This window comes from Candidatus Halocynthiibacter alkanivorans, from assembly GCF_003333265.1.
GTDB classification, from domain to species: Bacteria; Pseudomonadota; Alphaproteobacteria; order Rhodobacterales; family Rhodobacteraceae; genus Halocyntiibacter_A; species Halocyntiibacter_A alkanivorans.
On record NZ_QOLB01000164.1, the window covers coordinates 1 to 48,947 of the forward strand.

The following is a 48,947-nucleotide window of genomic DNA, read 5'->3' on the forward strand; positions in this document are numbered from 1 at the left end:
AGAAGCGCTGCAAACAGATAGCCAGCAAAGGGCAAGGTCGTCGCCATTTCGTCAGGGAAAAAGGCAAGTGGGTTTCTCAAGTCCTGAACAAATAGTGCAAAAACGACAGCGGTGCCTCATCTGCGACGGCGAACAGGAACAGCCCCAGTCTGATATCCGCCAGCGACGTTAACTGAAGGCGCGACAGCGGTTGAATTTGTTTTCCAGACCGTGCCAGTACGCCATGCAATCGCGCGATACGCCCGGACATGGATTGGGCTATGTCAATTTTGACTGCGGGCCATCGAAGCGGAAAAATAAAGGAGAGGTCCCGTTTCGTAATTGAGCGCGTCATCATGCTTAACCCGGTCACCGGAACAACAAGAGACCGGGACGTTTGCAAAACGGCAATTTCGACCGCCAGCAAAAGGGTAAACACCGCCACGACCGCCAGATCAAAGAACAGCTTGCGAAATTGTGATGCGATCACCCTAGGGTCAGAGCTTACCGAGATTTGAATTTCGGTTGCATCGGGCAGTATTGAGCGATGGGTAAAGGTGGCGGTTTCGCCCGTCCCCGACCGCGTGACCCAGTCGCCAAGCTTCAATTCCAAGCCGTCAATCTCCGGATACTCTTTGCGTAGCCTGGACATCAAAGTTCCAAGCCCTGAAATGCCGGCTGTCGGCACCCCATTGGCCAGGGCAGTTTCGACGTTTTCCACCAAAATATGAGAAACCAGCTCGGCACGTTTCTCCAGTTCCGGTTCCAGGCTTTCACTGACCGCAATCTGTACCGTGATCGCAAGGGCCAACAGCACGCCCAGTACCAGCCCAGAATAAACAACCATCGTCAGCCCGTTGATCTGTCGCAATATCTCTGTTTCGGGAATGGCATTTCTGCGCAGGGGGAGTGTGTCTGCTTTAAGGGGGCTCGACGGGAAACCATCTGAACCAATGTCGTTTTCCAGCAGGTCAAGAGCGGCATTGGCCTGTACAATATCGGCCTCCAGGGCCGAAAGCGCGTGCAACTTGCGATGTGTAGTTATGCCAAAAATAAGGAGGCTCAACAAACTACCGCCAGTGAATACGGTGAGTGCGGCCAGAAACAAACGGCTTCGGAACTGAGCATTCAACTGAGCCAGCTCGGTCAGGGGATAACTGGCATAGACAGCCCCGGCCAGGTCTCCCGACTGTGAGTAAATGTTGCGGCCTGCGATCAGAAAATCATTGGTTTCGAGTGTCCAGCCCGGGGTATCGCTGCGGCGCAGAGCAATAAGCACCTCTTTGGGCACCGTTTGCACGTTCCCGGCGCCCGAACGTTCAACCACGATGCCAGACGGGTTGAACAAAATGACATCTTCAACCTTGCTGTCGATGTCATGAGCACGGCGAAGCACGTCGCCCCGGTTTCGCAACATACTCGGCGGCAGGCCCAGCTCTGTTATGGTCCTGAAAGGACGGGCCGCGCCTTCAACTGTCACCGCCAATCGACTGCGCAACAGTTCGGAATAGGTTTTTTCCTGCTGCAGCGACGCTACGACAGAAAAAGTGATAACGACCAGCCCGACAAGCAAACACCCCAAAGCCGCCAACTGTTTTGCAATGCCCATAAACTTCGCCGCGCAGGTGAAAACACATTGCTTTCATCCATGCATCGGATCGATGCAAAATCAATGATTTAAACTGGACACTACATGCCGCCTGCATCGGTATGGTGCAGAACAATCACTGCTTGCGTAATTTGCCGACCGGGTTAAGTCGTTCAGGACGCCGAAGCCAATCGGTTAAAGGTCTGTTTGTCCACACAGCAGGCATTGGTGCGACGCGCGGCGAATGGCTGCAATCCGCCCTTCGCGCCGATATGTGCCTGGCGCAGCAATCGGACCACTTCCCTCTGCCATCACTGTCACGAACGGCCCTTAGTTGACCTTCATTCATACTGCGGCGAACAGCCGGTTAGAGCGCGAAAATGTCCGATGCTGCACCGTGCACGAATTGGAACAAGACGTTGGAACCCGCCACTGGACGCTCTCAGGACTGCAAGCGCGAGCGAATATTAAACCCTCACGGTGAAACAATCTGTAGCTATCTGAAGGTCAAACCCGGCCATTCCAGTGACGAAAATTATGGCCGGCTTCGATGAATCCAATTTGCCCGGCTGAAAACTCGGGCGACCCATTTTTTTCAGACAAACAAGTCGACTTTTTTGAACTTTGTCACATCGATAATGCCCAGGTCAGAGATACGAATTTCCGGGATAACGACCAGGGCAAGCAGCGAGTGCTGCATGTAGGCGTTGTTCAATTTGCAGCCGCAGCTTTCCATAGCCGCGACCATTGCGGCGGTTTTCTCCGCAACAACCTCTGCGCGTTCATCCGACATCAGCCCGGCAATGGGCAATTCAACCGTCGCCAATTCTTGTCCTTGCGAGAATACCGTGATGCCGCCTCCCACTTTGCCCAGATGATTGGCAGCTGCGGCCATGTCCTTTTTTGAAGTCCCAACTACGATCATGTGGTGACTGTCATGGGCAACCGTTGACGCAATGGCACAGGGTCTGTCATATCCGAATCCTGAAACGAACCCGTTTACAACGCCTCCGGTTCCGCGATGGCGTTCGACAAGGGCAATCTGACAAATGTCGTTTTCTTCATCCATCTGAACAACACTGCTGGTAACTTTCAGATCGGCTTCTAACGCCCGGGTCGGAGCCTGGTTCTCAATCACGCCGATAACACGGGCACGAACGTCGGTGGCGCCCTCAGGAGCAAAAATATCGAAATCATCCGCGGCCAGTTTCTTGCCCAGATTAATAGTGTTCTTTGCAAAATCAGGATAATTCGCTGCCGGTATGTCCGCGGTTAGTTTGCCATTTTCGGCCAAAACCTCACCCTGCGCGATGACGAGTTCGACATGCAAACTTGGCAAATCCGAGGTCAGGATGATATCGGCACGGCGGCCAGGCGAAATGGAACCGATATCCCGCTCCATTCCAAAATGCTGGGCTGTGTTCAGCGTAGCCATCTGAATGGCGGTGATTGGTTTCACGCCCTGGGCAATTGCATGGCGCACAACCCGGTTCATATGCCCGTCATGTACGAGCGTGCCGGAATGGCTGTCATCAGTGCAGAGGATAAAATTGCGCGGATCCATACCATCTTCGGTGACGGCCTTGATTTGTTCGGCAACATCGTACCACGCCGAGCCGAGCCGCAGCATCGCCCGCATTCCCTGGCGGATACGCGCTTTCGGGTCCTCCTTTCGGGTGCCTTCGTGGTCATCCGCCGGACCGCCGGCGACATAACCATGGAACATCAGCCCAAGATCGGGCGAGGCATAGTGACCACCAACAGTTTTGTTCGCCATCTGCGTCGCGCCGATCTCACCCAACATTTTGGCGTCATTCGCCGCGACTCCGGGAAAGTTCATCATTTCGCCGAGACCACATGTCTGCGACCAGCCAAGCGCCTCGGTCACGTCGTCAACAGTGAATTCTGCACCGGCATTTTCCAGCCCCGGGGCCGAAGGGACACAGGACGGCACCTGAACCTGGACATTGATCGGCAGGCTGGCAGCATCGTCATGCATCAAACGCACGCCCGGAAGACCCAGTACATTCGCGATCTCATGCGGGTCGATAAACATCGACGTGGTTCCATGCGGGATGACTGCGCGGGCAAATTCCGTCACCGTGACCATGCCGCTTTCGACGTGCATATGCGCGTCGCACAGCCCCGGCACCATATAGCGGCCGTTGGCTTCGATCACTTTGGTCTTGTCGCCGATCGTGTGGCTGGCATCCGGGCCCACATAGGCGATGCGGCCCGCCGCGATGGCAATGTCTGTATTCGGGATGATTTCCCCGGAATAGACATTCACCCATTGGCCGCCGCGAATAACGCTGTCGGCAGGTTTCCGCCCCATCGCAACATCAATCAGGCGCGGCGCAGATTCGGTCCAGGTGGGAATTGACATGAGAAATCCTGTATTTAGTGTTTGAGAAAAGGGACGCCGAGTTTGGCAGGCTGTCCTGAGCGGCTTCCGATCATTACCAGAAGCAGGATCGAAGCGGCGTATGGCAGCATCAGGAAGAACTGATAGGGGATGTCCACACCCAACCCCTGAGCATGCACCGCCACACTGTCCAACACGGCAAAGACCATCACTGCGATCATAGTGCGGACCGGGCGCCAGTTTCCAGCAATGACGGCTACAATGGCCAGCCAGCCGCGGCCACCAGAAATATCAGGCCGGAACTGATCGGCGAAGGCCAGCATCAAAAAGGCGCCCCCAAGCGCGGTCAGGGCCGATCCGAACAACAGCGCACCGTATTGACGTGTTGAAACTGACAGGCCTTTGGCTTCGAGGAACTGTGGGTTTTCGCCGGCAGCCCGAGTTTCCAGGCCAAGCGTTGTGCGTCTCAGGAAATAGCCGATGAATGGCACACTGAGGATGGCGGCATAGGTAAGCAGGTGTTGATCAAATAGAATGGGTCCGATCACCGGAATGTCTGACAATACGGGAATTGGGGTTTTTCCAATTGTCGAATAGCTGGGTGGTTTGCTTCCACCAACATAGCTGCGGAACCAGAACAGGGTCAGACCGCTGGCCAACAGGTTGAAACCGAGGCCGGTAACAAAATGATCAACCCTGAGCGCTACGGTCATGAATCCGATCAGCAGTCCGGCCGCGAGGCCGGCTGCCATTGCCGCCAGGGCGGCGATCACGGGCGAACCGGTTGCCACCATTGTGAAATAGGCGATCAGACACCCTGTTAACATGGTGCCCTCGACCCCCATGTTCCAAATTCCCGCGCGTTCTGTGACCAGTTCGCCCAGCGCCGCAAGTAAGATGACCGTGGCGACCCCCATTGCGGCGATCAAAATGGACATGAGTATGTCCGGGGAAAGCAATTCAGACATTTGTTGGCCTCCTGAACTGGACGGAAAAGCGGACGAGAACGGAAGCGCTCAGAAAGAATAGCAATAGGATGCCCTGCATCGCAGGCACCAGTGATGGCGGAATGTCGGAAAGGACGCTCATGTAGAGCGAACCGTTTGCCAGCGCACCAAAGAACAGGGCGGCAACAACCGCGCCGATCGGATTCAGGCCGCCGATCATGCCGACGATGATGCCGGTAAAGCCAAGCCCAACCAATACGTCACCGCGCAGGCGATAATTGACGCCGAATATTTCTGACACCCCGGCCAGTGCCGAAAGGGCGCCGCTGAGGCACATGACGATCAAGACAGTGCGGGTGACATTGACGCCTTTGAATCTGAGTGCCGTAGGGTTGAAGCCAAGTGCGCGGATCTCAAATCCCAGGGGGGTTTTCTTTAGAATAACCCAGCAGATCACGGCAGCGGCCAGGGCCAGAAGAAATCCGATGTGCAGCTTTACGTCGCTTACAATCAGAGGCAGGTGGAAATTGTCGGCAAACACCGGTGTCTGTTGATAAGACGTCGTGCCTTCTTCAGTCCAGGGACCGCCGGCCAGAAGATAAGACAGCAAGTAGACGATGACATAGTTCAACATGACCGTTGAAATGATCTCGTTGACCTGAAATCTGGTTTTCAGCCAGCCACAAAAACCGCCCAGGGCAGCGCCACCGGCCATGGCGGCAATCAGGATCATCGGAATGGCAACCAGTGCAGACACTCCGCCCAGATACAGGCTGATCCAGTAGCCGCTCATTGCACCCGCAAACATCTGACCTTCCTGCCCAATGCTCCAGATTTCTGCACGAAACGCGATTACAGTGGCCAGACCAGTAAAAATCAGCGGGGTGGCGGCAACCAGGCTTTGCAGGATCGCCTCTCTGCTGCCAAAGGCCCCCTCGTACAGTGCTCCGAAACCCTCGGAAACACTGGCACCACTTGCAGCGATGAGCAGCGCTGACGTGGCAAAGCCCAACGTGAGCGCCAATACATAGGCTGCAAACTGTGCTTGCCATCCCACGGACGTGCGTACGGAAAACTCTATCACGCCGCATCCTCCTTCACTTTTCCTGCCATCAGCAGACCAATTTCTTCCAGATTTGTTTTTTCGGTTTCGACGATCCCCATCAGGCGGCCCTGAAAGAGCACGCCGATCCGGTCGCAGAGGTTCAGCAGGTCTTCCAGTTCGGACGAGGCGATCAGCACAGCCACCCCATCGGCGCGTTTCTCCAGAAGCCGGCTGTGAATGTATTCGATCACGCCCACATCAAGGCCGCGGGTCGGCTGATTGGCGAGCAAGACCTTAGAGGCCAAGCGCATTTCCCGCGCCAGGATCACCCGCTGCGCATTGCCGCCTGACAAGTCGCCGGCTTTGGTTTCCCCGGACGGCGCGGATATCTGAAATTCCCGGATCATCTGGACGGCGTTGCGCTGCATTTTTGGAAAATCGAGAAACAGCTTGCTTGCAAACTGGCCGCGTTGATCGCCAAGGATCAAATTCTCCTCAATGGACATTTCCGACACCAGGCCTTCGACAAATCGGTCATCAGGAATGTGACCCAGCCCAATATCCTTGATCACCCGGGCGTTCAGCCCGCCAATGTCCTTGCCATCCAGTGAGATCCTGCCCTTCGCCAGGGTTCTTACCCCCGCGATGACTTCCATCAGCGGGTTCTGCCCGTTGCCCGCCACGCCTGCGATGCCAAAGATTTCGCCCTGGCGCACGGTGAGAGACACATTGTCCAGATCCGGGACCTGGCCTACGCCTATTACTGTCACATTTTCCAGAACCAGCCGGTCCGGTCCGACAGGTGTCCTCTCACGGATTATTGGTTCCAAATCACGGCCAACCATCATCCGTGTGAGCTCTTCCGGAGTCGTTTCGGCGGTTTTCCGAATGCCGACCAACTCGCCCTGACGCAGCACCGCCACACGATCAGACTGCATCACTTCATCCAGGAAATGCGTAATCAGGATCAGCGCAACACCATCGGACTTGAGCTTGTCGATAATGCGGAAGAGCTTCTTTGAGTTCTCGACATCCAGCGTGGCAGTCGGCTCGTCCAGGATCAGCACATCTGCGTCGAAATACAATGCTTTGAGCAGTTCCGCCCACTGCCGTTCCCCCACGGACAAATCGCGTACCCACGCATTGGGATCGATGCCAATACCATAGTTATCGCAGATGCGACGCAGTTTCTTTTCCGCTTCAACGTACTGAACATTGAAGCCCTTTTCCGAGCCGATGACGATGTTTTCCAGCACCGTGAAATCCGGAACCAGCACAAAATGTTGATGGACAAGGCCGATACCTTTGCGGATCGCGTCGGCTGCGGAAGCCATACGCAACGGTTCGCCTTTGAACAGTATTTCGCCCGCATCAGGCGGAAACAGCCCTGTCAGGCAAGCAGAGAGCGTCGATTTCCCCGCGCCATTTTCACCGAACAAGCATAGAAGTTCACCGGCATTGACGGAGAAACTGATATTATGATTGGCGCGAACTGGTCCAAAACTTTTGCAAAGGCTACGGGCCTCAATAGTCGGCAGTCTCATTGGCTTTTCCCTATTATCCCAAAAGGACTCTCCGCCTGAGCGGAGAGCCAGTCGTTCGATCAGTCGGAACTCGGGAGTGACAAATCGACAGGGAGTTTCAGTTCGCCGGAGGAAATCCGGGCCGACAGGGAGGCGATCTCTTCCTTCAGTTCCGCAGGCAGCTTGTCCTCGTAAGCATGAAAACCCGACAGAGCAGAACCACCATCCGCCATGGGCACCCAACGTTCCCTGGTATTGCCTTCATAGGGCACGCCATTGGCCGCGTAGTCGTACCATTCGTCGATGATCCAGTTGAGATCCTGGGTCCAGGAGATCAGTGCGCTTGCAACCACAGAGTCCGGGGCACTCTCACCGTAGTCGACATAGTTTCCGAAACACATGATGCCTGCCTTCTCACAAGTTTCAAAGCTTTCGACCAGCTGGAAGGTCAGATCAGCGCCTGCTGCAATCTGTGCATTGGTAAACTGCTCCGCCTTGGCCGGGTCGTACCAGCTTTCGATGAAGGCGACTTTGCGTTGTACATCGGGATTCACCGACCGGGCACCGGCAAAAAAGCCGTTGATCTGGTCGTTTACATCCTCAGACGGGAACTGTCCGACGACCCCAATCACATCGGTTTCAGTCAAGCGGCCTGCCAGAACGCCCAGCAGATAAGATGGTTCATGCGCCCGCTTGAAAACCCAATAGGCATTTCCGCCCAACGCTTCATTCCCGGATCCGACAACAACGAACAGGATGTCCGGGTATTTTTCCTGCAGCGCTTTGACCTGATCTGAATAGCTACTGTGGGCCCAGATGATCTGATATTTACCGGTTTTTGCCAGCAACTCCATGGCATTTTTGGCGTCTTCTCCCCATTTCCCGTTGATACTTTTGTAGCTGATATCGAGGCCATGTGGCGCAGATGTCGCCACTTCATCAAGATCGCGGAGCAAGGTTGCATCCCAGGCAGCTTCTGGTCCGGTGGCCAGCAGAAGACCAATCCTCAATTTGTCCGGTGCTTCCGCAAGGACCATGCTGCTGGCGGATACCAGGAAAACGGCCCCCGCTGTCAGTGTCTTGAACAAATTCATGTCTTTTCCTTCCCTGTTTGCGAGTTGTTGCTGAAAGATGCCCGTCAGACGTTTTCGAGAATTGGGTCGAAAGTTTTCAACCCAATACAATCAACAGCCCCAATATCGGTGATGGCGTATTCTGGAATGGCAGTAATGGACAAAACAAACATGTTCATGAACGGCCATTCCAGCTGACATCCGGCGTCACGCGCCGCCGCATCCAACGCGTCTTCTTTTTTGGCCATTTCCACCGGATCAATGTCAGAAACGATGCCGCCAATCGGCAGCTCCAGACCAACTTCCGGTTTTCCATCCCTGACAAAAACCTGTCCGCCGCCTTTCTCGATCACCCAGTTGACGGCAGCTGCCATGTCTTCGGGATTGGTGCCGATACAGACGATGTTGTTGTCGTCAGGCGCGGTCGAAGTCGCCATGGCGCCATACTTCAAGCCAAATCCCGACACGAATGCGACCGGTTTGTTGGTGGTTTTGCCATAGCGTTCGACAACGGTGACATAGAGCACATCCTGTTCTGTGTCTGGCAGGACGACCCCATTGGCCGCGCGCAACACGGCATCCCGGCGGTTGCGGACAAACGGAACATCAAGCGACATATTCATCGACAGAACCTTGACCGCATCCGCATCCGCGCGCACTTGCAAGTCTTCTGGAAGTACCGGAGCCACTTTCATGGTTTCGGTCAGGAATTTCGGCCGAACCGGGCGCTCCACCGGGGTCAGCATTTTGAGATCTTGCGCGACAAACCGACCCTTCGCGATGACTTGCTTGACGTTGAAGGTCTCCGGGCTGTCCACCAGCAGAATATCAGCCTGGCGCCCGGGCGCGATCAGCCCCACTTTTTGATCAATCTGGCAGGCAACCGCGCTGTTGATCGTTGCCATTTGAATGGCTTCCATCGGCGGCACGCCTTCGCGGATCGCCATACGGACCATATTGTCTATGTGGCCTCGTTTCAGAACATCGGTTGCCACCACATCATCGGTGCAGAAACTTATCCGATGGCTGGCCTTTGGCGTCAGTTTTGTGGCGAGCTGAATGTTTTCTTCCAGAAAATGGCTTATAGAGCTCTCCCGGATCAGGATAAACATACCGTTACGCAGTTTTTCAAGCGCCTCGGTTACTTCATAGCTTTCGTGATCCAGCCGGATGCCGGCGCTGGCATAGCCTGCCAGTTTGGACCCTTTGCACATCGGTGAGCAACCAAACACCGGAAGCTTGTTTTTGCGGGCAATTTCCAACGCCTCGATGACGTCATCATCCTCTTCCTGGATGAACTCGCGCACGGTCTCCCAGATGCCAATGCATTCAGGCCACTCATGTGTTTCGCGGTGGTCATCCGGGCTGAAATAGTGGTTCACGGTCGAGCGCGGCATTGTGTAGGGGGTTTTGCACGGGGCACCCCAGTGAATTGTCATCGGCCCGGCGTTGGCCTCATCCAGAAAATGCCGCACGCCTTCCAGCCCCGATACCACCAGGATCTGATCCAGACCGGAGACGATGGAAGTGGTGCCATAAGGCACAACAAGATCGGCAAAGCTGGATACCGAAAGTTTGGAGCATTCCACATGCAGATGCCCGTCGATCATGCCCGGTGCCAGATAGCGGCCTTCTGCGTTGTGATATTGCGTATCAGGTCCCTTGCAGTGATCGACGTCCCCGATCGCCACGATGTAGCCACCTTTGATGGCCACTTCAGCCGGGTAGATTTCTGCGGAGGCAACATTGATCAAATTGCCGTTTGTAATCACCAGGTCAGCTTTGATGTCCCCATGGCCGGCTCGGATCAGTTCTCTCAGGTTCACGTGAATGCCTCCTATTTTTATTGGATTGTTCACTGCCGTCCCTGCGCACTCAATGGAATACACGTGCCCAGATGTGCCTTAACTTATCCAAAATGAATAATGTGCTATATGGCAGTCCCCGGCGTTCTGGACTTCCTGGCCCAATCACACTGTTCTGATGCCAGTTTTCAGAAAAATTCGATAGGAACTGCGGCATGCACAAGACTGATGAATTCAGAAATATATCCATTTCGAATATCGTTGGACCACAGGCCTCCTTTGCTTTCGGAGAAAGCTCTTATGGAGACGGAGAGCTATTCGGGCCGATGGCTGGCTGTCAGCTGGAGGCAATCTATCTTCGAACAGGACAAGTCGAAGTCCATCACGACGGAAAGGTTTTTCACCTGTCTGCCCCTTGTGTCGCCTTTGTCGCCTCTCACCGGACCCTCGAATACCGCTACGGTCCCGCCGGCATGAACAATGTACTTTGGTGCCAGTACACATCCGGAACACTGACAACCTCCGGGGTCGAAGCCCTGGCGCCATTCTGCGGTTCTCTGAGCCCCTCGGCAGCCGCGACGTCGCTTATGAAGATCGGTGCCGAGCTATCCTCGGACATTTATTCGGAAATGAAGGATTTTTCCTCGGCACTGGGAGTTGCAGCGTTGGAGGAACTGCTGGCCCGGAGGAAAATGCAGGAGACCGTGGCGGACATACCACTGCAAGTCTTACATGTTCGAAGGCATATTGAAGAACATCTGTGCTCCGAGATCACGATGAATACGCTGGCAAAGGTGTCGAGCCTGTCACCGCAATACCTGAACCGCCTCTACAAGGCCACATATGATGAAAATCCGCTGGAATATTTATGGCGCCTTCGCGTCCGTCGTGGCGCTTATCTGCTAAGTCATACCGGAACGCGGATAAGCCAAATTGCATATCAAACAGGATTTAAGACTCCAAACCACTTTTCCAGACGGATCAAAGAAAAATATGGGCTTTCACCCAGACAACTTCGGTCACAAAAATGGAAAGGTGAATTGGGTGCCAAGGATTTCGACGAGGTACAAACCAACTGATCCCCACCTGATGTGGTGACATGGATAGTCATCACAAGACATTCTGCGCAGGAAGCCGGCATTCGTGAGACTGCGGCGAAAGCCCGGCTTGTCCGCACAGCTGCCGTTCGAAGATTGCGCAGCGAAAGCCAGCTCTCCGCCTTTCTCGCCGAAATGTGCGTAGCGCAGCAATTGGATCAATTCCCTCTGCCATAACTGTCAAGAACGGCCCTAAGCCGCCTTTCGTAATCACTGCGGCGAACGGCCGGTTCGCGCCCATCGCGGCCGTCCATCCTGCGCTGTTCTCATTCACTTCTGTCGGAAAAAGTAGCGTTTGGTCTTGCGGCTCCGGATGGGGCGCCGTAGCCGCAGGAGGCTGCTCTGAATATACGCTGATAGAAAAACGTTTGGCCGGATTGGGCTAAGGCATGTGACCCCGCCACATTCTTGCCGCAACTAGAGCGCACAATTTTGTGATAGTCTTGGCTGACTTATAAGAAAACATCTCAGACCGGATGAGAGGGACAGAACATGCCGAAGAAAATTACCGCGAATCTATCACGCCGCGCCGCGCTGGCTCGTTTAGGTGCCGTTGCAACTGCAACATATATCGCGCCGGGTCTTGCCGGCTTCTCCGCAGCCCACGCGAGTGGTTCAAGCGGCTCCAGTGGTTCAAGTGGCTCTAGTGCGTCAAGCGGTTCGAGTGTTTCAAGTGTTTCAAGCACATCAAGCGTGTCGAGTGCTGCAAGCGGCCAGAGCCTGGCCAGCCTTCCGAGTGACGCCGGCATTACCGATGAACAAAAGGAAAGCTACAAGGCTTGTGGCAAAGATGGCAGTTCCAGTGAGGAATGCCTGGATGCAGCAGGTATTGCCCTCTGACCACTTTGACTTCCGTGCAAGCCTTCGATTGGATGTTTCAGGAATGAAGGTAAGGTTGAAGTTAAATGAAGGCGTTTGATCTGAAGCTCCGGGGCCTCATAGCCCCGGTTCTTGTTGTTGGCGTTGACAATCCAAGCCAACTCTTTTCGGTGTACTTCAATAACTGGTCATATGAGATCGCCCCGCGCGGTGAATTGCTCCCTTTCGCCACCCTGGTCTTCGACGGAGAGCAGTACTTGTTGAAAACCAACAAGGCAGATGCCCCGGTTCCCCACATCTCTCCCGTCAACGCAGTTTGCGACCTTGTTGCAGCGGCTGCCCGCCAGCGGGCGGATGAACGGCCCGGGGAAATGTGCCTGCACGCAGCATCGGTGCGCATGGGGGCGGCCCTGGTCGTGTTTCCTGCTATCAGGCGCGCTGGCAAATCTTGCCTGACCATGGCCCTCGCAGCGAAAGGGTTCGAGGTTTTCGGTGACGACGTATTATCGGTCGCCTCTTGCCCGGGCGCCCCCGTAACCGGCAAAGCCACAGGCGCTTCGATTCGTATGCGGTTACCGCTGCCGCAAGGGCTTCCCGGATGGATGGCAGAACACATTGAATCCTGCCGCGGGCCAAGCAATCGTCAGTATCTTTACGTGTCTCCGCCTGAGATCGCCGCCAACGGGCAACAAGCTCCAATCGGTGCACTCGTTCATTTGGAACGTAGCGGTAATGCAGCCGCGGAGATTTCACCCATGTCGCCGGGGATCATGTTGAAATCTCTTTTGAAACAGAACTTCGCAAGATCTGCCAACGCTGATCATATTTTGGGCGACTTGTTCGGACTGGCAGAAAATACGCCTGCGTTCCTGATGCGGTATTCAAATATTGAAGAAGCGGTGGACGTCCTTGTCGAGCAATTCCACGCTCAAGGTATTCCTGGGGCGTGTGTACAGAACCGACGTGCTCGAGAGATCAGCGAAATCACAGAAATCCCTTCTGGGGTTGAAGTCGCGTTGTGTCAGGATCCTACGACCGTTGTGCGTGAACTTGGAGGCGAAATATTTGCCACCAACCGAAACCTGACACGGGTGTTACATTTGAACGAGGGGGCCGGTCGGATCTGGAACCTGCTCGAAGAACCAACCAGTGAAGCGGAAGCGGTCGAAATCCTTCACACGGCATTCCCTGACGCTCCGTACGCAGAACTCGAGGCGGACACTCGAAATATGTTCCAGAACTTAAAACGTGCAGGTTTGCTCGTTGTGGCCGGCTCCAGGGACACCTAGCCACCGCTTATGTCTCAACGACAGCGAAGTCCCGCGACTTGGCCATTGGTGCTTATCGCAGCGAATGACTGGAATCCGCCCTTATTGTCGAAATGTGCATGGTGCAGCAATCGGACCACTTCCCTCTCCCTTCAGGGTCACGAACGGCGCTAACACATTCTTGCACCAAACGGGCGATGCATGGCGGTAATTCGCGATCTCGGAATACGATTATTCCGTGCGTGAGGCGCGCAAAGTCCTTGGCAATGCACAAGAGGATGCGCAGCTGATCATGGTCCGCGATGCGCGCTGGAAATACGTCCACGCCGAAGGGTTCCGGCCCATGCTCTTTGATCTGCAAGAAGACCAGGACGAATTGCGGGATTTGGGCGATGTGGCGGCCGAGGCGCTCGATGCGGTGCGCGTATGGATGTCAGACGTGATTTTCCGCTGGTCGCGACGGCATCACAACCGGATAACCATGCGCCCCGAGAAGATCGAGTCCATGACAGGGATCGACCCGTCCGGCATTCTGATCGGCATCTGGTAGGAAGCCGCCAATGAAGAGCTTCACGGTGTGCCTTTTGACCCCCTGAATCCCCGTTAGACCGCAGGGGCCTCGCTCAGCATCTGCCCAAATTACTTATTCAGCCGGTTGACAAAATCGACACAATCAGGACGGTCGTGGCCCTGTTCGGTTGACCACAGGCCAATGTTGCGTTGCGGGAGTTTCACGTCCAGGTCGACCGCAGCCACGTGGTATCGAGACGCAAATTCGCCCGCCAGACGGAACGGCATCATACTGCAGGCCTTGGTGCGTTCGAGGATGCGAAACACGATCGTGACGTCGCCGTCGCAGTCCATCACTGGGGTCACACCCGGCAGGCCCAACCAATCGAGTGTTTCGCGGGTGAGATCGAAAAGTCCTGACGCGGCGCCGGCAGAAACCCATTTGTATTTGGCTAAAGCGCTCGGCGAGACGTTCTTTTTCCTGGCCATCGGGTCGTTTTCGCCCACAAATAGGGACAACCGGTCTTCGAAAATCTGCTCACGGTGCAAGCCGTCGTCTTCCGGTTCAACTCGAGAGGAATGATGGCAACGTCCAGCTCCTCTCGTTTAAAGAGATTGGCAAGCCGTGCAGCGGGCTCAACCCGGATCTTGACGCTGTAAGCGGGGGGTGACTTCGCAATTTCCACAAAGAAATCATTGAACAAGGTCGCGGCGATCATGGGGCCTACTCCAACACGCAATTCGCCCTTCATGCCATTCTTCCATTCCTGGATCGCGCTATCGGCCCGCTCGGCCCCCTTTAGGATGACACGACCCTGCTCGGCGAGACGCGCACCGATGACCGTTGGCCGTTGGCCGTACGCCATAGCGGCCCCGTCGCAGAACGGGAGCACCCGCGCGATCTTCGATAACCTTGATCAGCCGCGACAAGGTAGGCTGCGTCACATTCAGCGGTTCTGCGGCCTTGGCGACGGAACCAAGCTCGGCTACTACCGTGAGCTGCATGAGATGCTTGGGATTCATGTTATAGATATTTCCTATGCAAATCGACAAAACCAAAATTTACATCATACCTTCCCCGCGTCAATAACTAATGGTGCAGAGACATCTCCCCGTCTTCCATCCGGCGGCGACTACCCTCTGCACCGAAATAATGGATGATCGGAGGGCATCGCGATGAACGCACTGACAGGACAAGCACTCGCCCAGGAACGCGCCAAGGCGCAGGAAGATATACGTGCCCAGCGCGACAACATACCCGCGCTCAGGGACGGCGCCATCGATATGATCCTGCGCAGGGCATGCTCGCATTATGCCTGGCAGAACCGTGGTGTCTCGGACGAGTTGCTGCAGACCATTTACGACATTACGGCCAATGGCCCGACGAGCGTGAATTGCTGTCCTGCTCGGTTTGTTTTCGTCAAATCCGTGGACAGCAAGGCGCGGCTGGCAAAGGCGCTCAAGGACAAGAACATCGACAAGATGATGCAGGCGCCAGTCACGGCCATCATTGCCCATGATCTGGAATTCTGACAGGAGCTTCCGACGCTGTTCACGCACGAGGATCGCAGGCCTCATTTCGAAGGCAAGCCGGAGCACTCAGAAACGACGGCCGTCCGCAACGGCACACTGTAGGCCGCTTATTTCATGGTTGAAGCGCGGGCCGTCGGGCTGGACGTCGGCGCGGTGTCGGGCTTTTCGAACGAGATCGTCGACGAAGAGTTTCTTGCGGGCACGTCTCTGCGCTCGAACTTCTTCGTTAACTTTGGCTACGCGGACGAAACCGCGCTGTTCCACAAGCTGCCGCGCCTGAGTTTCGAGTGCGCCTGCTCGCTCATCTAGGGAAACTGCGCAGGCCGCCCAAAACCAAATTGGCCGAATGAAGACACCACGAAGGGAGGGAAAAATGAAAATCAAACGTTTCGCTGAGGCGGTAGCCTATGAAGCGCCGCATCACTTCGACTGCCGGGGACCGCGCCTTGCAGGTTTCGAAGCGGGCGGATCTGAGAAAGTCTGGGTGGGTGTTCCCATTTCCTGCCCGGTGGCGGGGCCGGACCCGACGCGTCGCCGCTTGAAAAGGTCTACGTGATCCTTTCGGGCGAAACGACCACCCGTGTCGGCGATTTGGAGGAAAAGGCGGGTCCGATGGCTACCTTCACGATCCCCCCAATCGAGATGCGCGAAATCGTCAACGAGGGCAGCGACATAGTGACGATGATCGTCGCCATGTCCTATCCCGAAAATCCCTGAACGAAAGATCAAACCCATGGACTTCCTCAAAGATCCCTATTCCTTGTTCGACATCCACGGCAAGGTCGCGCTGGCGTCCAAGACACTGGCCGGCGCTGGCAGCAAGCTGGTGCTGTCCGCTGGCAACAAGGACGCCCTGACAGCCGTTGGCGCTGAATGCCAGGCGCTTGGCGCCGAGGTTACGTTGGTCGACGACCGGCCTGACAATGAAAAATCCTGCGACCTAGGCCATGGCCCAGGTCGCAGTCGATACCTACTGCACGCTCGACATTCTGGTCGTGAGCCCGCGCACCCAGAGAGGCCTGATAATACCCGTCAAGAGGTTCAACCGAATAACAGCGACGGGTAGAAATAGAGGTTCATAAGCTTGTCGTAGAAGCCGTAAATCAGAATCGCTGTCGCCGCCCCATAAGCAAGACTGATCTTGAGGCTGTAGCCCCCCCAACGCGCGAGGTAATAGAAGACAAAGAGCGGGAGGGCGACGTGCTGCCCCACAAGGATCGTCATGGCAACGACACCGATCAGCAGCGCGAAAAACTGCAACGAGATACCGAAGCCCGCCACACGGCCGCTCTCGATGAGGACACGTTCAAGCGAGTTGACCTGTATCAGCGTTCCGAATTTGCGCATATCAAAAAAAGAACCGGGCTGACGAGCAATAGCCCGGCAATCGCGATCACCAGCGGGAACTGGGCAGTTTCCATATCCCATTTTTGGGTCTCGAAGATCACGAAAACGAAAAGAGCCACAAGGGCGAGAGCCAGCGCCGCAGAGAACGCCGGGTTCTGCGCAGATCCTTCACCGCCCTTGGATTGTTCGGCCGTGCTCTTCCGGTTTTGCAGAACGCTTCTGAGTGAGAGCAGCATCGTGACGGCAATGAGGGCCAGGATGCCCCAAACGATGGGGCGGCCGGTGATCCATGGACGCCAGATCGCCTGCATCGGCCATCTGCTCGGTGCTCACATACAGAACCGCCGGATTGTAGAGCGCGCCCACAAAGAGCATCTTGCCGTAATCGGCGCCGAAGCCCGGAGCATTGCTCAATTGCGAGGCTGGCTCGTATGGCGTGAATGTAATCGTCAGCCCGTCAGGTTTGGCGGTTTCATAAAGCGTGTTGTGAACCGCCGACCCCCCGACGTTTTGCGGAATAATGCGCGGCTCGCCAAGAATATACTTGGCCCAATGCTGAGCAAAGAGCCGGGCTGCCGTATCTGCGCCGCTGCCGGGCCCGCGCCCAATCAGCATGCGAATGGTCTGGTCTTCGTAAAAGTCCTCGGCTGCCGCCGCGGTTGGGGTCACGCCGTTCGCGCCGAGCCCCACCAGCAAAGCCAATGCGCAGCTCGCCATGGCCTTTGAAATAAAGTTGAAAGACATTTGGGTCTCCTCCCCATGATATGATCGTCCGGGTGTCCGAGAGGCACCACCGACGCTTTGGCTACATATTCGGTATGTAGGCGCCTCGAAAGTGCTCAGCGCGGGCAGACCATCCTCCTTACAGCCAACCAGGCGACACACCGAGTGTGCAGGAACGTTAGGCAAGGGTCAGGTATTCTACAAAATACATTTTTGCTTAGTTGCATGAAGATTTTCTATCTCTTGATCCGACGTCGCGGGACCAGCCTTCGGCTGAAGCGTATTCCAAAGGCCTGCAGCGGATCCTCGTCCCTCGGCCGCCTCAAACGGTCGACCACCATGCGATTACCCGATAATCATCGCTGCCGAAGGTCTTCGACGGGTCATTTCAGCGGAACAAGTCTGGACGAAAGAGCAACGGACAGACCCAACTTGCCCTCATTGATCAGCCGACGGCACAGCACAAAGTTTCGCGCACCTGAGAGGTGCATCGGGTCATTCTCGGCAATGCCGCGCGCCGCTTCGAGCGATTTCGCGCGCAAACCAACATACTCATACCGTCGCTTTTCTCGCTTGACGGGTCGGACATTGGTCCGGCCAACATGAGCGCCCCGGAGCGCCCACATATGTGAGATGTTCGGGCACATGCTTGACCATATCTTCGGGCGGTGCGACCGGAGAGCTGATCACCACAAAAGCTTCGTATGCCAGTGTTCCGCAGTCTTTGGCTTTCCCGACGTGGTCTGACTATGAAGGCATGTTTGCATGGCTCCATTCCTTGGCGGATCGTGTTCATTTCGGTGCCCGCAAGCACGCTTCTTACGAGGATGGCGAACAGTCCGCGCACCGTCAACAAACCGTCATGTCCCATTAACTCAGCGGCTTCTGTCCAAACCCAGCTATGCAAATTGAACATGCAAAACGCCAAAATTGAATTTTACACTATATCCCGAGCAGCCCTATCTCTGATGCAAGACAGGCCTGCGCCCCGAAGCGCGTGGCTCATGAACGGTTGCCTCAGGGTTCGCGGCGCCATGACAAGAGATGTGGAAGGATATCATGACAGAGATCGGCCATTTCATTAACGGCTCTGGTAATGCTGGCAATTCGGGGCGCAATCAAGCTGTACATAACTCGGCGATCGGTGCATCGGAACGTAAGGTGGCCCTCGCGTCGGTCGATGAGGTCAATGCGGCCGTTGCTGCCGCGCAAGCGGCCTTTCCGGCCTGGTCAAAGACGCCGCCGCTTCGGCGCGCCCGAATTCTCGAAAAGTTCAAGAATATCCTGATCGACCGCGCTGGCGAACTAGCCGCAACTCTCGCGTCGGAGCATGGGAAGACGCACGAGAATGCTCTTGGCAAGGTGACCCGCGGTCTCGAAGTCGTCGAATTCGCGGTTGGCGCACCGCATTTGATGAAGGGCGACGTCTTTGAAAATGTCGGCACGCGCGTCGACAGCACCTCGCTTCGCCAGGCGCTGGGCGTCGTGGTGGGCATCACGTCATTTAACTTTCCCTTCATGGAGTTGGCTTGGATGTTTCCGATTGCTATCGCCTGCGGCAACACTTTCGTTCTAAAGCCGTCCGAGCGAGTTCCGTCCGCCTCGCTTCTGATCGCAGACTGGCTTTCTGAAGCGGGCCTGCCCGATGGCGTCTTCAACGCCGTGAATGGAGACAAGGAAGCGGTGGATGCGCTTCTGACCCACTCTGACGTGAAAGCGATCAGCTTTGTCGGCTCCACGCCGATTGCGAAATACATATATGAAACCGGGACCGCGAACGGGAAGCGGGTAAAGGCGCTTGGAGGTGCCAAGAACCACGCCATCATCCTGCCAGATGCCGCTATCAACGTGGCAGTCGAAGGCCTGATGGGCGCGGCCTTCGGGTTCGCCGGCGAACGGTGCATGGCCATTTCGGTTGCCATGCCCGTGACCGATGCGGTGGCCGGCGCACTGATCGAAAAACTGGTACCCAAGATCAAGGAGCTGAACATCGGCCCGACCACTGACCAGCCCGCCGAAATGGGTCCGCTCATCACCGCGCAGCATCTTGAAAAGGTAAAGGGGTATATCGACAAGGGCGAGGCCGGGGGTGGCAAAATTGTAGTGGACGGACGAACCTTCGAGCAGACCTCGCAAGGCTATGAAAACGGCTATTTCATCGGAGGCACCCTGATCGACGGCGTGACCGAGGACATGACGGTTTGGAAAGAAGAGATCTTCGGCCGGGTCTTGTCCATCGTGCGGCGCGACAGCTTCAAAGAGGCCGTCGATCTGGTGCATTCGAGCCCGTACGGAAATGGTGTCGCGATCTATACCGGCGACGGCGATGCTAGCCGCGCCTTCGCCCATGACATCCAGGTGGGCATGGTTGGCATCAACGTGCCGATCCCGGTGCCTATGGCATTTCACAGCTCCGGCGGCTGGAAAGACTCGCTCTTTGGCGACCATCACATGCACGGCCCGGAAGGGGTGCGCTTCTATACCAAACTCAAACCGATCACCACCCGCTGGCCCCGCAAGAGCGCTGCGACGCAGTCCAGCGTTGCCATGCCGACCCTCGGATGCCCCTGATCGATACGGCGGGTTACCCATGGCGCCCGTCGCAGCCAACAATGAAGGATGAGACCATCATGTCCAGACCAAAATACGTCGCCCCGAACGGCGGCAACCTCTACGAATTCGTGAACAACATGCGCGTCAAAGTCACATCGCAAGAAACGAAAGGTGCTTACGATGTTTGTGAAGAACGGTGTCCGCCCGGGTTTGCCTCAAAGCCCCATTTGTACGTGGAAGCCCACGAGACGTTTTTTATCATCAAGGGTACGGCAACCTTTATTTGGGTGATGAGACGTATGACGGGGTGAAGGGGGATCTGATCCACATCCCTCCCAATGTGCCGCATCAAGTCATCGCTGGCTCGGAGGGCGTGCATATGCTGATGATTTTCAGCCCCGGCACAACTGAGGCCATGTTTGCCGAACGGAACGACTGGCGGACCGGAGCTTCCGTGGCCCGTAAACACAAGACCATTTGGCTGGAGAATTTTCCCAAAGCTCCCGCAGATTGAGTCTTAGCCATTAAATGGGATTCTTCGTTTGGTAGTGGCTTCCGGCACGGCCCCTGTGATCGACTAGGCTCTGGACCCATTAATTTGGTTGGGACCGACCGCCCGCGGCGTGGAAGCTACGTTGTGATGAGGGAGATCTTAAAAGTGTCGGTCGTCATATTAAATGGCGCATCTGGACCCATAAGCGCTGACGTCAGACACACTGCTGTATCGACATGAGGCGTCCATATAGATCACGTTGGATGGTTTTCCGATACTGAGGTTACCACAGCCACGAGCGTCCCTGAGCACCGAAGCTGGTGCAGAAGTTGCCATAGCGAACGCGTCCGAAGGGGTGATACCGACCTTTTCGATGAGAATCGAAATCGCAGTCGGGAAGTCCAGGTCCGCGCCCGCAAGTGTACCGTCCTCAAGGGTCAGACGACCGTCGCGCCGCAGAACTCGCCGTCCGTTCAGGCGGAATTCCGTGATGTCGGAACCAACCGTGGACATCGCGTCGGTGACAAGAAAAATACTGCCCGAAGCTCGCTTGGATGACAGCGCGATGCGCATGCAAGTTGCATGAACGTGAATATCATCGGCAATCAGGCCAGCGGAAACGCCTGAAGCGTTCAAGGTCGCGCCGACCAATCCGGGTTCGCGATTGCCCATCTGGCTCATTGCATTGAACAAATGGGTGACACAGCGGGCACCCGCGACAAAGGCCGCTTCCGCCTGTATCAGGCTACAATCCGTGTGACCCAGCGAGACGATGACACCCGCTTTCGCAAGTCGCGAAATCTGTTCATTTGACACGTTCTCTGGCGCAACCGTAATCATAACGTTCGGCAGGCGTCGCGCTGCGTTGCAAAGGAAGGCTTCATCTTCGTCCTGCATGCGGCGGATTAGCGACGGGTCGTGCGCCCCTTTGCGTGCTATTGACAGATGGGGCCCTTCAAGGTGAATCCCGAGAATTCCAGGCGAGCCGCTTTCGATTGCTTTCTCCACGGCATCAACGGCCGCGCGGGTTTTTTCTGGCGTATCTGTGATAAGCGTCGGCAAGAATGCGCGTGTGCCTTTCGTCGCGTGGGCCTGTGCAATCACGGCGAGCCCTGCCGGCGTTGTTTCGTCGTTGAACATCACACCGCCACCGCCATTAACCTGTAGGTCAACAAAGCCAGGCATAAGCGTTCCCCTGTCAAAGGCGGTAATTTCGAAGCCATCAGGAACGCTTTCTGGTTCGATCATGCCGCGAACTACGTTGCCTTCCAGAAGAAGTACCTTGCCCACATGAAGCGTCTTGCCGTCAAAGATGTTGGCGCCCAGAAATGCGCGATTTTTCATATCGTTTCCGTCACTTTCTTCAAATGGCGTGGTTCATCCGGATTGGTGCCGCGGGACACTGCAACTTGCTCGACCATCGCATAAAACGAAACGATCAATGCAATCGGATCTAGCAGAGGATGCGACGTGCGGACCGTTGGCAGGCGCATTGCGCGCGTCGCCTTGTCAGAAGTGACATAGACCTCTGCACCCTTTGCCGAAATCTCATCAGCCACGCCAACGAGCGCTTGTTCTGCCTGATCGGCGGCACATAGTGCGAGAATTGGGAAACCCCGGTCCACGATCGAAACGGGCCCATGAAGGACTTCTGCCGAAGAATAAGACTCGGCATGAAGTTGGCAGGTCTCCTTGAATTTGAGTGCCGCCTCGTTTGAAATGGCAAGAGTAGGTCCACGCCCCAGGCAGAACAGAGACTGCCGGGATGCGATCTTTTGGCCAAGTGCGCTCCAGTCCGCCAAAGCTGCCATTTCAAGCGCAGCGGGAAGCTGGCGGATAGCAGTCAGAAGTTCTTCATCCTTCTGCCATTCGGCCAGAAGCCAGATCGCCGAAACGATCGAATTCACAAAGGTCTTTGTCGCTGCAACGCTCAGTTCGGCACCTGCATGCAAGTTCAGCGTGTGCGAACTTACCCTGGCGAGGTCGCTTTCCGGTTGGTTGGTCAAAGCAAAGGTCGCCGCGCCCTGCTGTTGAGCCATCTCGGCCATCCTGACAATGTCGGGGCTTTTTCCCGATTGCGAAACCGCAATGCATGCGCTGCCATTCACCTTCAGGCGTTGGTCATAGATCGAAGCAATGGAGGGGCCGACAGAAGCTACGGGAACACCGGCGATCAGTTCGCTCGCGTATTTGAAATAAGTGGCGGCGTGGTCGGATGAGCCGCGTGCGACCGAGATCATAAAAGCTGGATCGCGTTCAGCGAGCGCCGCCGCCGCCGATTTCATTCCAGCCTGACCATCGGTCAGAAGCGTTTCGACAGCCGCAGGTATTTCGAGAATTTCTCGACGCATGTGGGTTTGGGAAGACATGACTATTCCTTTGAAAGTCTCAACTCGGCGACGAAGTTATACGCGTCTCCGCGATAGAGGGACTGGGTGAATTCGGCCACGCGGCCGTTTTCGAGATAAGATGTACGTTCGATTCTCAATCCTGCATCCCCCATGGAGACGGCAAGAATCTCCGCTTCTCGTTCGGGTAGGTTGATGGCCGAAATCTTTTGAATCGCGCGAATAGGGCGATGCCCGCCACGCTCCAGAATTTCGTAAAGTGACGTTTCAACCACGAGCGGATTTGGAAGGATGTCGGTCGGCAGCGAGGCGCGTTCGATTGCCATCGGCTCGTTATCCGCCAGACGAAGCCGGACGAGTCGTGCAACCGAGTCTTCAGCGGCCAGTCCAAGGGACGTTATTTCGTCGGGGGACGGCATAAAGAGCCCGCGCTCCAGCCAGCGAGACGTCGAATTTTTACCGCGCCGCTTCATGTCCTCGGAAAAGGAGGTCAGTCGCGACAGCTTTTGCTCGATCCGCTCCGGCCTTGAAGCGATAAAGGATCCGGACCCCGGTTTCTGGATGACCGAGCCCTCGTCGGCGAGAGACTGGATCGCCTTACGCACGGTGACCCGTGAGAATGCGGTAATAGATGCGATTTCGCGCTCGGGGGGCAACGGGCTGCCTGGCGCAAGAATCCCTTTTGACACCCCGTCGCTAAGCCGCTGCCGAAGCTGCACATATCGCGGGCCTGCTCCCGGTTGGAACCATGCTGCGGGTTCGAGAAATTCGGCCGTGTTCATTCTGGGGTCTCCAGTGCTTCTTGATTCTGGCGCGCAAGTTGCAACGCACCGTCCAGAGCCGTGCCTTTGGGCAAACGGATGAGGCTGTGGTACTTCGGGGCAAGGTATGGCTCGTAGTGCGGCCCAACACCACCGACAAGGCAAACGATGTCGTCACCGGACAAGTCGGCCGCCCCCAGAGCTGTGTTCAAGTATGCACTGCCACGGTCCATCAATTGGTGCGCGACAAGGTCGCCAGCCTTGGCGGCTTCGACGATGAGCGGTGCAAATGTTGCATAATCGGCTGGCCGCGCCTGCCTTGCAAAGGCGACAATATCGGCTGGGGTGCCGTCGAAGCGCGCCAGAACCGTGCGGGTCAGATCACTTTCGGACTCAAGTCCGTCGACGGCGAGCAAGGCATGCACCAGAAGCTCTCGTCCCAACCATGCACCAGACGCCTGATCGCCGACTTGCTGCCCCCAGCCACCGAAGAAACGGAACTTGCCCCCGCGGCGCATTGCCACGAAAGTGCCGGTACCAACCGCCAAAAGCGCTCCATCGTTGTTGCCAAGAGCGCCAATGACCGATGTCACCCGATCATCTGTGACGGTGCAATGCTCGAAAGGCAACTGAGCCACCATCGCGCATGCGTCCGTATCGTTCATGATGCCCGCAAGCCCGACATGCGCCACCAATCGATGCATATCCGCACCCATTTTTTCTGCCGCAAGGCGGACCGCGCCAACAACATTCTCGACCGCCTGCGCAGCATTGGAGGCATAATTCGCCGGGCCGCCAGACGCCCGCGCGAGCACCACACCATTCGGATTCGCAATGGCGACACGACAGCCCGTTCCGCCACCGTCCACTGCGCACACCTGATATGCTCTAATCTCACCCATGTGATACCGATATCATACCTATTTGAGATAAGATAGTCCAAACTAGCGCCAAAGTGCGCATGTTTTTGCAAATATGGGTGCAAAAACTCCGCGTTTAATAAACTGGTCGACAATAGGTATTATTTCGGTATTGTTGATTGAGTTGTAGGGGGGAATCAGTGTGCTAAGAAAAGATCAGCAAGAAAGCATCGGCCAGCCAATCGACGCGCTGACGCGCGGTGATGCGCTGTCGGCGATGTTGGCTTCCCAGCTGGCTGCCGTAGCCATTGTGTCTCAGGCACAAGCGGAAATTGACTGCGCAGCGGACCATCTTGCCGCCGCCTTATCCGCAGGCAAGACACTGGTTTACGCTGCAGCGGGAAGTTCGGGCTTGATGGCGCTTGCCGATGCCTGCGAATTTCCGGGGACTTTTGGGGTCGCCACACACCAGATTCGCATCTGCATGGCTGGCGGCGTTCCCACCGATGGCGTCATGCCTGGTGACACCGAAGACAATGTCCACGATGCAATCGCAGCGGCAGGCGAGATGAGCCCCGGCGATACCGCTATCGTCGTCAGTGCAAGCGGAACAACACCCTATGCCTGCGCCTTTGCTGAGACGGCCAGCGCACAGGGTAACACGGTCATCGCAATCGCGAATGTCGCAGGTTCCCGTCTTCTTGAGGTGGCTGATGTCGCAATTGCGCTTGCGACGGATGCAGAGGTCATTGGCGGCTCGACACGTCTTGGAGCGGGGACCGCGCAGAAAGTGGCGCTCAATATGATTTCGACGCAAGCGGGTATTTTGCTCGGGCACGTGCATGACGGCCTCATGGTCAATGTCGTCCCGGATAATATCAAACTTCGCAAACGCGCGTCGCGGATTGTTACACAGATTACCGGCGTCACCGAAGACATCGCAGAGCTTGCTCTGATTCAATCCGGATACAGCACGAAGCTTGCAGTTCTGATCGCCTCGGGGCTCGACATCGAACCCGCCCGCGACCGACTTGAAAGCGCACGGGGGTGCCTTCGGGAGTGCCTGACCGGCCAGAAGGCGGAAACCACAAGATCCAACTGACTTACAAACCAAGGGAGAGAACCATGAAAATCACGACCCTGAAAGGCGCGTTGCTCGCAACGACTTTGTTTAGCGCGACAGCAGCAACAGCGCAGGACGCAACGCTGATCATCGAAAGCTGGCGCAACGACGACCTTGTCATCTGGCAAGATAAGATCATTCCCGCCTTTGAAGCCGAAAATCCTGGCATCAAGCTAAAGTTCACGCCGTCCGCACCGGCTGAATATAACGCGGTTCTCAACTCGAAACTCGACGCCGGATCGGCAGGAGACATAATTTCTTGTCGCCCCTTCGACGCTTCGCTGGCGCTCTATGATGCGGGCCATCTTGCTGATCTCAGCGACCTCAGCGGCATGGCGAATTTCTCTGGCGTCGCCAAAGCCGGATGGTCCACCGACGACGGTAGCGCGACCTACTGCGTCCCGATGGCATCGGTGATCCACGGTTTCATCTATAACAAGGATGTGTTTGCCGAACTGGGTCTGGAAGTGCCAACCACTGAGGCCGAATTCTTTGCCACGCTTGACGCGATCAAAGAGGACGGTGGCTACATCCCGATGGCGATGGGTACCAGCGACCAATGGGAAGCCGCAACAATGGGCTATAACAACATTGGACCGAACTACTGGAAAGGCGAGGAAGGGCGCGCCGCACTTATCGCCGGCGAACAATCGCTGACCGACGAGGGTTGGGTGGCACCATTCCGCCAGCTTGCGAAATGGGGAAGCTACCTCGGCGATGGCTACGAGGCACAAACCTATCCTGACAGCCAGAACATCTTTACGCTTGGTCGCGCCGCGATCTATCCGGCCGGGTCCTGGGAAATCTCCGGCTTTAACGCACAGGCTGATTTTGAAATGGGCGCTTTCAACCCACCGGTCGCGAATTCGGGCGACACCTGCTATATTTCGGACCACACCGACATTGGCATCGGCATGAACGTGGCAACCGAGAATCCCGAGGCGGCAAAGATCTTCCTCAACTGGGTGGCAACGTCGGAATTCTCGAATATCTTCGCCAATGCCTTGCCTGGTTTCTTCCCATTGTCGAATGCGACAGTGGAACTTCAGGACCCGCTGGCGCAAGAGTTCATCTCTTGGCGCGGTAAGTGCGAAAGCTCGATCCGGTCGACTTACCAGATCCTGTCGCGCGGCACACCGAACCTTGAAAACGACACATGGAATGCCAGCGTCGCCGTCATCAAGGGTGTGGAAAGCCCCGAAGATGCAGCAATGCGTCTGCAGAACGGTCTGGCTAGCTGGTACGCGCCACAGCAATAAGCCCGTTCCGCACCCTCCCCCGGGCCAACCTTCCCGCCCGGGGGAAACCGTTTCCCTCAGTCCTATCGCCAAGGAGATTTGAGATGGCTACGCCTTCCAAACCCCAGTTCAGGTGGCACATCGCAGTATTTCTGGCACCGGCCGTGCTCGTCTACACGGCGGTGATGATCTATCCCCTGTTCAACACCCTGCGTCTGTCGCTCTTTTCCGAAGTTGATCAGGATCGTGTCTGGGTCGGGTTGCAGAATTTCCGCACTCTTTTCGGCGACGCCGTCTGGTCCGATCAGTTTTGGAACGCACTGGCAAACAACGCATGGTTTTTTATGATCCATATGATTGTGCAAAACCCGATTGGCGTCGCACTCGCTGCGATCCTGTCGTCCCCGCACCTGCGGTTTTCCGCGTTTTATCGTTCGGCAATCTTCATTCCGACGATCCTGTCCTTCGTGATCGTGGGGTTCGCCTGGAAGCTGATCCTGTCGCCCATTTGGGGCATCGCGCCGGGTATGCTTGATAGCATTGGACTGAAATTCCTCTACCAGCCTTGGCTGGGGAAGGAAGAATACGCGCTGACCACACTTAGCCTTGTCTCTGTCTGGCAATATGTCGGCATTCCGATGATGCTGATTTATGCTGCGCTACTCTCGATACCAGACGAAATTCTTGAAGCGGGTGAATGTGACGGCATCACCGGAATGGCCGCCTTTTTCAAGATCAAGCTGCCGCTCATACTTCCGTCCATCGGGATCATCTCGATCCTGACATTCGTCGCAAATTTTAACGCCTTCGATCTGATCTATGCCGCACAAGGGGCGCTGGCGGGGCCGAACTTCTCGACCGATATTCTGGGCACGTTCATGTACCGCACCTTCTTCGGGTTCCAGCTTCAGCTTGGCGATCCGCACATGGGATCCGCTATCGCATCCGCGATGTTCGGCGTCATTCTGGTGGGTGTCTGCATCTACCTCTTCGGCATCCAGCGCCGTTTACGCAACTATCAGTTCTGAGGGATCAAAACGATGAACATGACACGCCGTACCTCCGGAACGACAATCGCTGCTCATGCGGTGCTGATCGGCTACACTCTCATAGCTCTGTTCCCGGTTTTTGTAATCCTGATCAACAGCTTCAAGACAAGAAAGGCCATTTTTCGCGAGCCGCTGGCGCTGCCGGATGCAGATAGCTTTTCGATGATCGGATACGAGACTGTGATGAAGCAGGGGGACTTTTTCCTCTACTTCCAGAACTCGATGATCGTTACCATCGTCTCACTGACGCTGATCCTTCTATTCGGGGCCATGGCGGCCTATGCGCTTGCCGAATACCGGTTCAAAGGCAACACACTGATGGGGCTCTATCTGGCGCTTGGCATCATGATCCCGATCCGGATCGGAACCGTCGCAATCCTCGAGATGATGGTCTCAAGCGGTTTGGTGAACACATTGACGGCGCTCATCCTTGTCTACACTGCGCAGGGCCTCCCGCTTGCTGTTTTCATCCTGTCGACGTTCATGAAAGGCGTGAGCGACGATCTGAAGAACGCCGGGCGCATCGACGGTTTGAGCGAGTACAAGATCTTCTTCCGCCTCGTCCTGCCACTTGTGCGCCCCGCCATGGCGACGGTCGCGGTCTTTAATATGATCCCGATCTGGAACGACCTCTGGTTCCCGTTGATCCTCGCCCCGGCAGAAGAGGTGAAGACCCTGACGCTTGGCAGTCAGGTGTTCATCGGCCAATTCGTGACCGATTGGAACGCCGTTTTGTCGGCACTTTCCATGGCAATCTTGCCGGTGATGATCCTTTATGTCATCTTCTCGCGTCAGCTAATCCGCGGCATTACTTCGGGAGCGGTCAAATGAGGGTGCTCATCGCAGGCCTTGGCAATATGGGGCGTAGTCATGCGCTTGCCCATCACGCCCACCCGGACTCAGAAATCGTGGGGCTGGTCAATCGATCAGCCACCGATCTGCCAAAAGAGCTCGACGGCTACCCGCGGTTTGGTGATTTTCAATCGGCGCTGTCAGAAACCAATCCCGACCTCGTTGTGATCGCTACCTATACCGACACCCATGCCGATTTCGCCATCGCTGCGATGGAGGCTGGCGCCGATGTTTTCGTCGAAAAACCACTGGCAGGGAATGTTGCGGATGCCGAACGCGTCGTCGCGACTGCGGCACGATTTGGCCGCAAGCTGGGTGTTGGGTATATCCTGCGCCACCACCCAAGCTGGCAGCGCCTGATCACCGAAGCACGCAACCTGGGCGGGCCGTATGTTTTCCGCATGAACCTCAACCAACAATCCGATGGGCCGGCCTGGGAAACACACAAGGCACTGCTGAAAACGACCTCTCCAATCGTCGATTGCGGGGTCCACTACGTTGATGTCATGTGCCAGATCACGGATGCAAAGCCGGTCCGCGTTCATGGCGTGGGCTTGCGGCTGTCGCCAGAGATATCGACAGACATGTATAATTACGGGCAGTTTCAGGTGGCGTTCGATGACGGTTCAATCGGCTGGTACGAAGCTGGCTGGGGACCAATGATGTCGGAAACCGCGTTTTTCGTGAAGGACGTGGTCAGCCCGAACGGCGCCGTTTCGATCACTGACAGCAGCAAAGGCGACTCTGACGATGTGGACGGTCACACTAAGGTCGCTGGGCTTCTGGTTCACCGCCGGGACCAGGACCGCATGATCGACCTTCCCGATGAGCCAGGACATCAGCAGCTTTGCAATACAGAGCAGGCGTGGATCATTGACGCCATTCAGAACGATATCGACTTGTCCCGCCACCTGACCGACGCGGTGCAATCACTGCGCATCTGCCTTGCCGCCGATGAAAGCATCCGCACTGGGAAAACCATTTACCTTGGAGAGACAACATGACTGCGCTGAAACTCGAAAACGTGAACAAATCCTTCGGCCCGGTGCACGTACTGAAGGACATTAGTCTGACGGTCGAAAAGGGAGAGTTTGTCGTCTTTGTCGGACCGTCCGGCTGCGGAAAATCCACCTTGTTGCGGGTGATCGCCGGGCTTGAAGATGCGTCGAGCGGTACAATCACGATTGGCGACGACGTCGTCAACGCGGTGCCGCCCGCCAAGCGGGGTATCGCGATGGTGTTCCAGTCGTACGCGCTCTACCCTCATTTGTCTGTCAAAGATAACATGAGTCTGGGTTTGAAGCAGGAAGGTCAGCCAAAGTCGGTGATCGCAGAGCGTGTATCCAAGGCCAGCAAGATGCTGGAACTCGAACAATATCTTCCCCGGCGCCCCGCAGAACTGTCCGGTGGCCAGCGCCAGCGCGTCGCCATTGGCCGAGCAATTGTACGCGAGCCGAAACTCTTCCTCTTTGACGAGCCGCTGTCCAACCTGGACGCCGCGTTGCGGATGAACACCCGCGTCGAAATCGCCGCCTTACACCGAACCCTGTCAGCCTCGATGATCTACGTCACCCACGATCAGATTGAGGCTATGACGCTTGCCGACAAGATTGTTGTCTTGCGCGACGGACGGGTTGAACAAGTCGGAAGCCCGATGGATCTCTACAATAATCCCGCCAACCGCTTCGTCGCGGGCTTCCTCGGGTCGCCGTCGATGAATTTCCTCGAACGCTCTGTCCCGGGGCTTGCCGCCGGGCAAACACTTGGCATCCGCCCAGAGCACCTCGCCCTGCGCGCCGATGGACAGATTAGCGGTGAGGTCACGCATGTGGAACGGCTGGGCGGAGATACCAACCTGCTCGTCAGTACGGATCAGGGCGAAATATTGACAGTGCGCCTATTCGGCCAAAACGACACAGATGTCGGCGCACATATTCAGCTTGGCTTTGACCCTGAAATGGCGTTCCGTTTTGATCAGTCCGACAACAGAATTCTTCCTTTGGCAGCATGATGGTCACCACTCTCGCAGGTATTGTGTCCGCCGCGTCATCGCTGCGCCGGACACAATTGTCTCGAAGGCTGATCACCGCAGGTATTGTACTGTTGTGGCCATATCAACCGAGCGCCTCCCAATTTCAAACGGAAGAGTAGATAATGGACCTGTCCCGCTCAGCCGCCGAAATCCGTCCTGGTTTCGCAGCCATTTGAAAAAGGCACTCAGGTGCGAGGCGCGGTGGCGGATTGTCGAATTGCTGAGCCCCCCATCTTTCTTCGGCATGCGGCCAAACTCGACCAGCCTGTCCCGATAGGCCCCAGCGTTTCTTGGCGTTACTTTTTCGAAGGGCTTGCCCTCCAGAAATTGTTCGAAGTCCCGGATGCTGACGAGATGCGCAATCATAGTTTTACGGTCATAGCGGCCAGCGTAGGCCTGCCACTCGTGGATGACGCGATCATTGTGGGTGTGCCACTGTGGTTTACGAGACTCCGGATCTTTCCCAATACGCGCCGGGTCTGAGACGTTTTCTTCGTCGCCTTCTTGGTGTTGGTTATCCCTCCATGGACGCCATTGAGAAAACCTATGACGCACTGAGGTCAAGCAAAGACTACAAAGCTATGGTTGGTGATATTGAGCTTGACTGGCGCAACATCGTCAAATTTGTCGGGTAATTTCTGGAGCTGGCTGTGCGGGAAATTGCTGAAATTCATGTTGGTTTGCCGCACCCGTTCAATTTTCCAACTTGCTTAGAGGGCACAGCGGTTCGCAAGACTGCACAGCTCGCGCTCAAGCGTAGCGATCACCTGCTTTTCTCTGATTGGGCTGATCGGCCAAGTTCTTTTTCTTTCGGTTAGTGGGGTCAAGTTCTCATCCGGGTCACACTTCTCTTTGCCGTCTGATGGGTCCCTGGCTGGAAACGCTGCATGCATGTGTCGAATTTGCAGTGGAGAACCTTGATCAGAAACGCGTTTCAAGTGACGCACCTTCCACCAAAAGCGGCTCATTTCGTGGCTGACGCCAGGGCCCGGTTCATCCGAAATTCTTGTGCACAGCCGCGAGAGGAACCGTAGCGGCGCTTCAGCCGAGCTTTTCGTATTTGCCAAGTTTGACAGCAAGCTCCATCGACGCGACCTGTTCTTTGAACCTGGCCAGATGCGGCGCCGCGTCATGGGCTTGCCAGTCCGCCGTCGTCTCCCAAATTTCGTAAATCATGAACGCACCCGGATTTTCGAGGGTTTCGTGCAGATCATACAGCACGCAGCCTGCGTCTTTGCGTGAGTTCTCGACCAGGGTCTGAACCAGCGGCAAAAACACGTCTCGATGAGCTGCCGGTACCGTTAAATGGGCGACAAGAACAAGGTTGGTCATTGGCTATTCCTATCCGGATAAAATCATGTCGGCAGCTTTTTCAGCGATCATTACTACCGGGGATGCCGTATTCCCCGAAACGATTTTGGGCATGATCGAGGCGTCGACCACGCGCAGGTTCCGGATGCCGTGCACCTGCAGCCTGTCGTTGACCACAGCCTGCGGATCCTGACCCATTTTACAGGTGCCCACCGGGTGGAAAATGGTAGTGGCGATATTGCCGACAGCCTTGAGCAGATCTTCGTGGCTGGCGACCTGCGGACCCGGCAAAACTTCCTGCGGCGTATGCGGTTTCAGGGCCTTAGCCCCCATGATTTCCCGCGCCTGCTGTACCGATTTAACCGCCACAAGCTTGTCGCGCTCGGCACTCAGGTAATTTAGCTTGATCTCTGGCTGCGCGTCACCGTCGCGAGACACAATATGGCAACTGCCAACGCTTTCGGGGCGCAGATTGCACACCGACACGGTGATCGCCGGATAGGGGTGCAACGGGTCGCCCAGCTTGTCAGTGCTTAAGGGTTGCACGTGATATTCCAGATCGGGCGTTTCCAGCGACGGGTCACTTTTGGTGAACATGCCGAACTGACTTGGCGCCATCGACAAAGGACCACTTTGGCGCAAGCCGTATTGCAACGCCATCGCCGCCTTGCCCAACAGGCTGTTGGCCTTCTGGTTCAGGGTTTTGGCGTTGGATATTTTAAAAACGGTTCGGATTTGCAGATGATCCTGCAGGTTCTCGCCCACGCCCTGGCTTTCGTGCACAACTTGAAGGCCGAGCTCTGACAGGACATCAGGCCGCCCGATACCGGACCTCTCCAGCAATTTTGGCGAATTGATTGCCCCTGCTGCCAGCAGGATCTCGCGCCTGGCACTGGCCCGCATGCGCTGACCGGATTTGCGGAACTCAACGCCTTCGGCGCGGCCGTCCTGCAGCACGATCCGATCGGTGTGCGCCTCGGTGATCACCCGCAAGTTGGGCCGGTTCTTTGCCGGGCGCAAAAAGGCCTTTGTGGTGTTCCAGCGGGCCCCCTTACGTTGATTGACCTCAAAAAACCCCGACCCCTCATTGGTGCCACCATTGAAGTCATCGGTCGGGTGGATGCCAAATTCAGACGCTGCCTTCTGAAAAGATTCCAGAATGCCCCACTTCAGGCGTTGTTTGGTGACTTTCCACTCCCCACCTGCGCCGTGCAATGGGGTCGCACCTTTGTAGTGATCCTCAGACTTGATGAAATAGGGCAGGATGTCGTCCCAGCCCCAACCCTGATTGCCCATCTGCCGCCAGCCATCGTAATCCGCGGCCTGCCCGCGCATATAGATCATGCCGTTGATCGAAGAACAGCCGCCCAGCACCTTGCCGCGCGGGTAAGGCAACGACCGCCCGTTCAGCCCCGGCTCGGCGGCGGTTTTCATCATCCAGTCGGTACGCGGATTGCCCATGCAATACAGGTAGCCGACCGGAATATGCACCCAGTGGTAATTGTCACGCCTGCCCGCCTCCAGCAGCAGAACCCGGATTTTGGGATTGGCGGACAGACGGTTGGCCAGAACGCAGCCCGCCGTGCCTGCGCCGACGATTATGTAGTCATAGTCGCCTTCAAGCACGGCGGTGTCTGTGGTCATGCCAACGTCTTTCTCAGGCTGTCGTCAGAACTTGATGACAAGTTTGCCGATCATGGTACCGGTTTCGATGATGCGATGCGCTTGTTTCACGACATCCGCTGACAACCCGTTCAAAACCTGTGTTTCGGTCGTGACCAGTTGACCATCGTCGATCATTGCCGCTACGCGGGCCAGAATCTTGCCCTGTTCGACCATATCAGAGGTCTTGAACAGCGACCGCGTGAACATCAATTCCCACATCAAGCCAACGGATTTGCCCTGCAGCAGCGAGATGTCCAGTTTCTCGTCGGTTTCAACAATGGTGCCGATCCGGCCCTGTGGCGCGACCAGTTCGCACATGGCGTCCCAGTGCTGGGCGGTATCGGCATACTGGGTGATGTAGTCCACGTTTTCATGGCCAGACGCGCGGGTGCTGGCGACCAGATCGCGGTGGTTCACCACCTCATGCGCCCCCATTTTGCGGCACCATGCCTCAGTTTCCGGCCGCGAGGCCGTAGCGATGACCGTCAGTCCGGTCAATTGACGCGCCAGTTGGGTGGTGATCGAACCGACACCGCCGGCTCCGCCGATGACGAGCAGGCTGCCAGCAGCAGCGCCAGTCGGCACACAAAGCCGGTCAAACAACATTTCCCAGGCGGTAAGCGACGTGAGCGGCATGGCGGCGGCCGCTTCGGGGGTCACTGACTTTGGCGCCAGGCTGGCGATGCGGGCATCAACACATTGCAACGTCGCATAAGAGCCCGGACGATTGGCGTCACCAGCGTACCAAACCCGGTCGCCAACGCTGAATCCGGACACTTCAGAACCGATTTCGCGAACGATGCCAACCGCGTCATAACCAACCAGAAACGGTTCCGGATGGGGTTGTTCAACAGCCGTGCGCAGGCGCCGCTTCGCATCGGCGGGGTTGATTGAAATTGCTTCGATCTCGACCAGAAGATCCTGCGCGAGAGGCTTGGGATCCGGCAGGTCTACGTCAAACAGGCTTTGCGCATCGTCGATGGGCAGCGAATGGGTGAAGCCAACTGCTTTCATTAGATATATTCCTTATCTTGTTATACTTCTGTGTTCGATTTTATCGTTAACTGACAGTTGTCTGATTGCGCGCGGCGCTCAAACGGGCCCAGAACGGCGCCAGGGCGCTGGCCAGGTCGGTGAAAAGCAAATAGCGCTCCGCATAGTGTTCCGACATCGCAGCGTTCGGCGCATAGTGCCGGTCAGAGGCAGTCATTTTCTCGACTGCTCCATCATAATCCGCGAACAAACCGGCGCCGACACCGGCGGCGATGGCGGCGCCCAGGGCACCGGTTTCCTGAGCGCTGGCAACCGTGACAGGTATGCCCAGAATGTCAGCAAACATCTGCGGCCAGATTGGGCTGCGGGACCCACCGCCCGACAGAATGGCGCGGTCAAAGCGCACACCGGCCTGCCCAAGAACGTCGATATGCCGCTTGTGCTCAAAGGCCACGCCTTCGAACAAGGCGCGCAACAGATGAGCTTCGCCATGCCAACCTGCCACGCCGTAATAGCCCGCCCGATGGTCAGCCCCCTGCCCTGATCCATAAAGATAGGGGTGATAAAACGGGTCATCCGCCGCCGGGGTGACGGAGGCAACCAAGGCGTTGCAATGGCCAAAGGGATCCTCATGGTGGCTGCCCCGCTCGACCAGCGCGCGCACGTACCATTCCAGATTGGCCGCCGAGGTCGCGCTGGCTTCGATATTGATGAACCGGTCTGCAGCGAACCCCGTAACCATGAAAATATTCTCGTCGCTCACAGGACTTGCGGACAACACCTGATTGATACTCCAGGTGCCGGCAATGATACTGGCCTGACCATTTTCGACAGCCCCCGACCCAAGGGCGCTGGCCACGACGTCAAACAAGCCACCGACAACCGGCGTGCCCGCGACAAGGCCGGTTTCTGCGGCAGCCTGTTCGCTGATGCCGCCCACAACTTCATCCGGGCGCACCAGATCCGGCAACATGGATTTGGCGTCGGCCAGGCCGTAGCGGACCAAAAGCCCGTCGTCATAGGTCAGATCCGGCATTTTCAACAGGCCGCAGCCGGACATGTCCGACAGATCGGAGACACGGCGGCCGGTCAGTTGAAATGTGATGAAATCTTTGCACAGAAAGACGGTACCAATCTGGCTGTACAGCTCCGGCTGGTGGCGTTTAACCCAGGCCAGCAGACTTGGTGTTTGTGAGGGCCATGGTTTTTGCAGGCAGAGCGCGTGCAAAGCGCGACCATTGTCCCCAGCGGCCAGTTCCGCCGAAATATCGGCGGCCCGGCTGTCCAGAGATTGCACCGCCAACAACGGCGCGCCGGCTTTATCCAGCAAATAGAGACCGTTACCATGGCCCGCACAGCCAATGGCCGCAATCTGGGCCGCAGCAATGCCAGCCTTCTCCAGGCAGCCACGGATCACGGTTGCCGCGTTGCGCCAGAGTTCGGGCAGGCTGCGCTCGACATGGCCAGGGGCCGGGGTTTCAGACTGCCCGTCCAGCGCTGATGTGGCGATCTGCCGGCCGTCGAGGTCAAACAGAACCGCCTTGATCACCGTGTTGCCGGCATCCAGCCCCAGAAGATATTTTTGTCGCTCAGGCACTTTGATATATCTCCCACGCTTCTTCGCCTGACGCCCCGTTGTGGATCATCGCCATAAGGGCGGCGACCACCTGCTTGGGATTGTCGTGCTGGTAAATATTGCGACCATAGACCATGCCCTGAGCGCCCTGCGCCATCAGGGCAGCGGATTTTATCAGAACAGTTTTCAGGTCTTCTTTGCCACCGCCACGCACCAGTACCGGCACCCGGGCGGCTTCGACCACGCGGTGGAAATCCTCGGGGTTTTCGGTCGGATCTGCCTTGATGATGTCGGCGCCCATTTCGCTGGCAAGTCGCGTCAGGGTGACGATTTTTTCGGCGTTGCCGTCGACCTGATAGCCGCCGCGCACGTCGTTGGGCAGCATGACCAGCGGTTCGATCATCAGCGGCATGCCGTATTTGTGGCAGGCGGCGCGAACTCTGGAGATATTTTCGACACACTGATGAAACAGCTCCGGCTCGTCCGGCAACATAAACAAATTAACGACAACGGCAGCGGCGTCCATTTCCAGCGCACCGATGATCGGCTCGTCTGCGTTTTGCAGCATTGACCACATCGCCCGGTGGCGCTGATCGTTATAGGGATTGCCCATATCGATACGCATTACCAACGCTGGCTTGTCTTTTTCTGGGCGGTTCTGCAGAAGATCAGCCTGGCCATAAGCCATCTGAATCGCATCCGGTCGCGCATCTACCAGAGTGTTCACGACGCTGGCCATATCCTCCAGCCCAACCAAAAAGCTGGGCTCATTGCAGACCCCGTGATCAATGGCGACATCCAGACAGCCCCCATTGGTGAACATCCGGTTCATCCGGGCCTTGGTGCTGATACGCATTGTAATTTCCTTCATTTAGACCGGTTTGAAAGTGTTTGCTGGCAAACACCGTGATACTCGCCCAGCTCCGATATCAGAGAGGCTGTTTCCATATTTTGCCGTGCTGCATCCCAGCCCAGACATTCCGCTGCGATCGCTGTAACGCGGGCAATAATATCAGTAGAAATCTGCCCGGTGATCGCCAGGGCGGTACGTCGAAAAACGATGTCCGCAAGGTGCACAGTTCGCCCGGATCGGATCAGGAAGGCTGTTTCGGCAACCGAGTACGGGCAATCGGGCGCCAGGCTGGTGTCCCCGGGGGTTGCGTTACATGCTGTCAGTACAGAATGCGCATTGGAGCCATAGTGATCCAGCACATGGCGCGCGCGTTCTGCCGATACACTGAATTTGGCGCAGGTCTCAGAAACCCAGCTTTGAGAGTCTTCAGGATAGTCCCGACCGCCACCGATCGGCAGCTTCAAAGTGTCGCAAACGCGGGGCATGCCAAGCTCATGCAACACGTCATCTGTGGTTTGCTCAGCAAAGGCACGGAACGTCGTCCATTTGCCACCAACCATGCAAAACTGAGGGACCGGCCCGTCCAGCCTTTTGACGAAATGACCACGCGAAATCCGCCCGGTAAATTCCTGATCGCTTTTAGGCAGCGGGCGGATGCCGCTGTAGCTGAAAACAATTTGCGATTGCGTGACACAGATATCCGGGAAGACACCCGCCAGAGACTGCAGGATGTAAGATGTTTCTTCCTCTTCGCAGCGCGTTCTGCCGGGGGCATTGACCCGGATATCGGTCGCGCCGACAAGCACTTTTGACAGATAGGGAAACAGGATACAAACGCGCCCGTCAGAGTTCTCGTAGAAAATCATGTGCCCGCCCAAAGCGTCGCTCAACTCGGGGTTGTCGATCACCAGATGGGACCCTTTGGTGCCCTCAACCATTGGTGTCGCGGTGTCATACTGCCCCGGCAATTGCGCAGCGGTGACATCAACCCATGCGCCGGTGGCGTTGACAATCGTTTTGGTGGACACCGGCCAGCTTGCACCGGTTTCGTTGTCTTTCAAGGTCAGTGCACCATCGTCACCTGTGGTCAGGCAGACATAATTCAACGCAACGGAGGCGCAGTTCGCCGCTTCGCTGTCATCAAGAAGCTCAAGACCCAACCTTTCGGGGTGGCTGATCCAGGCGTCATAATAGGTGGCAGTAAACCGCGTGTCCTTGCGCAGGTGCGGCCATTGCTCGCGTGTCTTACGGGGGCCCCGGAAATCATGGGTAGGAAGCACACGACGGCGGCGCGTCACCCAATCATACATTGTCAGGCCAGCCTTGATCATCAACGCCCCACGTTCGGCGGGTTTGGTCTGCAAATGCAAGAAGTTTGCGACGCCGTTCATGACGCCCGAGAACACTGAGCGGATCGGCACTGTTGTGGGCAGTGAGCGCACCATATGGGGGGCGTTCTGCAATAACGCATCGCGCTCTTGCAGCGATTCACGAACCAGTGAAAATTCGCCGTTTTCCAGATAGCGCAATCCGCCATGGATCATTCTTGAAGGCGCAGCGCTGCAGCCTGAGCAAAAATCGTTCTTTTCGACCAGTAAAACCCGCAACCGTTGCAGGGAAAGTTCACGAAACACGCCGATGCCATTGATGCCGCCGCCAACGACGATCACGTCGAAGGCGCCGTTTTCGACAATTCTGGAAAATTTCTGGTCTCTGTCTTCAGGCATAAATCTACCGTTCACTGACATGCGTCAATGCTCTTCCTTGTTGAGTTTTGGCGTTTGTCTAACCGTCTAGATTGGTCAGGTGGTTTACTGCCGCGCTGTTGATCTGTGCGATGTCATCCTGGCTCAGGCGGATACGACCGGCATTAGCGTTTTCGATGGCTTGCGCCGGATTTCGTGCGCCACACAGAGAAAAAGTTATGCCCGGTTGCTGAAGCGTCCAGGCGATGATGATTTGCGCGCTGGTGGCATTATGCGCTGCACAGATTGGCGCGATTTCATCCATCACCGCGGCAATCTTCTGGCGATTAACCATCGAAAACAACGGATTGTCCTTGCGCAGATCATCACCTTCAAATGTGCGATCCGGGCCTATTTTTCCGGTTAGCAACCCAAGGGCGAGCGACGAATAGCTGAGCACGGAAATTCCGTTGAGCACACAAATTGGCATGATCTCCGCCTCAATTGTACGGTGCACCATGCTGTACTGTTCCTGAATACAGTCCAGTTGCCCGGCAGCAATATAGGCGTTGAGGTCCTCTACAGACAAGTTACTGGCACCCGTTGCACGGATTTTACCCTGAGATTTCAAGGCCAGCATCGCCTCGAGCGTTTCATCGACAGGTGTTGTCGGATCCTGCCAATGGGTAATGAAGACGTCCAGATAGTCAGTCCCCAGCCGCTTCAGGCTTTGCTCGACCTCATAGATAATCGAGTCCTTACCCAAATATCGATGTACCGGCTTGTCCTGCTGATCAAAGAAATAATTGCCCTTCTGCGTGTGCCAGACCAGCCCGCATTTCGAGACCAGCACGACCTCATCGCGCCGGCCCTTCAAGGCTTTGCCAACAATCTCTTCCGAGCGCCCCATACCGTAGGCCGGTGCGGTGTCGACCAGGGTGATCCCGGCATCAAGCGAGGCTTGTATGGCCGCCACGGAGTCCTCCTCGTTGGTGCCGCCCCACATCCAGCCGCCGATGGCCCATGTCCCAAGTCCGACACCACTGGCCTTTACGCCGGAATTGCCAATTTCACGTGTTAACATATCACCGCTCATATCAGTATTCTCCGCTCAGCGTTTCAAGCACGCCGTTTGCTGTTGCTTCGTCGACGACCAGCGCCTTCAGGTGATGCCCGCGCAGCGCCGACGCGATTGGAGCAATCTTGCTCGCCCCCGAAGCCACTCCCATTGTGAGCGGCACGTTGGCCAGTTCCGCCGGGCTCAACCCGACAAGGCGCGAGTTCAGATCGTAGTCACAGACGTTGCCGTCTTTATCCATCAAATGGGCCAGCAGTTCCCCGACAGCGCCAGCACGATTGATTTCATCCCGATCGCCCTTGGGCGTCGGATGAAGATCGTAATAAGTGGAATCCTCCGAAAGGATGGACCCGACACCGACAATGGCAAGCGTGGCCTGCCGGGCCCGGTCAAGCACCTCGTTGACCGAGCGCATGGCCATCAGCATGTCTTTCTGTTCGACCGTTTCGGCAAACAGCGGCGCGTGAATCTGGTAAGCCCGTCCACCAAGTTTTTCTGCCAGTTGCGTCGCCACATGGTTCACATCTGTATAATGTTTGCCTTGCACACAGCCTGTCGCCGGAACGACTTCGATGTCGTATGTGCGCTCGGGGTTAAGCCCTTCGACCACCGCGCTCACGCCCTTGCCGCCTGTGATGCAGATCGTGTCGCCATCTTTCAGGTTCTTCAACAGAAGGTCCGCCGCCGCGCCTCCAACATTTTGCAACACCACGTCCGGATTGTCCGATACAGTGGGGGTCACCAACACATCGTTGATTTCAGCTAGTTCCTTGATCCGCGTTTCCAGATCAAACAGCGGTTGGAAAGGCGTGCGAATGATTATTTCGACCATGCCCAACTCGCGGCCCTGCTTGATCAATCTGTTCACTTTGGCCGAAGAGAGGCCCAGCTCAGCGGCAATCCGGGATTGGAGGCGACCCTCTTCGTAGTAGAGGGTGAGGACACGCGCCATGAGTCGCATGCTCTCGAACTCTGCTCTGCTTGTAATCACGACGCCGTTTCCTTTCGGCTGATGAGGTGGTTTGATGCAGCGGCAGCAAGCAGCACTGCACCGAGAACCAGGGTTTGGTAATAGGCCGGCACGACAGTCAACATCCCTACCGTCAGCGCCATGATGATTAGTGCGCCAACAAATGACCGCAGGACTCTGCCTTCGCCTCCACTGAACGCGGTGCCGCCAAGCAGGACCACGAGGATAGCGGTGAGCTCCATGCCATCGCCTGAAAGGGGGTCGCCCAGCGACATGAAGCTAGACCGGGCGATGCCTGCAAGCGCCGCCGACACACCGACAATCACGTACAGCAAAATGACGATTTTTCCGGTGTTGATCCCGGACAGTTTCGCGGCTGTAGGGTTGCCGCCTGTTGCCGCTGCGTATTTTCCTAGCAAAGTGCGGTTCTGCGCGATGACAAGAACGAGCGTGACGGCGACAGCGACCCAGAAGGCCATAGGCAGGTTCAGCAGCGTTCCTTCTCTGCCATAGGAGTTGAACCAACCGGGCATCTTCTGACCGCCACCCGACTTGATCGCCGATACCCCGTCCTGGACAAGCAGCAGCGCCATGCCCTTGAAAAGACTGAGCGTGATCAACGTTGCAATTACGGGGGTGATCTTGAGCCTGACGACCAGGAAACCATTGAACGCTCCGAGCCCGGCACCTGCCACCATCGTGATGGCAAAGGCCGCAAGGAACGGAACGCCGTTGATCGCCAACAAGGCGTAGATGACAGCACTCAGGCTCATCGTGCTCCCCACCGAGAGGTCGATGTAGCCCGAGACCATTAGCAGCGTGAAGGCACCCGCGAGTGTGAGCAGCGGTGCCGACACCCTGAGAATGTTGATGATGCTCTTCTCGTTCAGGAAGTTGCCACGCTCAAACAGATCGAACTTGTCGAGATTCGCGACACTCAACAAAGCGACGACTGCCACGAGTACAAAATAGATGTAATAGTTGCGCAGGAAGTGCGCGACACGGACACCTCGTGTGGCCGGGGGCTGAGCAAGAGTAGATGATTGAGACATCAAATTCACCGGTTCCTTCGGGCGAGCGCCCAGGTCTGCGTTAAGATCGCGACAAACACCGCGATAGCCTTGAGAATGTACTGCCAGTCCGGTGACAGAACCAATCCAGTCGCGGCTGAAGTCACGACGGCGAGAATTAATGCGCCGAAGAACATTCCCACCACCGAACCGAAGCCTCCGGCGATGGCGACTCCCCCGAGCAGGGCGATCACCAATGCATCGAACTCCATCAACGTGCCCCGGTTCGAATATCCGGACTTGAACTCAGAGGCCAGGAGGATTCCCACTATCCCTGCGATTGCAGAACTGAACAGGTACAGATAAGTAACGTGCCTGTCTTTATCGATTCCGGATAATCTTGCCGCGACCGCATTCGCGCCAATCCAATAGGTTAGCCGGCCAAATACCGTCTTCTTTTCGATGAAGACAGCGATGACAAGCAGGATCACCATCAAGACCACCGGGAGCTTTACCGATGCCCCAAATACCGTCAGGTTGCCGAGCATTCCGAACACGTCTGGCAGGTTCGTGTTGCGCTGTGATCCTTGAGTGATGACCTGCGCGAAGCCCCGTGCAAGCATCATCGTTCCCAGGGTCACGATGATTGACGGAATGCGGAAACGAACGACAAAAAGGGCATTCAGCGCCCCGATCGCGAGAGCACCACCCAGCGCGCCGATTACGGCCAGCCAGTATGGAAAACCGAGCCCGGTTGACAGCGCACTGCCCCCTCCTGCCGACTGAGAGAACCAGACAGCAAGCACGCCTGACAGGGCTACGATTCCGCCCACAGACAAGTCAAAGTTCCCCGACACAAGGAGGAACGTGACCCCGACACCCAGGGAAATGACCGCCCAGTTGTTGGTCACCAGATTGAGCATGTTTTGCAGTTGGAAGAAATTCGGCACCAATATTGAGGCGAACAGAAACAGTCCGACCGCGACGGACGCAACCAGCAGCGTAATAAACGACTCGTCGCTCATGCGGCGGCGCGTATGTAACAGCGTCCTGCCAATTTTTGTGGAATCACTCATTGCACGGCCCCTCCCCGGCCACCAGTCACAACATTGAGAATGTGCGCTGCGTCGACGTCGGGGCCATTGATGACTTCAGTTTCAAGAGATCCGTCGAACAAGAGGAAAATGCGATCACATATGCCAAGCACTTCTTCGAGCTCTGATGAGAAAACAGCGACCGAATTGCCCTCGTCTGCCATGCTCCTGATAATGTCGTAGATTTCCGCTTTGGCACCGACATCCACACCACGAGTTGGCTCGTCCAGCAACAGCAGGTCCGCGTCGGCAAACAGACATTTTGCAAGCACGATTTTCTGTTGGTTCCCTCCGGACAGCTTCTCCGCATACTTGTCGATCGAACTTGTCGCGATGTTGAGCTTGCCGACATATTCGTCAGCGGCTTCGAGCTCGACGGAAGACCTGAATACACCTCTGTTCGACAGGCGTTTCAGGTTCATGACCGGAATATTCTCCCGAATTGTAAGGCTGGTGAACAGGCCCTGCGTGCGGCGTTCTTCGGGAACCAGTGCGATACCAGCGGCAATCGCTTCCTTGGGCGAATTTCCGACCTTCTGCCCTTTAAAGAGGATCGACCCGGAGACTTTATCAGCGCCGAACAAGGCCCGGGCGATCTCAGTCTTACCGGCACCGACGAGGCCATAGAAACCGACGATTTCACCACGGTTGATTTCAAAGGACACGTCCTTGAGCAGCTTATTGGTCAGCCCCCTGGCGATGAGAACGGCCTCATTGGTCACGGCTGTTCGCGGCGTATAGTCCTGAAACACGTTGCGACCGATCATCATCTCAATCAGTTCGGACCGTCCCGCGACGTCTGACAGCGGCTTTGTAACGATGTGCTTTCCATCCCGAAGCACCGTAACGGCATCGCCAAGTTCGAAAATCTCGTCAAGCTTGTGTGAGATGTAAACAACCGTCACGTCTGTCTCGCGCAAGCGCCGTATCACCCCGAAGAGCCGCGCGACCTCTCGCTCGGAAAGGGCCGCTGTTGGTTCATCCATGATGATAACACTTGCCCCGGACGACGCGGCACGGGCGATTTCGATGATCTGCTTCTGCGCGACGCTTAGTGAGGAGACCCTGGCCGACGGGTCGATGGAGGGCTCGATCGCAGCGAGCGTCTGGACCACCCGATCATCGAGGTCTGACTTAACCAGAAACCCAAACCGGCTCCGTTCCATCCCCAGTGTTAGATTCTCTAAAACAGTGAGTTCATCGACGACGTGAAGCTCCTGGAAGAGCGTGGCGATGCCACCTTCACGCGCGTCATGAGGATTGCCTGGCTCATAGGCCGATCCGCGCACCTTCATGCGTCCGCTAGTTGGTTGCAAGGCACCGGTCAACATCTTGATGAGCGTCGATTTCCCTGCGCCGTTTTCTCCTACGAGACAATGGACGGTACTACTTTCGATTGAAAAGCTCACATCGTCGACTGCCCTTACGCCGGGATAGTCCTTGGTGAGTGCCTCGACCGACAGGACGGGTGATTGCGACTGGTCTGTCAAGCTATTCTCTCCTTCAACCCGGGGCGCAACAATGTGCAGGTTAACCCACTACACGGCTGAATTTGTGAGTTTATTTTGTTAGCAGCTTGCAGGGGCGGACAAGTCCACACCCAGGGGCTGCTGGCGCTTTAAATACCTGGCGATCAGATCAGAGACATGCCCTTATTCAGATAGCGACCGCCAGGTAAGTGTTTAAGATTACTCGCCGAACTGAGCCGCGAGCCAGGTCTTTGCTTCATCCTGAGGCATGGTCCAATATGAGATGGTGTAGGCCTTGTAGAAGAACTCCTCGGCCGGGGCTGTCGCTGCTGCAACATCGCCGTTCACCACATCCATGATCAGATCGATGCGCCCTTGTGCCGTCTCGATCGGTGGGAGGCCCATCGAAATCTTAAGGCTGGAATTCGGGTCGTAAACTTGCTCGAACTCGACAGTGTCAAAATCTACACTGGCCACAATCTCGGTCAAAGGCTTGCCATCGTCAAACTTGCCGCGGCCGAGTTGAGAAAGGCCTGCCATAGTGCCGACGGTAAGAGACGAAGACTCGGAATAGATGAGGTTAACTTCTGGCCGCTGCGTCAACAGATCAACGATAATCTGCTTCGCCGCCTCCTGTCCGACACTTGAGTCCAGAGCGCCCAGGTTCTCGGCACCCGGATCGACGGACAGGACACCTGCAGCGAATGGGGCGGTGCGCCCGGAGTTCACTTCAGTGTGGTTTGGCCATCCAAGCTGGACCATGACGATCGGCGTGTCCGGGTGTGCTTCCTTCCAGGCCGTCGCCATCTGCGCGCCCATCTCGAACGAAACACCGGCCTCATCGCTGCGTGCTGTCGGGATACCTGTATCCGTGATCGGGCTGAAGAATGATGTCATTACGATACCGTCATCGAGCGCGTCTTTAACACCAGGTGTGGCTGCTTCAGCGTCCCAGATATGCAGGGTCGCGGCGTCAAAGCCGCCGGCGACAACCTGGTCGATATTCTGTGTCATGACGGCTGAATCGGCCTGACCATCAAAGACGACAACCTCGGCACCATATTTCTCCGCAGCGTAGCGCTGCGCTTCATCTGCCTGAGCCTGGTGGAACACGTTCGACAGGTTGGAGACAAAGAACGCAATCCGCTTTCCGTCTTGCGCCATGGCGCCACCACTTGCTGCCGCGATCATCGACGCGGCCACAAGCCCCGTCACAAACATTCTCTTCCGTATCAACATATTTCATCACTCCCTTTGCTGTAGACCGAGCCGGGCCACATGACCTGATGGCCCTTCTTCAACTGCAAACAACCACAATCCACAGACATAGTGGGTGAATTTTATTGCAGTGCGTGACAAATATTTCGCATGTTTGAAAGATATGTCAATGACTGATTTTTATTTCACCGGCATGTTCTTAGAGAACGCGGTACGATAACTTCTCTCTGAAGCGGCCAGAATGTCAGCAAGGGCGCAGCAACGCGTGGAAAATCCTCGGCTCACCAGACGATTTCAAACTTCATTCCTGCAGGACTTTTTTTCCGGCACAGACGGGTCCCCGGACGTATTCGATGCAATTCTCGACAAGTTTTATGTTGGCACCAGGGACCAGACGACGCAGGCCTTATGCCTCGGGTAAAAACAAGTCACAAAATTCTCCACCCACATCCTGCCTTTAGTACATTCGGGCCTCGTTCGCCCCTGCCCGCTCTGTGCGCCGATTACCCCGTATAGCTGGGCGGCGGATAGGGCTGACAGCAGATTTGAAACATTGAAGCCCACGGGCGGAAACGGCCCTGAGCCGACATTCGTTTGGACTGCAGCGAACGGCTGCTCCGAGCCCTAAGCGGACCTTCGGTATGAGCGCCGTATCAGCTTTAAGGGTCCGATCCCGAACTGACTCAATCGGGCCAGGGATTTGGAATGGTCAGATCGAACTTGTGATCTTGTTCACTTTTTTCCAAATTTCGTCGGCCAGGAAGCGGGCGCAAACGCGAACGCGCTCAGTTGATGCCAGATCGGGGTGCGTCACAACCCAGCCTGTGATTGCTTTGTCATTTGGCGACTTAGGTAGACGAACTAATTTTGGATCAGAATCTGCCAAAAAACAGAACAGATAGCCGAAACCCAGTCCTGCCTTCACAGCGTTCAGATGTGCCCGCATGTCGGAGACGATGTGTTGGACGGGACACAGTTGATTGGCTGACACCCAGCACTGGACGCGGCACGCACGGATTGCCCGCGCTGGTTGGCAAGGAAAATTCTCAGATTGTCCCACTCAAATACTTTCATGACATCCCCGGCTCTGTGCTGCCATCGCCGCCGCTGGTGCAAAAACGGAACAAGAAAATGCGATTATAGCCAGTACGACGTCGTTCCTGCACTCACTAAATTGATCACAGACGAAATTATCGCCCTACACCCGGCACCCAGGAGAACAGAAAATGAAAAATGAGATCCTTGTCATTGGCGGCACCGGCAACATCGGCATGCCCCTTGTCGATCTTCTGAAAGATAGTGATCAAGACTATCGCGTAGTGGTGCGCAGCGATGGAAGCGAAGCCAAAATGGCGTCAAAAGGCGTCCCCACCGTTCGCGCAGAACTGGGAGACTGGCCTAGTGTTGAGACAGCACTATGGAACGTCGATACGGCATTCCTCCTCAGCAGCCCGTCGCCGGTCATGTCCGATCTGCACAAAGGGCTGATTGACCGCGCCATATCCGCAAACGTGCGCAAAATTGTGCGCTTGTCAGCAGAGCCCGCCCGCCACAGCAAAGGTCTTCCGATGTATGAACAACATTCTGAAGTCGATGACTATCTGACGGCGAGCGGATTGGACTATGTCATTCTGAGACCGCGTTATTTTATGCAGAACATTCCGCAGATGCATGCGGTCTTCATGAAGGAAAAACAGATGTTCGCGCAGTATCCGGGCAATACCCGCATTCCCATGATGGACACGCGCGACATAGCAAAAGCGGTACTTGCTGGACTGACATCGGATACGTACAACGGCAAGATCCACTATCTCACCGGCCCAGAGGCGATCAGCTTTCATGATGTCGCCGAAGCGTTTTCAAAGCCCCTTGGCAAAGACATTCAGTATGTGAACCTGTCCTACGAAGATCAGAAGGCTGGTCTTGAATCCTATGGAACGCCGGACATGATCGTTGAAACGGTCATGACGTTGTTCAAACGCTGGGCTGAGGGTGGAGATCAACCCGCAACGTCTGATTACGAAAATATCACCGGGGCCAAAGCGACCGGAATCGACCAATTCGCCGCCGAGACAGCGCAACATATGTAACTTGCAGGCACGCCAATTGCCCGGGCCGTCAATTACGCTCGGGCAAGATGCGGCCAACGCCAGCAAATGAGGAAGACCCACATGCCAGATTTCCCCGAACAGCTTCCACATGGTCCGCTAGAGGAAGTATTCCCAGATGTATTTGTCGTTAAGGGACAAATCAGGATCGAGGCGAACCAGATCCATGAGTTCAGCCGCAATATGACCGTCATTCGTGACGGTGGCGCCCTGACGCTTATCAACACCATCCGCCTTGATGACGCAGGTCTCGACGCACTCGACGCGCTCGGCCTGGTCCGGCACATCGTCAAACTCGGCGCGTACCACGGAAGGGATGATCTTGTCCCGATTTAGTTCCGGTCTCTTTCGAGCGATATTCGCAATGAAGGAGACAAGAAATGGCACCAAGATACAGCGAAGAATTCCAGCGTGACGCGGTTCGCATTGCAACGACCAGCGGCCTGACGCGACCCCGGATTGCGTCGGATTTGGGGGGTGGCGTTTCGACCCTGAACAAGTGGGTTCAACAACACCAGAACGACGACCTGATGTCTGGCCCACATGAAGATGTAGAGAAAGAGAACGCCCGCCTGCGCAAGGAAAACCGGGTTCTGCGCGAGGAGAGGGAGGTCCTAAAAAAGGCGACGATCTTCTTCGCAGGACAAAAGGCGTGAGGTTTGCCTTTGTCGACACCTGGAAGAAGATCTGGTCTATCGAGTTTCTCTGCAGTGTTTTGCAGGTGACTTCTCGCGGCTTTCGCGCTTGGAAATCCCGTTCCATCAGTCAACGTCAGCGTGATGACATGGTGCTTTTGGCGCATATCAGGGACCAGCACCGGCTTAGCCTGCAAAGCTATGGCCGACCGCGCATGACTCACGAATTGCAGGAGCTGGGGTTAAACGTTGGCCATCGTCGGATTGGTCGGCTGATGCGTGAGAATGGCATACGAGTTGTCAGGACGCGTAAATTCAAGGCCACAACCGACAGCAATCACGCGTTCAACA

At 56.2% G+C, this 48,947-nt stretch carries 48 protein-coding genes and 1 pseudogene; 21 read left to right on the forward strand and 28 right to left on the reverse strand.

Going from position 1 to position 48,947, the window contains the following annotated elements; genetic code table 11:
- Nucleotides 1-76: 76 nt before the first annotated feature.
- The 7 genes from DWA01_RS21825 to DWA01_RS21855 form a co-directional block, all read right to left on the reverse strand.
- Nucleotides 77-1,588, reverse strand: a complete 1,512-nt coding sequence (locus DWA01_RS21825) for a hypothetical protein (RefSeq protein WP_114287927.1) — start codon at nt 1,586-1,588, stop codon at nt 77-79.
- Between the two features lie 574 nt (nt 1,589-2,162).
- Nucleotides 2,163-3,953 (reverse strand): adenine deaminase, encoded by a 1,791-nt coding sequence (ade, locus tag DWA01_RS21830; protein WP_114287928.1) that lies wholly within the window; start codon nt 3,951-3,953, stop codon nt 2,163-2,165.
- Between the two features lie 14 nt (nt 3,954-3,967).
- Nucleotides 3,968-4,900, reverse strand: coding sequence for an ABC transporter permease (locus DWA01_RS21835; protein WP_114287929.1), 933 nt, complete (start codon nt 4,898-4,900; stop codon nt 3,968-3,970).
- Complete coding sequence (locus tag DWA01_RS21840) at nt 4,893-5,963, reverse strand: ABC transporter permease (protein WP_114287930.1); 1,071 nt, start codon at nt 5,961-5,963, stop codon at nt 4,893-4,895. Before DWA01_RS21840 ends, DWA01_RS21835 begins: the two co-directional genes overlap by 8 nt.
- Complete coding sequence (locus DWA01_RS21845) at nt 5,960-7,468, reverse strand: ABC transporter ATP-binding protein (RefSeq protein ID WP_114287931.1); 1,509 nt, start codon at nt 7,466-7,468, stop codon at nt 5,960-5,962. The genes DWA01_RS21840 and DWA01_RS21845 overlap by 4 nt, the downstream gene beginning before the upstream one ends.
- A gap of 59 nt (nt 7,469-7,527) precedes the next feature.
- Nucleotides 7,528-8,541: a BMP family lipoprotein gene (locus DWA01_RS21850; RefSeq protein ID WP_114287932.1), complete on the reverse strand. Its 1,014-nt coding sequence runs from the start codon at nt 8,539-8,541 to the stop codon at nt 7,528-7,530.
- A 44-nt stretch (nt 8,542-8,585) separates the two neighbouring features.
- Complete coding sequence (locus DWA01_RS21855) at nt 8,586-10,346, reverse strand: adenine deaminase C-terminal domain-containing protein (protein ID WP_200832644.1); 1,761 nt, start codon at nt 10,344-10,346, stop codon at nt 8,586-8,588.
- A gap of 194 nt (nt 10,347-10,540) precedes the next feature.
- On the opposite strand from DWA01_RS21855, the gene DWA01_RS21860 reads away from it, so the two are divergent.
- The 4 genes from DWA01_RS21860 (at nt 10,541) to DWA01_RS21875 (ending at nt 14,059) form a co-directional block, all read left to right on the forward strand.
- Nucleotides 10,541-11,404 (forward strand): helix-turn-helix domain-containing protein, encoded by an 864-nt coding sequence (locus DWA01_RS21860; RefSeq protein WP_114287933.1) that lies wholly within the window; start codon nt 10,541-10,543, stop codon nt 11,402-11,404.
- A 510-nt stretch (nt 11,405-11,914) separates the two neighbouring features.
- Nucleotides 11,915-12,262: a hypothetical protein gene (locus tag DWA01_RS21865; protein ID WP_114287934.1), complete on the forward strand. Its 348-nt coding sequence runs from the start codon at nt 11,915-11,917 to the stop codon at nt 12,260-12,262.
- A 65-nt stretch (nt 12,263-12,327) separates the two neighbouring features.
- Nucleotides 12,328-13,530: a PqqD family protein gene (locus DWA01_RS21870; RefSeq protein WP_114287935.1), complete on the forward strand. Its 1,203-nt coding sequence runs from the start codon at nt 12,328-12,330 to the stop codon at nt 13,528-13,530.
- A gap of 217 nt (nt 13,531-13,747) precedes the next feature.
- Entirely contained in the window at nt 13,748-14,059 is a 312-nt protein-coding gene (locus tag DWA01_RS21875; RefSeq protein ID WP_114287936.1) for a hypothetical protein, read from the forward strand.
- An 89-nt stretch (nt 14,060-14,148) separates the two neighbouring features.
- Here the strand turns inward: DWA01_RS21875 and DWA01_RS21880 are convergent.
- Both DWA01_RS21880 and DWA01_RS24075 read right to left on the reverse strand, forming a co-directional pair.
- Nucleotides 14,149-14,574, reverse strand: a pseudogene (locus tag DWA01_RS21880) (LysR substrate-binding domain-containing protein); the annotation flags it as partial.
- A gap of 222 nt (nt 14,575-14,796) precedes the next feature.
- A complete protein-coding gene (locus DWA01_RS24075; protein WP_114287939.1) occupies nt 14,797-15,042 on the reverse strand; it encodes a LysR family transcriptional regulator in 246 nt (81 codons plus the stop codon).
- A 153-nt stretch (nt 15,043-15,195) separates the two neighbouring features.
- Between DWA01_RS24075 and DWA01_RS23770 the strand changes: the two genes are divergently transcribed.
- The 4 genes from DWA01_RS23770 (at nt 15,196) to DWA01_RS21905 (ending at nt 16,618) form a co-directional block, all read left to right on the forward strand.
- Nucleotides 15,196-15,552 (forward strand): nitroreductase family protein, encoded by a 357-nt coding sequence (locus DWA01_RS23770; protein WP_235008668.1) that lies wholly within the window; start codon nt 15,196-15,198, stop codon nt 15,550-15,552.
- A gap of 114 nt (nt 15,553-15,666) precedes the next feature.
- The gene (locus DWA01_RS23775) at nt 15,667-15,861 is read left to right on the forward strand and encodes a nitroreductase family protein (protein WP_235008670.1); all 195 of its coding nucleotides are present in this window, start codon (nt 15,667-15,669) and stop codon (nt 15,859-15,861) included.
- Between the two features lie 64 nt (nt 15,862-15,925).
- The gene (locus DWA01_RS23360; RefSeq protein WP_200832645.1) at nt 15,926-16,108 is read left to right on the forward strand and encodes a hypothetical protein; all 183 of its coding nucleotides are present in this window, start codon (nt 15,926-15,928) and stop codon (nt 16,106-16,108) included.
- A gap of 177 nt (nt 16,109-16,285) precedes the next feature.
- Complete coding sequence (locus DWA01_RS21905) at nt 16,286-16,618, forward strand: hypothetical protein (RefSeq protein WP_114287940.1); 333 nt, start codon at nt 16,286-16,288, stop codon at nt 16,616-16,618.
- Here DWA01_RS21905 and DWA01_RS21910 read toward each other — a convergent pair.
- The gene (locus tag DWA01_RS21910; protein ID WP_136057811.1) at nt 16,594-16,980 is read right to left on the reverse strand and encodes a hypothetical protein; all 387 of its coding nucleotides are present in this window, start codon (nt 16,978-16,980) and stop codon (nt 16,594-16,596) included. The genes DWA01_RS21905 and DWA01_RS21910 overlap by 25 nt on opposite strands.
- A gap of 87 nt (nt 16,981-17,067) precedes the next feature.
- Nucleotides 17,068-17,643 (reverse strand): hypothetical protein, encoded by a 576-nt coding sequence (locus DWA01_RS21915; protein ID WP_114287942.1) that lies wholly within the window; start codon nt 17,641-17,643, stop codon nt 17,068-17,070.
- Between the two features lie 1,038 nt (nt 17,644-18,681).
- On the opposite strand from DWA01_RS21915, the gene DWA01_RS21920 reads away from it, so the two are divergent.
- Together DWA01_RS21920 and DWA01_RS21925 are read left to right on the forward strand one after the other, a co-directional pair.
- Entirely contained in the window at nt 18,682-20,193 is a 1,512-nt protein-coding gene (locus DWA01_RS21920) for a CoA-acylating methylmalonate-semialdehyde dehydrogenase (RefSeq protein ID WP_200832646.1), read from the forward strand.
- A 178-nt stretch (nt 20,194-20,371) separates the two neighbouring features.
- On the forward strand, nt 20,372-20,689 hold the full coding sequence (locus tag DWA01_RS21925) for a cupin domain-containing protein (protein ID WP_114287943.1): 318 nt from the start codon (nt 20,372-20,374) through the stop codon (nt 20,687-20,689).
- A gap of 159 nt (nt 20,690-20,848) precedes the next feature.
- On the opposite strand, the gene nagA is transcribed toward DWA01_RS21925, so the two are convergent.
- The 4 genes from nagA to DWA01_RS21945 are packed head-to-tail and all read right to left on the reverse strand — an operon-like array spanning nt 20,849 to nt 24,646.
- Nucleotides 20,849-22,012, reverse strand: coding sequence for an N-acetylglucosamine-6-phosphate deacetylase (nagA, locus tag DWA01_RS21930; protein ID WP_114287944.1), 1,164 nt, complete (start codon nt 22,010-22,012; stop codon nt 20,849-20,851).
- Complete coding sequence (locus tag DWA01_RS21935; protein ID WP_114287945.1) at nt 22,009-23,037, reverse strand: SIS domain-containing protein; 1,029 nt, start codon at nt 23,035-23,037, stop codon at nt 22,009-22,011. Before DWA01_RS21935 ends, nagA begins: the two co-directional genes overlap by 4 nt.
- A gap of 2 nt (nt 23,038-23,039) precedes the next feature.
- Nucleotides 23,040-23,798: a GntR family transcriptional regulator gene (locus DWA01_RS21940; protein ID WP_114287946.1), complete on the reverse strand. Its 759-nt coding sequence runs from the start codon at nt 23,796-23,798 to the stop codon at nt 23,040-23,042.
- A complete protein-coding gene (locus tag DWA01_RS21945; protein WP_235008672.1) occupies nt 23,795-24,646 on the reverse strand; it encodes a glucosamine kinase nucleotide-binding domain-containing protein in 852 nt (283 codons plus the stop codon). The genes DWA01_RS21940 and DWA01_RS21945 overlap by 4 nt, the downstream gene beginning before the upstream one ends.
- 193 nt (nt 24,647-24,839) lie before the next feature.
- Between DWA01_RS21945 and DWA01_RS21950 the strand changes: the two genes are divergently transcribed.
- From DWA01_RS21950 to DWA01_RS21975, 6 genes are all read left to right on the forward strand, one after another.
- Nucleotides 24,840-25,739 carry an N-acetylmuramic acid 6-phosphate etherase gene (locus tag DWA01_RS21950; protein ID WP_160116098.1) on the forward strand — a complete coding sequence of 300 codons (900 nt, stop codon included), beginning with the start codon at nt 24,840-24,842 and terminating at the stop codon, nt 25,737-25,739.
- Between the two features lie 23 nt (nt 25,740-25,762).
- The gene (locus tag DWA01_RS21955; RefSeq protein WP_114287949.1) at nt 25,763-27,019 is read left to right on the forward strand and encodes an ABC transporter substrate-binding protein; all 1,257 of its coding nucleotides are present in this window, start codon (nt 25,763-25,765) and stop codon (nt 27,017-27,019) included.
- A gap of 83 nt (nt 27,020-27,102) precedes the next feature.
- Complete coding sequence (locus DWA01_RS21960) at nt 27,103-28,026, forward strand: carbohydrate ABC transporter permease (protein ID WP_114287950.1); 924 nt, start codon at nt 27,103-27,105, stop codon at nt 28,024-28,026.
- 12 nt (nt 28,027-28,038) lie between these two features.
- Nucleotides 28,039-28,878, forward strand: a complete 840-nt coding sequence (locus tag DWA01_RS21965) for a carbohydrate ABC transporter permease (protein ID WP_114287951.1) — start codon at nt 28,039-28,041, stop codon at nt 28,876-28,878.
- Nucleotides 28,875-29,903, forward strand: coding sequence for a Gfo/Idh/MocA family protein (locus DWA01_RS21970; protein ID WP_114287952.1), 1,029 nt, complete (start codon nt 28,875-28,877; stop codon nt 29,901-29,903). The genes DWA01_RS21965 and DWA01_RS21970 overlap by 4 nt, the downstream gene beginning before the upstream one ends.
- Nucleotides 29,900-30,910, forward strand: a complete 1,011-nt coding sequence (locus DWA01_RS21975) for an ABC transporter ATP-binding protein (RefSeq protein WP_114287953.1) — start codon at nt 29,900-29,902, stop codon at nt 30,908-30,910. Before DWA01_RS21970 ends, DWA01_RS21975 begins: the two co-directional genes overlap by 4 nt.
- Nucleotides 30,911-30,982: 72 nt before the next feature.
- Here DWA01_RS21975 and DWA01_RS21980 read toward each other — a convergent pair whose 3' ends face one another.
- On the reverse strand, nt 30,983-31,297 hold the full coding sequence (locus tag DWA01_RS21980) for a phage integrase N-terminal SAM-like domain-containing protein (protein WP_114287954.1): 315 nt from the start codon (nt 31,295-31,297) through the stop codon (nt 30,983-30,985).
- 71 nt (nt 31,298-31,368) lie between these two features.
- Between DWA01_RS21980 and DWA01_RS23025 the strand changes: the two genes are divergently transcribed.
- Nucleotides 31,369-31,566: a DUF6854 domain-containing protein gene (locus DWA01_RS23025; RefSeq protein WP_136057812.1), complete on the forward strand. Its 198-nt coding sequence runs from the start codon at nt 31,369-31,371 to the stop codon at nt 31,564-31,566.
- A 406-nt stretch (nt 31,567-31,972) separates the two neighbouring features.
- Here DWA01_RS23025 and DWA01_RS21985 read toward each other — a convergent pair whose 3' ends face one another.
- The 12 genes from DWA01_RS21985 to DWA01_RS22040 form a co-directional block, all read right to left on the reverse strand.
- Complete coding sequence (locus DWA01_RS21985; protein WP_114287955.1) at nt 31,973-32,263, reverse strand: putative quinol monooxygenase; 291 nt, start codon at nt 32,261-32,263, stop codon at nt 31,973-31,975.
- Between the two features lie 9 nt (nt 32,264-32,272).
- On the reverse strand, nt 32,273-33,886 hold the full coding sequence (locus tag DWA01_RS21990) for a GMC family oxidoreductase (RefSeq protein WP_114287956.1): 1,614 nt from the start codon (nt 33,884-33,886) through the stop codon (nt 32,273-32,275).
- A 24-nt stretch (nt 33,887-33,910) separates the two neighbouring features.
- Nucleotides 33,911-34,921 carry a zinc-binding alcohol dehydrogenase family protein gene (locus tag DWA01_RS21995; RefSeq protein ID WP_114287957.1) on the reverse strand — a complete coding sequence of 337 codons (1,011 nt, stop codon included), beginning with the start codon at nt 34,919-34,921 and terminating at the stop codon, nt 33,911-33,913.
- A 46-nt stretch (nt 34,922-34,967) separates the two neighbouring features.
- The gene (locus DWA01_RS22000; protein ID WP_114287958.1) at nt 34,968-36,497 is read right to left on the reverse strand and encodes an FGGY-family carbohydrate kinase; all 1,530 of its coding nucleotides are present in this window, start codon (nt 36,495-36,497) and stop codon (nt 34,968-34,970) included.
- Nucleotides 36,490-37,332, reverse strand: a complete 843-nt coding sequence (locus DWA01_RS22005) for a class I fructose-bisphosphate aldolase (protein WP_114287972.1) — start codon at nt 37,330-37,332, stop codon at nt 36,490-36,492. Before DWA01_RS22005 ends, DWA01_RS22000 begins: the two co-directional genes overlap by 8 nt.
- Nucleotides 37,333-37,343: 11 nt before the next feature.
- Nucleotides 37,344-39,056, reverse strand: a complete 1,713-nt coding sequence (locus DWA01_RS22010) for a glycerol-3-phosphate dehydrogenase/oxidase (RefSeq protein ID WP_114287959.1) — start codon at nt 39,054-39,056, stop codon at nt 37,344-37,346.
- 58 nt (nt 39,057-39,114) lie between these two features.
- Nucleotides 39,115-40,098: an aldo/keto reductase gene (locus DWA01_RS22015; RefSeq protein ID WP_235008674.1), complete on the reverse strand. Its 984-nt coding sequence runs from the start codon at nt 40,096-40,098 to the stop codon at nt 39,115-39,117.
- Between the two features lie 13 nt (nt 40,099-40,111).
- The gene (locus tag DWA01_RS22020) at nt 40,112-41,083 is read right to left on the reverse strand and encodes a sugar-binding transcriptional regulator (RefSeq protein WP_200832647.1); all 972 of its coding nucleotides are present in this window, start codon (nt 41,081-41,083) and stop codon (nt 40,112-40,114) included.
- The gene (locus DWA01_RS22025; protein ID WP_114287962.1) at nt 41,080-42,114 is read right to left on the reverse strand and encodes an ABC transporter permease; all 1,035 of its coding nucleotides are present in this window, start codon (nt 42,112-42,114) and stop codon (nt 41,080-41,082) included. Before DWA01_RS22025 ends, DWA01_RS22020 begins: the two co-directional genes overlap by 4 nt.
- A gap of 5 nt (nt 42,115-42,119) precedes the next feature.
- The gene (locus DWA01_RS22030; protein ID WP_114287963.1) at nt 42,120-43,148 is read right to left on the reverse strand and encodes an ABC transporter permease; all 1,029 of its coding nucleotides are present in this window, start codon (nt 43,146-43,148) and stop codon (nt 42,120-42,122) included.
- A complete protein-coding gene (locus DWA01_RS22035; RefSeq protein WP_114287964.1) occupies nt 43,145-44,656 on the reverse strand; it encodes a sugar ABC transporter ATP-binding protein in 1,512 nt (503 codons plus the stop codon). Before DWA01_RS22035 ends, DWA01_RS22030 begins: the two co-directional genes overlap by 4 nt.
- Before the next feature lie 198 nt (nt 44,657-44,854).
- Nucleotides 44,855-45,874, reverse strand: coding sequence for a sugar ABC transporter substrate-binding protein (locus DWA01_RS22040; protein WP_114287965.1), 1,020 nt, complete (start codon nt 45,872-45,874; stop codon nt 44,855-44,857).
- A 1,205-nt stretch (nt 45,875-47,079) separates the two neighbouring features.
- On the opposite strand from DWA01_RS22040, the gene DWA01_RS22055 reads away from it, so the two are divergent.
- The 4 genes from DWA01_RS22055 to DWA01_RS22070 form a co-directional block, all read left to right on the forward strand.
- Nucleotides 47,080-47,943, forward strand: coding sequence for an NmrA family NAD(P)-binding protein (locus DWA01_RS22055; RefSeq protein ID WP_114287968.1), 864 nt, complete (start codon nt 47,080-47,082; stop codon nt 47,941-47,943).
- Nucleotides 47,944-48,024: 81 nt separating this feature from the next.
- Nucleotides 48,025-48,297, forward strand: coding sequence for a hypothetical protein (locus tag DWA01_RS22060; protein ID WP_114287969.1), 273 nt, complete (start codon nt 48,025-48,027; stop codon nt 48,295-48,297).
- A 44-nt stretch (nt 48,298-48,341) separates the two neighbouring features.
- Nucleotides 48,342-48,617, forward strand: a complete 276-nt coding sequence (locus tag DWA01_RS22065) for a transposase (protein WP_114286783.1) — start codon at nt 48,342-48,344, stop codon at nt 48,615-48,617.
- On the forward strand, nt 48,614-48,947 hold a 334-nt coding region (locus DWA01_RS22070; RefSeq protein WP_136057632.1), incomplete at its 3' end, for an IS3 family transposase. The genes DWA01_RS22065 and DWA01_RS22070, both read left to right, overlap by 4 nt.

Coding starts and splice junctions, on each gene's coding strand:
- DWA01_RS23775 (WP_235008670.1), top strand. CDS start 15,667: ATGGTTGAAGCGCGGGCCGTCGGGCTGGACGTCGGCGCGGTGTCGGGC.
- DWA01_RS23770 (WP_235008668.1), top strand. CDS start 15,196: ATGAACGCACTGACAGGACAAGCACTCGCCCAGGAACGCGCCAAGGCG.
- DWA01_RS21905 (WP_114287940.1), top strand. CDS start 16,286: ATGGACTTCCTCAAAGATCCCTATTCCTTGTTCGACATCCACGGCAAG.
- DWA01_RS22055 (WP_114287968.1), top strand. CDS start 47,080: ATGAAAAATGAGATCCTTGTCATTGGCGGCACCGGCAACATCGGCATG.
- DWA01_RS21990 (WP_114287956.1), bottom strand. CDS start 33,886: ATGACCACAGACACCGCCGTGCTTGAAGGCGACTATGACTACATAATC.
- DWA01_RS21960 (WP_114287950.1), top strand. CDS start 27,103: ATGGCTACGCCTTCCAAACCCCAGTTCAGGTGGCACATCGCAGTATTT.
- DWA01_RS22030 (WP_114287963.1), bottom strand. CDS start 43,148: ATGAGTGATTCCACAAAAATTGGCAGGACGCTGTTACATACGCGCCGC.
- DWA01_RS22025 (WP_114287962.1), bottom strand. CDS start 42,114: ATGTCTCAATCATCTACTCTTGCTCAGCCCCCGGCCACACGAGGTGTC.
- DWA01_RS21850 (WP_114287932.1), bottom strand. CDS start 8,541: ATGAATTTGTTCAAGACACTGACAGCGGGGGCCGTTTTCCTGGTATCC.
- DWA01_RS21920 (WP_200832646.1), top strand. CDS start 18,682: ATGACAGAGATCGGCCATTTCATTAACGGCTCTGGTAATGCTGGCAAT.
- DWA01_RS21985 (WP_114287955.1), bottom strand. CDS start 32,263: ATGACCAACCTTGTTCTTGTCGCCCATTTAACGGTACCGGCAGCTCAT.
- DWA01_RS21915 (WP_114287942.1), bottom strand. CDS start 17,643: ATGTCTTTCAACTTTATTTCAAAGGCCATGGCGAGCTGCGCATTGGCT.
- DWA01_RS24075 (WP_114287939.1), bottom strand. CDS start 15,042: ATGAATCCCAAGCATCTCATGCAGCTCACGGTAGTAGCCGAGCTTGGT.
- DWA01_RS21975 (WP_114287953.1), top strand. CDS start 29,900: ATGACTGCGCTGAAACTCGAAAACGTGAACAAATCCTTCGGCCCGGTG.
- DWA01_RS21835 (WP_114287929.1), bottom strand. CDS start 4,900: ATGTCTGAATTGCTTTCCCCGGACATACTCATGTCCATTTTGATCGCC.
- DWA01_RS21910 (WP_136057811.1), bottom strand. CDS start 16,980: ATGGGATATGGAAACTGCCCAGTTCCCGCTGGTGATCGCGATTGCCGG.
- DWA01_RS23360 (WP_200832645.1), top strand. CDS start 15,926: ATGAAAATCAAACGTTTCGCTGAGGCGGTAGCCTATGAAGCGCCGCAT.
- DWA01_RS21995 (WP_114287957.1), bottom strand. CDS start 34,921: ATGAAAGCAGTTGGCTTCACCCATTCGCTGCCCATCGACGATGCGCAA.
- DWA01_RS21870 (WP_114287935.1), top strand. CDS start 12,328: ATGAAGGCGTTTGATCTGAAGCTCCGGGGCCTCATAGCCCCGGTTCTT.
- DWA01_RS21980 (WP_114287954.1), bottom strand. CDS start 31,297: ATGATTGCGCATCTCGTCAGCATCCGGGACTTCGAACAATTTCTGGAG.
- DWA01_RS21825 (WP_114287927.1), bottom strand. CDS start 1,588: ATGGGCATTGCAAAACAGTTGGCGGCTTTGGGGTGTTTGCTTGTCGGG.
- DWA01_RS22005 (WP_114287972.1), bottom strand. CDS start 37,332: ATGCGTATCAGCACCAAGGCCCGGATGAACCGGATGTTCACCAATGGG.
- DWA01_RS22060 (WP_114287969.1), top strand. CDS start 48,025: ATGCCAGATTTCCCCGAACAGCTTCCACATGGTCCGCTAGAGGAAGTA.
- DWA01_RS21940 (WP_114287946.1), bottom strand. CDS start 23,798: ATGAACACGGCCGAATTTCTCGAACCCGCAGCATGGTTCCAACCGGGA.
- DWA01_RS21965 (WP_114287951.1), top strand. CDS start 28,039: ATGAACATGACACGCCGTACCTCCGGAACGACAATCGCTGCTCATGCG.
- DWA01_RS21865 (WP_114287934.1), top strand. CDS start 11,915: ATGCCGAAGAAAATTACCGCGAATCTATCACGCCGCGCCGCGCTGGCT.
- DWA01_RS21935 (WP_114287945.1), bottom strand. CDS start 23,037: ATGTCTTCCCAAACCCACATGCGTCGAGAAATTCTCGAAATACCTGCG.
- DWA01_RS22010 (WP_114287959.1), bottom strand. CDS start 39,056: ATGCCTGAAGACAGAGACCAGAAATTTTCCAGAATTGTCGAAAACGGC.
- DWA01_RS22015 (WP_235008674.1), bottom strand. CDS start 40,098: ATGTTAACACGTGAAATTGGCAATTCCGGCGTAAAGGCCAGTGGTGTC.
- DWA01_RS21845 (WP_114287931.1), bottom strand. CDS start 7,468: ATGAGACTGCCGACTATTGAGGCCCGTAGCCTTTGCAAAAGTTTTGGA.
- DWA01_RS21955 (WP_114287949.1), top strand. CDS start 25,763: ATGAAAATCACGACCCTGAAAGGCGCGTTGCTCGCAACGACTTTGTTT.
- DWA01_RS22040 (WP_114287965.1), bottom strand. CDS start 45,874: ATGTTGATACGGAAGAGAATGTTTGTGACGGGGCTTGTGGCCGCGTCG.
- DWA01_RS21860 (WP_114287933.1), top strand. CDS start 10,541: ATGCACAAGACTGATGAATTCAGAAATATATCCATTTCGAATATCGTT.
- ade (WP_114287928.1), bottom strand. CDS start 3,953: ATGTCAATTCCCACCTGGACCGAATCTGCGCCGCGCCTGATTGATGTT.
- DWA01_RS21970 (WP_114287952.1), top strand. CDS start 28,875: ATGAGGGTGCTCATCGCAGGCCTTGGCAATATGGGGCGTAGTCATGCG.
- DWA01_RS22065 (WP_114286783.1), top strand. CDS start 48,342: ATGGCACCAAGATACAGCGAAGAATTCCAGCGTGACGCGGTTCGCATT.
- nagA (WP_114287944.1), bottom strand. CDS start 22,012: ATGAAAAATCGCGCATTTCTGGGCGCCAACATCTTTGACGGCAAGACG.